Annotated in this window: 48 protein-coding genes, 2 tRNA genes and 2 pseudogenes (1 of these 52 only partly in view); 25 read left to right on the top strand and 27 right to left on the bottom strand. The window is 39.6% G+C overall.

Annotated elements, in window-relative coordinates; genetic code table 11:
* Positions 1-94 precede the first annotated feature (94 nt).
* The 7 genes from HWQ58_RS17960 to dndE form a co-directional block, all read right to left on the bottom strand.
* On the bottom strand, positions 95-853 hold the full coding sequence (locus HWQ58_RS17960; RefSeq protein ID WP_292865285.1) for a HEAT repeat domain-containing protein: 759 nt from the start codon (positions 851-853) through the stop codon (positions 95-97).
* Between the two features lie 174 nt (positions 854-1,027).
* Complete coding sequence (locus HWQ58_RS17955; protein ID WP_292865282.1) at positions 1,028-1,534, bottom strand: N-acetyltransferase; 507 nt, start codon at positions 1,532-1,534, stop codon at positions 1,028-1,030.
* Positions 1,535-1,556: 22 nt separating this feature from the next.
* A complete protein-coding gene (locus HWQ58_RS17950; protein WP_292865279.1) occupies positions 1,557-1,745 on the bottom strand; it encodes a hypothetical protein in 189 nt (62 codons plus the stop codon).
* A gap of 188 nt (positions 1,746-1,933) precedes the next feature.
* Positions 1,934-2,356: an ABC transporter permease gene (locus HWQ58_RS17945; protein ID WP_104906124.1), complete on the bottom strand. Its 423-nt coding sequence runs from the start codon at positions 2,354-2,356 to the stop codon at positions 1,934-1,936.
* Positions 2,341-3,855, bottom strand: coding sequence for an AmpG family muropeptide MFS transporter (locus HWQ58_RS17940; RefSeq protein WP_292865275.1), 1,515 nt, complete (start codon positions 3,853-3,855; stop codon positions 2,341-2,343). Before HWQ58_RS17940 ends, HWQ58_RS17945 begins: the two co-directional genes overlap by 16 nt.
* 248 nt (positions 3,856-4,103) lie before the next feature.
* Positions 4,104-5,561, bottom strand: coding sequence for a DNA phosphorothioation-associated putative methyltransferase (locus HWQ58_RS17935; RefSeq protein WP_292865272.1), 1,458 nt, complete (start codon positions 5,559-5,561; stop codon positions 4,104-4,106).
* Between the two features lie 51 nt (positions 5,562-5,612).
* Positions 5,613-5,999: a DNA sulfur modification protein DndE gene (dndE, locus tag HWQ58_RS17930; RefSeq protein WP_292865269.1), complete on the bottom strand. Its 387-nt coding sequence runs from the start codon at positions 5,997-5,999 to the stop codon at positions 5,613-5,615.
* A 349-nt stretch (positions 6,000-6,348) separates the two neighbouring features.
* Between dndE and HWQ58_RS17925 the strand changes: the two genes are divergently transcribed.
* The 5 genes from HWQ58_RS17925 (at position 6,349) to brxL (ending at position 15,585) form a co-directional block, all read left to right on the top strand.
* Positions 6,349-7,173, top strand: a complete 825-nt coding sequence (locus HWQ58_RS17925; RefSeq protein WP_292865266.1) for a DUF4007 family protein — start codon at positions 6,349-6,351, stop codon at positions 7,171-7,173.
* Positions 7,163-7,603, top strand: coding sequence for a hypothetical protein (locus HWQ58_RS17920; protein WP_292865264.1), 441 nt, complete (start codon positions 7,163-7,165; stop codon positions 7,601-7,603). The genes HWQ58_RS17925 and HWQ58_RS17920 overlap by 11 nt, the downstream gene beginning before the upstream one ends.
* A gap of 32 nt (positions 7,604-7,635) precedes the next feature.
* On the top strand, positions 7,636-11,631 hold the full coding sequence (locus HWQ58_RS17915) for a hypothetical protein (protein WP_292865262.1): 3,996 nt from the start codon (positions 7,636-7,638) through the stop codon (positions 11,629-11,631).
* A 326-nt stretch (positions 11,632-11,957) separates the two neighbouring features.
* On the top strand, positions 11,958-14,165 hold the full coding sequence (locus tag HWQ58_RS17910) for a hypothetical protein (protein ID WP_292865259.1): 2,208 nt from the start codon (positions 11,958-11,960) through the stop codon (positions 14,163-14,165).
* Complete coding sequence (gene brxL, locus HWQ58_RS17905) at positions 14,137-15,585, top strand: BREX system Lon protease-like protein BrxL (RefSeq protein WP_292865256.1); 1,449 nt, start codon at positions 14,137-14,139, stop codon at positions 15,583-15,585. The genes HWQ58_RS17910 and brxL overlap by 29 nt, the downstream gene beginning before the upstream one ends.
* A 26-nt stretch (positions 15,586-15,611) precedes the next feature.
* Here the strand turns inward: brxL and dndD are convergent, their stop codons facing one another.
* Together dndD and HWQ58_RS17895 are read right to left on the bottom strand one after the other, a co-directional pair.
* Positions 15,612-17,600 (bottom strand): DNA sulfur modification protein DndD, encoded by a 1,989-nt coding sequence (dndD, locus tag HWQ58_RS17900; protein ID WP_292865253.1) that lies wholly within the window; start codon positions 17,598-17,600, stop codon positions 15,612-15,614.
* A 118-nt stretch (positions 17,601-17,718) separates the two neighbouring features.
* Positions 17,719-17,973 carry a hypothetical protein gene (locus HWQ58_RS17895; protein ID WP_292865250.1) on the bottom strand — a complete coding sequence of 85 codons (255 nt, stop codon included), beginning with the start codon at positions 17,971-17,973 and terminating at the stop codon, positions 17,719-17,721.
* A 122-nt stretch (positions 17,974-18,095) separates the two neighbouring features.
* Between HWQ58_RS17895 and HWQ58_RS17890 the strand changes: the two genes are divergently transcribed.
* Positions 18,096-18,341, top strand: coding sequence for a helix-turn-helix transcriptional regulator (locus HWQ58_RS17890; protein WP_292865247.1), 246 nt, complete (start codon positions 18,096-18,098; stop codon positions 18,339-18,341).
* Here the strand turns inward: HWQ58_RS17890 and dndC are convergent.
* Positions 18,338-20,053 (bottom strand): DNA phosphorothioation system sulfurtransferase DndC, encoded by a 1,716-nt coding sequence (gene dndC, locus HWQ58_RS17885; RefSeq protein WP_292865244.1) that lies wholly within the window; start codon positions 20,051-20,053, stop codon positions 18,338-18,340. The two genes, HWQ58_RS17890 and dndC, sit on opposite strands and share 4 nt — an antisense overlap.
* Positions 20,054-20,234: 181 nt before the next feature.
* Here dndC and HWQ58_RS17880 point away from each other — a divergent pair, with 181 nt between their 5' ends.
* Positions 20,235-21,833, top strand: coding sequence for a DGQHR domain-containing protein (locus HWQ58_RS17880; RefSeq protein ID WP_292865242.1), 1,599 nt, complete (start codon positions 20,235-20,237; stop codon positions 21,831-21,833).
* A gap of 22 nt (positions 21,834-21,855) precedes the next feature.
* Here HWQ58_RS17880 and HWQ58_RS17875 read toward each other — a convergent pair.
* From HWQ58_RS17875 to argF, 11 genes and pseudogenes are all read right to left on the bottom strand, one after another.
* Positions 21,856-23,511 (bottom strand): annotated as a pseudogene (locus tag HWQ58_RS17875) (DNA sulfur modification protein DndB).
* Between the two features lie 2 nt (positions 23,512-23,513).
* On the bottom strand, positions 23,514-24,074 hold the full coding sequence (locus HWQ58_RS17870) for a GIY-YIG nuclease family protein (protein ID WP_292865239.1): 561 nt from the start codon (positions 24,072-24,074) through the stop codon (positions 23,514-23,516).
* A 36-nt stretch (positions 24,075-24,110) separates the two neighbouring features.
* Positions 24,111-24,578, bottom strand: coding sequence for a DNA phosphorothioation-associated protein 4 (locus HWQ58_RS17865; protein WP_292865236.1), 468 nt, complete (start codon positions 24,576-24,578; stop codon positions 24,111-24,113).
* Positions 24,579-24,673: 95 nt separating this feature from the next.
* Positions 24,674-25,225: a Uma2 family endonuclease gene (locus HWQ58_RS17860; RefSeq protein WP_292865233.1), complete on the bottom strand. Its 552-nt coding sequence runs from the start codon at positions 25,223-25,225 to the stop codon at positions 24,674-24,676.
* Between the two features lie 35 nt (positions 25,226-25,260).
* Positions 25,261-25,830: a Uma2 family endonuclease gene (locus HWQ58_RS17855; RefSeq protein ID WP_292865230.1), complete on the bottom strand. Its 570-nt coding sequence runs from the start codon at positions 25,828-25,830 to the stop codon at positions 25,261-25,263.
* A gap of 94 nt (positions 25,831-25,924) precedes the next feature.
* Positions 25,925-26,302, bottom strand: coding sequence for a DUF3370 family protein (locus HWQ58_RS17850; RefSeq protein ID WP_366838167.1), 378 nt, complete (start codon positions 26,300-26,302; stop codon positions 25,925-25,927).
* Positions 26,302-28,374, bottom strand: coding sequence for an AAA family ATPase (locus tag HWQ58_RS17845; RefSeq protein WP_292865227.1), 2,073 nt, complete (start codon positions 28,372-28,374; stop codon positions 26,302-26,304). Before HWQ58_RS17845 ends, HWQ58_RS17850 begins: the two co-directional genes overlap by 1 nt.
* Positions 28,371-28,544 (bottom strand): hypothetical protein, encoded by a 174-nt coding sequence (locus HWQ58_RS17840; RefSeq protein ID WP_292865224.1) that lies wholly within the window; start codon positions 28,542-28,544, stop codon positions 28,371-28,373. The genes HWQ58_RS17845 and HWQ58_RS17840 overlap by 4 nt, the downstream gene beginning before the upstream one ends.
* A gap of 327 nt (positions 28,545-28,871) precedes the next feature.
* On the bottom strand, positions 28,872-30,353 hold the full coding sequence (locus HWQ58_RS17835) for a DNA phosphorothioation system restriction enzyme (protein WP_292865221.1): 1,482 nt from the start codon (positions 30,351-30,353) through the stop codon (positions 28,872-28,874).
* 64 nt (positions 30,354-30,417) lie between these two features.
* Positions 30,418-31,023: a transcriptional repressor LexA gene (gene lexA / locus HWQ58_RS17830; protein ID WP_104909820.1), complete on the bottom strand. Its 606-nt coding sequence runs from the start codon at positions 31,021-31,023 to the stop codon at positions 30,418-30,420.
* A gap of 209 nt (positions 31,024-31,232) precedes the next feature.
* On the bottom strand, positions 31,233-32,153 hold the full coding sequence (gene argF, locus HWQ58_RS17825; protein ID WP_292865219.1) for an ornithine carbamoyltransferase: 921 nt from the start codon (positions 32,151-32,153) through the stop codon (positions 31,233-31,235).
* A 365-nt stretch (positions 32,154-32,518) separates the two neighbouring features.
* Here argF and HWQ58_RS17820 point away from each other — a divergent pair.
* The 4 genes and pseudogenes from HWQ58_RS17820 (at position 32,519) to HWQ58_RS17800 (ending at position 37,560) form a co-directional block, all read left to right on the top strand.
* Positions 32,519-32,590 (top strand) — tRNA-Thr (locus tag HWQ58_RS17820).
* Between the two features lie 538 nt (positions 32,591-33,128).
* Positions 33,129-34,048, top strand: a pseudogene (locus HWQ58_RS17810) (DUF4007 family protein).
* Positions 34,049-34,056: 8 nt separating this feature from the next.
* On the top strand, positions 34,057-37,389 hold the full coding sequence (locus HWQ58_RS17805) for a hypothetical protein (RefSeq protein WP_292865213.1): 3,333 nt from the start codon (positions 34,057-34,059) through the stop codon (positions 37,387-37,389).
* 24 nt (positions 37,390-37,413) lie between these two features.
* A complete protein-coding gene (locus HWQ58_RS17800) occupies positions 37,414-37,560 on the top strand; it encodes a hypothetical protein (RefSeq protein ID WP_292865210.1) in 147 nt (48 codons plus the stop codon).
* Positions 37,561-37,637: 77 nt separating this feature from the next.
* Here the strand turns inward: HWQ58_RS17800 and HWQ58_RS17795 are convergent, their stop codons facing one another.
* Together HWQ58_RS17795 and HWQ58_RS17790 are read right to left on the bottom strand one after the other, a co-directional pair.
* The gene (locus HWQ58_RS17795; protein ID WP_292865207.1) at positions 37,638-38,534 is read right to left on the bottom strand and encodes a DUF4351 domain-containing protein; all 897 of its coding nucleotides are present in this window, start codon (positions 38,532-38,534) and stop codon (positions 37,638-37,640) included.
* Positions 38,535-38,623: 89 nt separating this feature from the next.
* Positions 38,624-38,845 (bottom strand): hypothetical protein, encoded by a 222-nt coding sequence (locus tag HWQ58_RS17790; protein WP_292865205.1) that lies wholly within the window; start codon positions 38,843-38,845, stop codon positions 38,624-38,626.
* A 117-nt stretch (positions 38,846-38,962) separates the two neighbouring features.
* Between HWQ58_RS17790 and HWQ58_RS17785 the strand changes: the two genes are divergently transcribed.
* Genes HWQ58_RS17785 through HWQ58_RS17770 form a run of 4 tightly spaced genes read left to right on the top strand, consistent with a single transcriptional unit; the run spans position 38,963 to position 44,412 of the window.
* On the top strand, positions 38,963-40,336 hold the full coding sequence (locus HWQ58_RS17785; RefSeq protein ID WP_292865202.1) for an HNH endonuclease domain-containing protein: 1,374 nt from the start codon (positions 38,963-38,965) through the stop codon (positions 40,334-40,336).
* 36 nt (positions 40,337-40,372) lie between these two features.
* Complete coding sequence (locus HWQ58_RS17780; RefSeq protein WP_292865297.1) at positions 40,373-41,416, top strand: helicase-related protein; 1,044 nt, start codon at positions 40,373-40,375, stop codon at positions 41,414-41,416.
* Positions 41,413-43,239: an ATP-binding protein gene (locus HWQ58_RS17775; RefSeq protein WP_292865199.1), complete on the top strand. Its 1,827-nt coding sequence runs from the start codon at positions 41,413-41,415 to the stop codon at positions 43,237-43,239. The genes HWQ58_RS17780 and HWQ58_RS17775 overlap by 4 nt, the downstream gene beginning before the upstream one ends.
* Positions 43,240-43,245: 6 nt before the next feature.
* Complete coding sequence (locus tag HWQ58_RS17770; RefSeq protein WP_292865196.1) at positions 43,246-44,412, top strand: cysteine desulfurase family protein; 1,167 nt, start codon at positions 43,246-43,248, stop codon at positions 44,410-44,412.
* A gap of 494 nt (positions 44,413-44,906) precedes the next feature.
* Here the strand turns inward: HWQ58_RS17770 and pyrE are convergent, their stop codons facing one another.
* The gene (gene pyrE, locus HWQ58_RS17765; RefSeq protein ID WP_292865193.1) at positions 44,907-45,527 is read right to left on the bottom strand and encodes an orotate phosphoribosyltransferase; all 621 of its coding nucleotides are present in this window, start codon (positions 45,525-45,527) and stop codon (positions 44,907-44,909) included.
* Positions 45,528-45,633: 106 nt separating this feature from the next.
* Between pyrE and HWQ58_RS17760 the strand changes: the two genes are divergently transcribed.
* On the top strand, positions 45,634-46,065 hold the full coding sequence (locus HWQ58_RS17760) for a hypothetical protein (protein ID WP_292865191.1): 432 nt from the start codon (positions 45,634-45,636) through the stop codon (positions 46,063-46,065).
* Between the two features lie 109 nt (positions 46,066-46,174).
* On the opposite strand, the gene HWQ58_RS17755 is transcribed toward HWQ58_RS17760, so the two are convergent.
* Positions 46,175-46,247, bottom strand: a tRNA-Ile gene (locus tag HWQ58_RS17755).
* Between the two features lie 295 nt (positions 46,248-46,542).
* Here HWQ58_RS17755 and HWQ58_RS17750 point away from each other — a divergent pair.
* Together HWQ58_RS17750 and HWQ58_RS17745 are read left to right on the top strand one after the other, a co-directional pair.
* Positions 46,543-47,244, top strand: a complete 702-nt coding sequence (locus HWQ58_RS17750; RefSeq protein ID WP_099102321.1) for a hypothetical protein — start codon at positions 46,543-46,545, stop codon at positions 47,242-47,244.
* 87 nt (positions 47,245-47,331) lie between these two features.
* Entirely contained in the window at positions 47,332-48,768 is a 1,437-nt protein-coding gene (locus HWQ58_RS17745; protein ID WP_292865188.1) for a hemolysin family protein, read from the top strand.
* Positions 48,769-48,819: 51 nt separating this feature from the next.
* Here HWQ58_RS17745 and queC read toward each other — a convergent pair whose 3' ends face one another.
* Positions 48,820-49,494, bottom strand: coding sequence for a 7-cyano-7-deazaguanine synthase QueC (gene queC, locus HWQ58_RS17740; protein ID WP_292865185.1), 675 nt, complete (start codon positions 49,492-49,494; stop codon positions 48,820-48,822).
* Positions 49,495-49,832: 338 nt separating this feature from the next.
* On the opposite strand from queC, the gene HWQ58_RS17735 reads away from it, so the two are divergent.
* The 6 genes from HWQ58_RS17735 (at position 49,833) to HWQ58_RS17710 (ending at position 55,059) form a co-directional block, all read left to right on the top strand.
* Positions 49,833-50,915, top strand: coding sequence for a Gfo/Idh/MocA family oxidoreductase (locus HWQ58_RS17735; RefSeq protein ID WP_292865182.1), 1,083 nt, complete (start codon positions 49,833-49,835; stop codon positions 50,913-50,915).
* A gap of 468 nt (positions 50,916-51,383) precedes the next feature.
* Positions 51,384-52,007, top strand: coding sequence for a DedA family protein (locus tag HWQ58_RS17730; RefSeq protein WP_292865179.1), 624 nt, complete (start codon positions 51,384-51,386; stop codon positions 52,005-52,007).
* A gap of 239 nt (positions 52,008-52,246) precedes the next feature.
* Positions 52,247-53,413, top strand: coding sequence for a ParM/StbA family protein (locus HWQ58_RS17725; protein ID WP_292865177.1), 1,167 nt, complete (start codon positions 52,247-52,249; stop codon positions 53,411-53,413).
* Positions 53,414-53,418: 5 nt separating this feature from the next.
* A complete protein-coding gene (locus HWQ58_RS17720) occupies positions 53,419-53,898 on the top strand; it encodes a plasmid segregation centromere-binding protein ParR (protein WP_094347280.1) in 480 nt (159 codons plus the stop codon).
* A gap of 484 nt (positions 53,899-54,382) precedes the next feature.
* Positions 54,383-54,958 (top strand): SinI family restriction endonuclease, encoded by a 576-nt coding sequence (locus HWQ58_RS17715; RefSeq protein ID WP_292865175.1) that lies wholly within the window; start codon positions 54,383-54,385, stop codon positions 54,956-54,958.
* Positions 54,937-55,059, top strand: a complete 123-nt coding sequence (locus tag HWQ58_RS17710) for a hypothetical protein (RefSeq protein ID WP_292865172.1) — start codon at positions 54,937-54,939, stop codon at positions 55,057-55,059. Before HWQ58_RS17715 ends, HWQ58_RS17710 begins: the two co-directional genes overlap by 22 nt.
* Before the next feature lie 48 nt (positions 55,060-55,107).
* Here the strand turns inward: HWQ58_RS17710 and HWQ58_RS17705 are convergent, their stop codons facing one another.
* Positions 55,108-56,280, bottom strand: coding sequence for a DNA cytosine methyltransferase (locus tag HWQ58_RS17705; protein WP_292865169.1), 1,173 nt, complete (start codon positions 56,278-56,280; stop codon positions 55,108-55,110).
* 308 nt (positions 56,281-56,588) lie between these two features.
* On the opposite strand from HWQ58_RS17705, the gene HWQ58_RS17700 reads away from it, so the two are divergent.
* A protein-coding gene (locus tag HWQ58_RS17700; protein ID WP_292865166.1) for a phosphoglucomutase/phosphomannomutase family protein crosses the window boundary here: on the top strand, positions 56,589-57,671 show its 5' portion. It continues 354 nt past the right edge of the window; the window shows 1,083 of its 1,437 coding nt (coding positions 1-1,083); it begins with the start codon at positions 56,589-56,591; its stop codon lies beyond the right edge, outside the window.

Genomic DNA, 57,671 nt, shown 5'->3' with positions numbered 1-57,671 from the left:
GTCTCAAGCTCTTAAATACTAATTAGATAGTCAGGGTGTTTGGCCAATGCCTAATGCAATCCCCAATCCCCAATTCCTAATGCCCAATGTTTAATCAAAACCATCCTTCTTGTTCTAGGGTTTCAATTAGTTGCAAGCCACGAGGATCGCCCACTCCTAACAGTGAGGCTTTGGCGTCTTCCCGAACTCCCAAATCTTGGTCTTCGGCAAAGGCTTGAATTAGGGCATCGATCGCTGTGGCATAAACTACATTAGAAGGCAATTCGCGGCACAGTTGACCAATTGCCCAAGCGCTGTTACTTCGCACTGCTGCCACGGGATCTTGGACTAAAGCTTCGATCAATGGTGGTATTGCCCCTATAACTGCTTCATAACCGACTTCTGCCATCTGTGCTAAGGCGCTAGCAGCCCACAAACGCACTGCGGAAATGTCGGTTCTTAAAGCGTCTGCTAAAGGTGCTAAAGAACGGCGATCACGACAGTTTCCTAAAGCCCAAACTACACCTTTACGCACATAGCCATTCCAATCACTGTTTAGTTGAGCAATTAACGGACTCACTGCCTCTGAACTGGGATTGCGTCCGATGCCATAAGCTGCACTAACCCGCACTAAGGGACAGGTATCAGTTAACAGGCGAATCAGATGGGGGGTAGCACGGGCATCTTCTATATCACAAAAAGCACGTGCCGCTAACATTCTTTGCTGGGGCTGAGGATTTTGCAGCAAGGTTAGCATCACTTCTGGATCGGGCTTTGCCACAACTGATTCGGCAGTTAGCGGCTCTATTTTATCTAAGGGGCTTTCTAGCTCCTCCTCAATATCGAGTAGGCTTAGATCGTCTTCGTCATACATAATTTGATTTCAATCCCGAAAAGGGATTAACACATAATCCCCCGCGCTAATAAGTTAAAGCTTTATATATATTAGTTGGGTTCTTATACATTTTCCTTTCTTCCTCGTTGAGTTTTATCTCAACGAGAATCTCCATAACTCAGACGCTACAGTATGTTATCGCTATCCTTGAGTTTATTTTTCTGCACTCAGGAATTTTACCATCCAGATGGATTGGGTTTGATAACCTAACTGATTGTAAAGATTCAATGCGGGTTTGTTGGATTGAAACACTTGCAGTCCAATCTGGCGATCGCCTCTTTGAATAGCCCAATTTTCCACGTATCGCATCAAGGCTGTACCAATACCCCGTCGTCGATATTCTGGTACAACGTAAAGGATAAAGATGTGAGCATGACGGTTCCCATGTACTTGATCTATAGCATTGCCCACCCAGAGGCAGGCCATCGGGGGATCGGGGGATGAGGTAGAATTTTCTCCCTTATCTCCCTCACTCGAAAACTCTACCCACCATAAGGGTGTATCGCTAGAAAAGTATTGCTTAACTGTTTGCTCTAGGTGGGAAAAATCCTCATTGGGAAAGAGATCCTGGTAAGTTCGCTGCATGAATTTAAGCAGCAGCGATCGCTCCAAAAGGGAGCCACGGCGAATAATATATCCAGGTAGTAGTTGTTCAGACACTTAAATAGGTTTATTGACTTAGCTAGCTTGCGTTATGTGCTGCTGGAGGTAAATCAGTTGTAGTAGGTTGAGAAGTTACCTCTACCTCTTCAATTGGTGCGGGTGCTGCCATATCAGACGGTAAAAAGATCCGAGCGCTGACTGCAACTAGGGCAAAGAGAAATACCAATACCGCAAGCAGCGGAGCGATGTATTGACGAAAAATAGCCATATTTTAATTGCAAGAAGCTAGGAACTTTTATGAGAACCTAGCTGAAGATTTGTTAAGTATTCTTGATTATTTTATCAATTTTCTGTGCATGGGAATTGGGAATTGGGAATGGGGCATTGGGCATGGGGAATTGGGCATTGGGGATTAATTATTCTTCTCTGCTCCCCTGCTTCCCACTCCCCACTGCCCTACTCCCGCTGGCGATCGCTCTCCAAGTCATCAAGTACTCTTTCGCAATACCAATTCTCCGGCATCCCAGGATAAGTCTCTTTTGCCTGTTCAATTAACCGTTCGGCTGCGACAGTGTCACCAGATAATTTAGCAATTAGCCTGTTTTTGAGATAGCTATCAGATAAACCCTCCTCAACCTGGGTTGGTATCCCTTGATTAATGGTTGATGGAGTTGATGGCCGGGACTGCTCTCTTCGCAATTGCCAAAATAAAACGTAATAAAGCGTACCAAAAATTAAAATTAGGCTGAGTGTTCCGAAAAAAGTTAGAAGGTTAAATGCTAGAAATCCTAGAACTAACTGCGACAGAACATACCCAAGTAATAAACCAGTGAGTAAGAGAATAAATGTGCCGACAGCAATAACTACTTGATTCCCCATATATCCTCTTCTTCTTCTTCAAGTCCTGGTCTGGATACTGCCACTGGCTGAGGGTTCCAGGGGGCAACTAACGGTAAAAGTAGCAATCCAGGTAAGGCTGCTACTAGGGTTAGTAAGAAAAATGAGGGCCAGCCTGTGGCCTTAGCCCAATCTCCGGCAGGAGCTGAAAGAACGTCTCTACTAATAGCCATTAAGCTAGAGAATAAAGCAAACTGAGTAGTTGTAAAGCGGTGGTTACAAAGGTTCATTAAAAATGCAACTGTAGCAACTGTGACTAATCCAGCACTGAAGTTTTCGATGTTCACTGCCAACACTAAAAGCGAATAATCTTTGCCAGCAACCGCTAACGCATAATAACCCAAGTTACTCAATAATTGCAGTATGCCAAATATCCATAGACTGCGATTGAGGTTAATTTTAGTCATAATGACGCCACCGACTAATACGCCAACTGTCGTCGCTAGAAAGCCCATTCCAGCTTGAATTGCCCCAATCTCAGTTTTGGTAAAACTGATTTCTCGCAAAAATAAATTCGCTGTGATTCCCACCAAAGAATCACCCAGCTTATAGAGGACGATAAAAACTAGGATGACGCTACCTTGAGTCAGCCCAAATCGGTGAAAGAATTCTTTGAATGGTAGGAAAATTGCTTCTTGTAAATTTTGGGGCGGACTATCTTCTCTTACCTCACCTAATAACTCTGTCGGTAATAACAAAGATGTGACTATCCAGGCTAATATCAAAGTTGCTAATAGCCAATAAAATATAGGTAGGGAGATAAAGCCGACAAATACACCTCCGATTAATCCAACTACCAACACAGTTATAAATAGCAGAAAAATGACATCTTTGAAAGATAGGGGTGCAGCTTTTTGTGTGTTGTCGCGGATCTTTGGTTCTGCTGGTGCCCATAAAGTTGTCAGTATACTCCCTGCCATTAAAGCTGCCATGAGTAAGTAAACACTATTCCAAGGGATATGATCTGCTAGAACTAAAGCTAAGGAACTGGTAATAAACAGGGCTAAACGATAGCCTAGAACCCAAACTGATGCACCTGTTTTGGATTCTAGGGGATTTAAAATGTCCGTGCGGTAGGCATCACCGGCAATGTCTTGGGTGGCACTCAAAAAAGTGATGATCAGACAGTTGATTGCCAGAACTTGTAGTACTTGGTCATTTTGCGCAGGCTGTTGTAATGCTAGAAGTGCGATCGCTAATGCTAATCCCAGTTGCGTAATTACTAGCCAACCCCGCCTTCCTCCTAGAACTGGCGGTATAAATCTATCTAATAAAGGTGACCATAAGAATTTCAGGGAATAAGGCAAAGCCAGCAGACCAAATAAAGTAATTTTCCCTATATCAACCTTGGCATCTTGCATCCACAACTGCAACGTTCTACTAGTTAAAAACAACGGCAACCCAGATGCAAAACCTAGCAATAACAAAGCACCCATCTTACGACTTTGGACAGCTTGTCGCAGTGCTTGCATTTCTCTCATTGTTTAAACATTCCTTATCAACCTTTGATTAATTTCTCTTAAGAATGCATGTTATCGGTCGGAGCAAGCGCCTATCATGCAAAGCTTGCAGGAATTATAAAGCTGTGCGCTTTACGTAAAATTGGTATTAGCCAATTGCAGTTATCTTGCCACACCTGCCATACCATCTCATGCATATATGCCAGTTTGTACCAAATCTTCTTGGCTGATATGCTCATCAAGAATGTCTTGAAAGTCTTAGCTTTTCCTTAACTTTCCTGAATTGGATAAACCTGATGCCCCCTGATTTCTACTCTGTGTGCAGCAAGGCATTTTTCCCAACCTTCACGCGTACCGATGTCGCTTTTTTGGTTAAGCAGCCCTAATTCCTGTTCTTGTTGGGTGAGTTTAGCAAATTCTTCGTAGCGTGGGTAGCTGCTGGTAATAAATGTTTCCTTACGGTGTAAAATCGGCGGATTTGCCCTAGTTTCGTAGTCTCGATGAGTTATGAAGAGGGTTTTTAAATCAATACCGATACTGGCTTTTAATGCCGGATGCGGATCGGTGTCGAATTCCGGGTAAGACAGATAGGATATTTGCGGCTTATCAGTGTGATATTTGATTAATGTGGCTTCATCAACACGCCCAATGGTACGGCTAGCGCAACCTTCACAAATTCGGAGTATGGGGTCAAGTGCAGCAAGTGCCGAAACATGGACGTAAAGCGCACCACGCGTATGTTTACCAATTTTGCTTTTTTCACACGCAGTTTGAATCACCTCAGGTTTACCTAAGCTGAAAAGCTTTTGGTCGGCTACAAGGCACGCTTCTTCATAGCTACTAAAAAAGGCTTTGATATCGTGCCGCATTTCTGGCGCTAACTTTTGCCATGCAGGGCGTCGATCGAAGTGGGTGAGGGCGAGATAAACTTGGATATCTAGAGAACGACGGTAAGCGATCGCATCCCATTCTTCCTCGTCAGTGGCTTGCAAAACTACCCCAAAGGCGCGGCGAAAGTTACCAAATTCGCTTAGTAATTCCTGTTCATTTTCTAATTCGCCTTTCACGGGTAGTCTACCGCGTTTGGTAAAAAAAGCCATTAATGGTTGCAGTTGTTCTTGATAGTCTTCAAACCGTTTAACGGGGATGCGGACTCGCGGTGTAGAAGTGGTAGAAAAAAAGCGGATAGCTTTGTAACTTTCTTTTTCAGCCTCATCTCGAAAAACAAAGTAGACACCTAAAGCGATCGGTACTGCATCGACATTTAGGACTTCATCAATATAAGTTTTGAGTTCTTCTTGTTCGTAATATTTCTGAAAAGTATTACGGCGCGTCACAATGCCATCATTGTAAGCAAGTTGAGTTTTGCTGGGAGCGTTAATCAGAATTTGAGCCGCGACAATTAAAATTTTCCCGGTGAGTTCCCAAGCTTGGCGAAGGCTTTGACGGCGTTCTTCTGAGTCTTCAATGACGTTGAGGACATAGCCCAAATTGACTACATCGGCGGGGGTGCGTGGTACATCGGGATGGTAGTAAGGGTCCCAGCCTGCACTGGTGTAGCCTAAGTTTTTTACTCGCTGGACATCACCACCATAGCCGCAACCATAATCAAAAAAAGTGGTGTCTGGATTCAGGATTGCCCATTCTATTGCCAATCGCACGGGGCGAGATAAATCAGTGCGAGCGATCGCAGCTCTATGACGCTCAATTTCTAGCGCTTCAGGCATAATATTATTTGTCAGTTAACAGTGAACAGTTAACAGTCAACTAATATCCTTTCAATTTTTAACCGCCAGTTCAATTAAATCTTCAATTTTCTTGATATTTGGATCGCCTGCTAAGTAGCCAATACCGCGATGCAAATGTAAGCGGAATTGGGTGGCGAGAGTTTCTTTGTCGGTGGGATAGCCGTCATTGTGACAGCGTTGCTTGAGGGCGAGGAGGAGAATATCGGACATTTCGCCGCCAAAGACGCGCCAAGTCATTTCGACGTTGCTATCCTGGGGAATTGGGACGGGGGAGGGTGCGGTTGGTTCTGTGAGGGAACGACAAAACGCCCAACGACATAGGATATTCCACTGGTCGATTTTGGTGCTGCGTTTCAGTTTGGTAAGTTGGTCTTTAGCTGTTTGGGAGAGACGAATACGTTCTATTGGTGATTCCATAACTAAAGGTAAAAGGGAAAGAGTAAAAGGAATCCTATACATTATCCTTTCACATAATTAACAATACTTAACAGCCGATTGATTAATTTTGGCTACTTAATTCTTCCTTCTTTTATCACTTAGAGGAAGAAATAATCATGTTTAGATAATTAGCGATGTTTAGCTGCTTGCTGTAGTGAGTCTATGTACACTAATATCAACATTGAAAGTGGCATATATACTAGTTAATAATATACAATTTAATAGTTGTCTAAATGCTGGGAGTAAACATATCATACATATTTTTGAAATTTAACTAATACCAAAAAAATGGTTTATTTTATTAAACTTCACATGTAGAAAATATATTATGGCTAAATTGCAACTACATTTTAATGGATCTTTTGCCTTTAAAAAAGATGAAATAAATAGACTTATTCATGCTGCTGCCCAAGAAAAAGGCTTAAATGATAGCTTGCCTAATTTGATGGAGAAAACAAGTTTAGGTAATGGCAAAGTAGGACGAGTAAAAAGTTGGGCAGTACGTGCAGGGTTAATTAAGAATAATTGCCCTAGTCGGGAAGGAGAAATTATCTTGCGGCTAGACTCAGGCTTGGAGTCAAATATTACAGACTGGTTGATGCACTTTTATTTAAGTTTTGGTGATAAAGGACTACAAAAAACACCAGAAAATCCTACTGATTGGGGTGGATGGTCTTACTTTATATATACGTTCTTGCCTCGTTATAGTAAATTTACTAGCGAGGAATTATTGTATCATATTGCTTCAGAGTTTGAAGAAGAAAGCAAAGTGATTGCTGACAGAATCAAATTTATCTTGCGGGCATACACTGAGTTTCAAGCTTTAGCATCCTGCAAGTTTATCACTCAAGAACAAGATAAATATGTTGCTGGAAATGCCCTCTTACCTAACTCTTACCTGGTGGGATATTTCCTAGCAAAGCTGTGGGAACGTGACTTTAAAGGCGAAGGTTCTGTTCTTACGGAGTCCATCATGAACCAGAAAATGGGAATTGCTGCTGTATTGGGGATCAAAGCAGATACACTACAGGAACAGCTAAATGCACTAGAAGCTTACGGCATCATCGAACAGCGACGGGCAGTACCTCCTTTCCAAGTGATTCCGCGCTGGGATGAACCCTTAGCACTACTGGAAAAGGCCTATGACAGATAAAGCTGATTTCCGGCTGCGAGATGCCAGGCCCGATGACAGAATTCACTTACTACTGTGGGACATACCTGACGAAAACGAACTAGTACGTATCGCTTTTGACAATAATATTCAACGGGTCAACTACCGAAAAAATTTGTTACAAAGGATTCAACCGGGAGAAAACTTTCTCACGCTTCATCATGATCTGGATCTTGAATTGGATGCTATCAAGTCAATGTGTTCTGGGATTAGTAAGCAGGTTGTTTTACTGGAAGGATTAGATTGTCTAATTACTTATCTACAGGTTACATCTGGGAGTCACATTACCCTTTTCTGGAAGCAACTGGAAGAAACTCGCAAGCTAGAAAAACTTTTGTGGATACTGCTACCTGAGCAATTAGCACCCAAAAATTGGTCGTCAGAGCGAATTAAGCGTATTCCTTCAGGATAATTATCACTTTGCATTTGCTATTTTAATTGATTATGCTCCTTAAGCAACTTGTTGAAATCAACGAAAAGGGTAGTATTGCCAGTTCTGTGAACTTTGGCATGTTGGATGATTTAGAGAAAAATTTGCCTCTGTGTGAGAGTTTTATCTTTAACTACGACTCAACAAAACCTGAGTTATCGACGGTTGGTATTTTGGATGTGGTGCGCCGTAGCTATCATAGTGCAAATCAGCCGAATATCCATTTGATGATTCAACAATATGGTAAGGGTAAGTCTCATTTTGCGATCGCGATCGCAAATTTTTTCAAAAAACCCTTCCACAGTCAGGAAGTACAAGGAATTTTATCACAAGTAGAAAAAGCGACATCTGCCAAAAATCAGGCTATATCTGAAGGATTGAAGTTTTTTAAACAAAACCAACGTCACCAACATTTGGTTATCTGTCTTAGTGGTGATCAAGGCGGTGACATTAGGAAGCAATTCTTGCAACAACTAGTAAAAAATCTACAAGAAGCAGGTATTCAGGATTCTTTAGCACAAGATATATGCAGCGAACCCCTACACTACTTGGAAAGTTTGAATCCAGTGAATAGGGCAAAAGCAGAGAAATATCTAGAAAGCATTGGTAATCCTGATGGTGATTTAAATTCTCTCATTCGCTTACTCAGAGAAAATAACTCTGGTGTTCTATCGACTGTTAAAAAACTTGCTTTTAAAATCACGGGATTTACTCCTGATTTTGCTGCTGATGTAAATATTCAAGTAATTCTAGAAGACCTGTTAAAAAATTATTGCACTGGACAAAATGCCCACTTCCAGGGGATTTTAATTTTATTTGATGAGCTAAATTACTATCTGAAATCTTGGGCAGCAGATGACATAGGTGCTGGGGGTACCGCACTACAAAACATTACTAACATTTGCGAAAACTATAAAGGAAAAATTGCTCTACTAAGTTTCACCCAAATTCATCCTGGTAGGGCATTGGGAATTTCCGCAAATGCGATACCAGAGTACCAAAAGATAGCAACTCGCCTTGCACCAAAAGATGGCACTACCTACGATAACCCTACTTCTAGCTTGGAACTAGTAATAGAAAACTTATTGTTGCCAAAAAATGACTCCAGTTGGCAAACGTTTCGTTATCAATGGGATAACACGCTGAGAAGAGAAGCTGAAACAGCTTACGAACGAAGAATTAAAATTTATAAAAACAAAGGCTGGTCTTTCCAAGAGTTTTATACCCACTTGTCCGAGGGTTGTTTTCCCCTCCATCCTCTTACAGCATATCTGCTGTGCAACCTTGATTTTACTCAAGATCGGACTGCTATTCAGTTTATAAAAGGCTATGTCAAAAATTTCATTGCAACTCAGTCTATAGAAAATGCTGGAAAACTTAATTACATTTATCCCATTGCTTTAGTAAATACCTTTATTGAAAATTTTTCTAATTCCTCGATTTATAATCACTATAAAAAAGCTGTGGATTTGGTTGCAGGTGCCGAAAATGGCGAAGAATTAATGGTTATTAAAGCTTTGTTTTTATATGAAGCTAGTGGAGAAAAACTTACCAAAGCAGACCAAGAAGAACATCAAGAGATTTTAGTAGCTTTAACAGGTTTAACTAAATCGAGACTCCAGACAGCACTAGATAAACTAGAAAAGGAAAGAGACTTAATTTACCACCGACCAGAAATTAAGCTATATCGTTTTTGGGAAGGAATTAACCCTAAAGTTATTCAAGAAGAAATTGAAAATAAAATCAGATACCAAACAACCTCTATTAATGATGTTGTCGTTTATTGTGATAAAATTAATATTCTTAAAAAACATCCATCCAATAATATAATTACTGCTACACAGTTTGTCAAAGATAACAAATTAGTGAGTGAAGACTGGCGGTTTGAACGTAAGATATATAGTATTGATAAATTCCTTAAAGCGCTAGAGAACAATCGTATTCTGAGAGATACTAACGAGAAGGGAATTTTAGCTTATGTTCTAACAGAGACTCAAGAGGAGTTGCAAGAGTTTCGTAATACTGTAGCTAATTATTTATTGAAATCGCCAATTAAAAATTACATTGCCGTTGCTATTCCTAGAGAAGAAACCGGAAATTTAGCCCGTGTAATTTTACAGATAAAAGCTCTTGAAGAGACGGACGCTGCTGATAAAAGATTGTCGGTAAAAGCTTATGAAGAACAGCTTCAGCGTTGGCAAAAAGAAGTGAACACACGGTTAAACAATTTATTAAATAATTGCACTTTTCATTGTATAGGGATCGAGAAAATTCCATCTGCGGAACAATGCAAAGCACAACGGGTAATCAGTGTACTTTTACAAGATTTATATCCCTTCGTTCCTCCTGTGGATGAAATCGATAAAATGCGTTCAGGCCATCTCACAGGTAAAAAAATTGTCGGCTGGACTGCCAAACAAATCTTTATAGAAGATAATCTAAGTCAACAGACACTGCCTGACCGTTCTTACAGTACTGTTATTGACCAGATTTTTGTCCGGTTATGGGGTCTATTCAAGAAAACATCTGATAAATATATTGTTCAAGAACCAACTCTTGAAAAAATCCGTGCTGCCTGGGATGAAATTTCTGAAATGACTGATTTAGAAGGATTGCCACAAAAAGTCATTGACCTGGAAAAAATTTGGCAAGTCCTCTCTACTCCACCGTTTGGTTATAGCGAATATAACTTTACCATTTTGCTAGCAGGATGGCTGGCAATCCACCGCAAAGAAGTATCTCTCAGGGGCTATATCGAACTTAGTTCCAAAAGGTTAAATGTGACGTTGAAAACACAATCCTTGAAAGACTGGGGTAATACTGATATTCTCCAAAACCCCACCGCATTTGTTAACGACTGGATTGTTAAACAAAAGTCCAAACTGATTCGTCGCCAACAAACAGAAATGCCGATTGCGGCATCGCTAATAAACTATTACGATCAGGTGCAGCAGTATCTAGAGGCAGTTACTGCTTTTTTAGAGTCTAATGAACCGGATGAGTTAGAAAAAGAAGAATTAACTAAGAATAGAAAGCAGATGAGTGCTGCGGTTGCTGAAATTGACAAGTGGTTTCAACCAGTGCAAACTATGGAAAACTTACCTCATGAGGCACAATTGGCAGCACTGTTACCACTTTACCCCCAATTACGGAAGCGATCGCCAAACAACTCAATTTTACCAACGCAACAACAACGCGATCGCTTCTTTCAAGCATTTCAAACTGTCAGTAATAAAATTGACCAACTTGTAGCAGTAGAAAACAAGCGTGCTGAGTCACTATCTACCGAACAAGCTTGCAATACTTATAAAATTGAGATTCAAGGAATTATTGACCAGATTACCCAAATTGCAGACTTGCCTCCCCACTTAATTGAGAGTTTGCAAAATGCCCTCCATACCAGCAACATCAGATTAACAGACATTAGGCAGCAGGCAGAAGAAGACCAAAAGCAAGCTGAAGATACACAAATTATGCAGAATATTCGTAATTCTGCAACAAAAATCAAAACTATTCATCTTTCTCAAGCAGCGCTTCAAGAAATTGAAAATTTACAATCTTGCTTCAATTATCCCGATAAATTTCAGCATGAAGTTGCTGAAATTGTGCAATCGATTCAAAACAAAATCACTAGCGATCGTTCTAGTCTGGCAAATCTTCACACTCAACTACAATCAGTAAACAATCTCACAGAATTAGACGTTCTTAATACAGAGTATGCCAAGCTTGATGTTGTCTTTCAAGATTCGGCTGATTACGGAGACTATCAACAACTACAACCACAAATCCAGAATTTAAAGCATGACCTAGAGCAGATACAAAGTCTAGAAATTCGCTATCAACAAAGTGATTCCATTGCCAATTGTAATGATATTTTGGCAATAATTGCTAGTCGGGAGTTGAATATCTATAATGCTGCTCGCTTTCAAGGGAGAATTTCTCAGTTAGAAATAAATTTTCGGAATAAAATACAAGAATATGAACAAAAACAATCACAAATTATTCAGTAAAAACAAGCTGTTGCTCAACAATGGGTTAAAGATTTAGAAAACAGTTGTACTCAAATAAACCAATCGGTTGATGATGCGGAGAAACTCGAAGTAGCAAACAATTTACTGGAGAAAATTCAATCTGAAAAATCTGATTATATTAACTTAATTAGTGTTACAGAAACTCAGTTACTAGAGAATATAGAACGTCAATGCGTTGAGGAACGGGAGAAAGATATAACCAATCAAATTTTCGTACTGTTACGGCAACTTCCGCGTTTAGAGCAACAAAATGTGTACAAGAGGTTAGGACACATTCTCTCAGAAAAGACGGAGGAGTAATAGGGATGAGTGATAAACATATCATATTAGACCCTACTGGATTGTACGATATTCCCTCCGGCTATATCCGAATTACAACAGAGGTGGAATGGATACAGTTCTTTGGTGTCAGTGCTGATCCTTGCTGGGTAAGAGGTCAGCGATTATGCAAATGGGCAGAAACTTGGCTGCGATCGTGGAATAGAAGTGAGGAAATTACGGAGATTAAGCAACATCCCCGCTACATACTAGGGCAATTGTTTGCTACTGTACCGTTACCTTATGACTGGACTGACGAGCAACTACTGATTCTGGCTACTAAGTTAGATTCTTATCCCCAAGACAACACCATTGCCCACTTTTTGGCAGACAACATCACTAATAGTAATGGACAGATATGGTTTGCCCAAGCCTCCATCTCACATCTCGCTGCTTGGTTGTCAATTCCAGTTCCAGAAGAGTACAAACCCCTAGAGCGAGTTTGGCAGCAGCAGTTCCAGGAACATGAGTTAACAAACTATTACCAGACTGAAGATAAATTATTGTTCCTGCGTCGCTGGTTAGGCATAGCAGAACCAGTCTTCAACGACATTGGCAAGTATCCCTTGCCAGTTCCCGACTTCCTCAGACAAGAGTTTGACAGCTACTGGGAACAACTTATATCCCGCACCGAAGGTAAAGTCCTGGATACCCTAATGCCTACTAACCAAGTAGGTATGGAACGAATTGCAAATTGTGCTTACAAGGTTTTTGGCAATCGACCTAACTGGATTAATCAAGCCAGGGAAGCCAAAGTTACCCCTTATCTTAGCTATCAGCAGAAGCAAGAATTAAGTCTTAATCAACATCCACCTCAACCCCTGGCTTTAGATGCTACTCCTGGGCAAGCTTTAGCTTGGGCAACAAAAGATTACCTACCCTTCCGTGCCTGGGAAGTTATTAAGCAACCTGTCGCTGCACCAAGAATTAGTGATAGTTTGGCGGATAGCTTTGTTGAGTGGATGCTTCAGCACTACCCCCAGATGCAGATAGACTCAGTAGAAAATTCCTACCTCAACTACAGCGTTGCAGCAAAAGTGCAAAATCTTTGCCAAGAAAGCCCTATTTTTTGGGTTGTGGTCGATGGCTTAGGATGGTTAGATCACCTAGAACTTTTGTCTTTACTAACGAATAATTACAAACTTGCTGTAGAAACTGCCCTTGAACCTCGGTTTAGTATTCTGCCTACTAAAACAGAGTATGCCAAATGGAGCTTATATGCTCAATTATTGCCCAGTGATTCTGCTTGGGTTGCGGATGCTGGCAAAGCTTTTGTGAAAATGGGCATGGGCAAACGTTATACAGATAGACAAGTTGACAAACTTTACAGCGCTTTGAGAAAAAAGACTTCTAAGTTGTATTGTTGGGATACAGATATATTCGATAGTCTTTATCACAGTCAAAAAGACTGGCAAAGCCTTTACGAACTTGACCGTCCGCACACCCTAGAAGGTATTGCCAAGAAAATTGATTACTGTTTACAACAATACCCTAATCCAGATGCACTAAGAATCGTTATTGCCAGTGACCACGGTCAAATGATGGGTACTTCCGAAAAAATCACCCACTGCCCCCCAGAACTGGAACCCAAGGGGAGAATAGCAATTGGTAGAACCGATGATAGCAGGTTTGTGGTTTTAGAAGGGGATCGCTACAGTCTTCCCCACGATATTAGTATTGTCAAAGGCTCCGCTAGCTTAGGTTCTTTTAGCTACACTAGCAATAAAAAAATTATCGGTTCTCACGGTGGGCTATTTCCTGAAGAAGTTGTGGTCGGCGTATCTGTTCTGCGAAAATCGATCCAACGTCTTCCTGTGCTGGTTTTTTGCTTTGGTGAAGGCAAACCCAGACAGACAGGAGAACTGGAAATTACTATTGAGAATCCTAACTCAGTACCGCTAACAGACCTTTGCGTATATATTCACGAACTACCAGATTTTCAGCAGGGAAAACTATTAGAACAGGAAATTCCTGCTAATCAGCGTTTCAGTTTTCAGGTAGTATTTCCCGAAGTACCCACATTGCCTCCAAATTCTCCGGGAAATAACCTATCTTTAACTGGCAAATTAACTTTTAGATTTGCCTGTGCTGAAATCGAAAGCACTACCCTTACTCCTGACTCAAAAATTATTATTAACCAAATATATAGTAGTGGATTTGATATAGATGAATTCTTGGGAAGCAACAACCTATAATAACGATTTGGTTCATGAGGTTTTCGGAAATCTCTGTATTGATAAAACTAGACTACCATCTAGTGGACTAAGTTCTATTGGCGTGCCTAGTTTTGTGGCTGAATGGTTGTTAGATAAAATTGTGCCCGGTTCAGGAACACTTACATCAATAGAATTAGAGAAAATCAATAGCTTTCTTAAAAAAGCATTTCCACGTAAAGATGACCGGAATGAAATTATTTTTGACCTCACTCAAGGGGAAATCCGAAAACTCATTGCTTTAATGCAGGTACGGATTAAATTAGAACAGGGAGGAAGAGTAATTCCTGAACCATTGGCACAAATTCCTGTATTAAATTTGACTGAATGTAGCATTGCGACTGATATTGTCGAACGTTATAAAATACTTTTACGCCAAGGAATTTGGGGCAAAGTTACTCTAGCTATGCTTCCTGATGGCAAAGTGGAAGTGATGGATTTTGAACCATTTCAATGTTCACAAGTTGATTTACAAGGCTATGCCGAATGTCGGACAAAATTCAATACACAACAATGGCGGGATTTAATATTTTGCTCAATGGGTTTTAACCCTCAGCATCCTAGTTATCAGCAGGAAGCTAAAACATGGATATTGGCTAGGTTATTACCATTAGTGGAAGCTAATTATCACATAATAGAACTAGCTCCTAAAGGTACTGGCAAAAGCTTCTTTTTTGAAAATATCAGTAGTAAAGTTGCTTTAATTAGTGGTGGTAAAGTTACTCCTGCCCAATTGTTTATTAATGGGAGAACTAAAGAAGTTGGGTTACTCGGTCGTCATGAAGTTGTGGTTCTAGATGAAGTTCAAAGTTTAACTTTTGATAATCCTGAAGAAGTCATTGGCCCACTCAAAAATTATCTTGCTAGCGGTCGTTATAATCGCTCTGGTTTTGCAGATATTTCTAGTGACTGCGGGTTAGTAATGCTAGCTAATATTGAATTAGACGATCAATTAGAACCACGCAATGAAGATAATTTAATTGCTAACCTCCCCAAGTTTTTTGCTGAAACTGCATTGTTAGACCGATTATCTGGTATTGTCCCCGGTTGGAAAATTCCGAAGTTTCAAAGAGAAATGGTAGCTTCTCAAGTTGGTTTAAAAATGGATTTTTTTGGTGAAGTTTTGCTATCTCTACGCCAAGACAATCGCTTCATGTTCTACGTAGAACAGCATACTAAATTTGCCAAAAATGTAACTATTCGTGACCAAAATGCTATTCTCAAATCAGCATCAGGTTTTCTAAAAATTCTCTATCCTCATTTAGAATTAACATTAATGGACTACGAGCGCGATTGCCTGGAACCTGCTTGTAAACTACGCCAAGCAATCCGAAATTCGCTATATTATCTCGATGATGAATTCAGGCAGTTTGGTAGAGAAATTTATGTGGAGACAAAGTAAATACTATATCTATCTCACCAAAAGAATTACCAAAAATATTGATTTTCTACTACTGTTGTTTGGCGGGTGGAGGAGTCGTATTTGAGAAGATATTCACGGGCGATCGCTTCATTTTCTCGCAGTCTTTCAACTTCTTTCTTTCCAATCTCGGTGTCGGTAGATAACAAAATTACTTGATGGCTGGCGGCGGGGAAGTATTTATCCACTAAGTTTTGGCGGTGGGAAGAGTCGAGCCTACCTAATGGTGTATCTATAGCTACTGGTAAGCGGAGTCCAGAGACTTTGGCTAAACCCCAGAGGAAGGCGATCGCAAGTAGTTGTTTTTCGCCAGCCGAGAGGCGATGTTTAGGGACAGGTTTACCATTTAAATCATAAAGCAAAAGGCTGAAAGTCTTAGTATCAATGGTAATGCGATGCACTAAGTCTGATTTATGGAGGAGATAAAGGAAGCAATTTTTAACTTCCTCTTCTAATTTATTGAGTTTTCGCAGGGTTAATTTTTCACGAAAAATCTTGAGTGTGTTTTGAACTTTCGCTGCTGAGGTAATAATATGTTCGCTATTTTTATGTTTAATATTTTCTATAGTATAATCACTTAATTCCTTTTTTGATTTGGCAATAATAGTTTCTAATTCAGCTAAACGGCGGCGAATTGTTTCGTAATTTGCTTTAGCTTCAACAACTTGATTTTGTGCAGCTTCTAGTGCGTGACGCAGCTTTGTATAATCTTCTGGTGCTGCTGCTGTTTGCACTTGTCTTTCTAGAGTATGAATTTCTTCATCTTTATTTTTGAGAATAGCTAATTTTTCTTTTGCAGAAAGTTTAGAATTTTGTAAGTGATATATGAGATTATCTAGCTGACTTAAAGTTTCATCATCGGCTAATAGCCAAGGTGCTTCTATCTGGATAGTCTTTGCATATAAATTATCTACATCTTGGATTAAAAATAATTGGATTTTTTCAACTTGTATTGGAGAAATTTCGGCTTGAGTTAGCCAAGCGAGTAAGCGCTGATCTCGCTCACTTAACAAATCTTTGGAGATTTGTACCTGTTGATGGCGAAATTCTTTTTCACCCTGTGCTTGCACCTGATTAAGCAGATTGGGAATCAACGCCAGAGGTAAAACATCACCTGCCAATTCACACATTAATTGACGTACTTGTTCAATTTCCGAAGTTTTTGTATCCTGTTGTAGTTCTAGTTGATTGCGTTCTGCTGCAATTTTACCACCTTCAGAAATAAATTTATCAAAGGCTTCTTGCTGCTTTTGTTCTAACTCTTCTACCTGATTTGTGAGAGTTTCTAATTTTTCTCTTGTTGTTTGATAATCTTCTTGCTGTTGGGTTAACCTAGTTTCAATTTCCTCTAGGTTTGCTAAATCTTTACTATTACCAACTTCTTTAAGTTTACGGTTAACTAGGATATCTAAATCAACTGCTAAACGGTCTGCCAACTCTAGCCCTAAAAGTCCGCGAATTGCGTCTACTACAACTGGTGGTGGTGTTTCCTGTTCTGCAAGTTCTTTAACCTGTTCGCCGTCAAAGAGAAATAAGTTAGAAATACCTAATGGCAGGAGATTTTCAATATATTCATCCCAGATATTTACCAAAGAATCAATAGGCCAGGTGTCATCGTCACCTAAAATACCTAGTGTATCTTTGCCGTCTTTAAGGTTTTTTGTCCAAAAGCGTACAATACGGTATTTTATTGGTTCATCGTTTTCGATATGTTCAAAAACCAATTCAATACGAGTATCTTTAAGTGGATCTGTTTTGCTGTTAACGCATTGAGTAAGAAAATCGCTATAACTCAAATTACCACGAGTAGAACATTGGGCGCGTTGTCCATATAGAGCGAGACGTATAGCATCCATAAGGGTAGTTTTTCCACCACCATTCATTCCACCTAATAGAATAATTGGACGGGGATTTTCTTCACTTCTTGGGTCAAGATTGATTACTTGTCTTCCAGCGTAGGGGCCAAAGTTTTGTAGAACGAGTTCAAGAAATATCATTAATCTATGTTCAACCCGCGTAGACGAGTTTAATCTATATAACTGCGATTTTTAATTTTAAGTATGTGTAGGATGTGCATTGCCCACCCTAACACATTTGTCAATAGCCAAATTATAGTCAGGCCGTCACAATATGCCTTGTTAATATACTCATTACTTCACCAGGATTAGAACTAGGTAATAGAGGACTCCATTCATTCACTTGAGCAAAACCTAGTTTGTAGAGAGTGAGAATCGTATTGTTGACACCTGTTTTAGTTCCAAAAATTACTACTTTTACAGACTCTCTGGCTGGTGTTGTTGCTGTAGAGTTATCGGATGAAACAAGGGATGTAGGAGTTGGCAAGGTATCTGCCAAAAAGCTTTTATTCATCGAAATTTACCTGTTTGTTAGTCAAATAGTTATGTTACTTATAGGTAACATAATTATCTTACACCCTTTGTTACCGATGGGTAACATTTACTAGGTTATAAGCCTTTGACAAAATCAAAGGCATGGGAAAAGCAGGAAAAGCGCTGAAACGGGTATTGGACATTTATGGCATTAGCCAAAACAAGTTAGCAGTGATAATGGGAACAGGACGGCCAAACGTTCACCGTTGGGTAAACGAGATTAGAGATCCTGTCGCTGATACTGTACTAGAAATTCGTGATGCGCTGAATCAAATTAATCCAGCCGCAGCAGAAGAGTTTATTAAGCTTTACTTGGGAGATGCTGATGATGATGAAAAACAAGCTTAAGGCTCTATCTGTTTATTTTTGAATTTCATACTTGCCCAAGTCTTTGTCTGAGCATCAGATTTTGTAAGGTTCGTTGCGTCAACTTGTGCTTCAGGTGCGTAAACGCGTAGTGGTTTGTCGTTAGACATCGCTTGTGCATCAGGTGTGGCAAAATCTGCTAGAGTTAGCTGCTTGACCTTTTCAATATCACCTTGTTCAACTGCTGTTTTCAAATCCCGCTTTAAATGAGCATTTTTCACCGCTTCATCTTTAGAACGCGAACTTGTAGCAAAGCATTTTTCAAGGGTGTCGTAGATTCCCACACGACGGGACATTTTCCGAAATTGGCGTTCTGTGTCTAAAAGTTTAGCCATGAGTTCCAAGTGCATACTATCATCTGCACAGATTTCTTCTAACACAGCCCATTCATCACGACCTAGTAGGCTATAGTCAGCACCAGGACGGGGGTCTTGAAATTCTTCGCCAGTCACTTCTTGATAAATCCGGGGTAAGCTATCATCAAATTCGTGTTTTTCTTCTAGCCAAATGCGGCGAATTTCGCTCATTTCTTCTAGAGTAATTAGGGTGATATCGCGCATATTTTCTGGCGCTGTCCGACGGGTTTTTGTTTGCGCTTCTAATAATCGTCTGAGCCAATGTTCCCGCCAATATTTTGTATAAGGGCCATGAATTGGTTCAATAGAGGCTTTACCATCTAGATGACGCTCAAAAAGTTGGACTTCTCCCCAGATGCGACGGAAGTCTCTTTTATCGCGGTCATCTCTATTATCTAATTCATTGCGGATATCTAATAGAGGCTGCATCCATTCTTTCTCTTCATCATTTTGAATCATTGCCTCCATTGATTTATCCTTACTAACAATTGTGCAAACCCAGCACCCAAATCGAGAGTCACCACAGCTAGCAGTAGAAGTATCAACAACTAGAGGACATTCATTATCTGCTGTAGCACCTCGATACATGGTGAACAAGTCTTTATTGCTATATTCCCAAGGATTTTGCCACTGATTTAGGTAAATCCAAACTTCATCAGTACGCCAATCTTCAATGGGGCTATAAATTAAAGAATTAGGCAAGCTTGGACTATGGTAAAGCAGAGACGTAGGTGAACTTGAATCAGAAATGAGGCGATCTTTTAGGCTACCTGCTTGATGTTTTTCCATTGAGATAGCACGTTTGATACTTTCAGCCTTGCGCGTACCTAAAATAAGAATAACTTCCCCATTTACTCTAACCACATCACGGATAAAGCGGTTAGAAGGATGGATTTTCAGACGGTCTGTACACCAACGGAATTTTCCTCGCGGCGTTGGATAACCTTTACCAATCAAGCTTACCCAAAATGTCTCTTTGATTTCTGGTTGTAATAAATGGGGTTCAATGGGTATTTTCTGTTCCTTAGCAGTAACCCTCATCCTTTCTAAGGATTTACGTACCCAAACAGAGACTACAGGGTTTTCTACTAGTGTGTCAGTTGTAATAACATGAATAGTCTTTTTTCGCTTTTCAACTGGTAGTGCTGCGATCGCATTCCAGATAAGCTGTAAAGTGGCAGTACTATCTTTTCCGCCCGAATAGCCCACCACCCAAGGTATCTCATCGAAACAATACAATTCTTGAATTTCACTGGTGAGAGCTTGGATATAGTCCACTAACTCTGCTACAGTACGTGCTTGCTGAACTTTATTTTCTGGTTGTTGTGCTGTAGTCATTTATCCTTCTCTCTGGAAACACTGGCATAATATCCGGGCGAATAGGGCGAATAGAATTCGCGGCTACACAGACAAAACCCACCTCCGTGGGTTGAAGAAAAGTTTTTAAAAACTTCACTACTAATATCCAATTTTTTAGATAATTAAACGACATAATCCTATTCTGTTTTTAACATTTAACATGAAAGATAGTACAGCTGACCCAACTGCTGACATCGCTAGAGAGTACTTGGAACGAGAAAACAAGGAAAAACAGGTACTAGCTTTACTCCTGGAGAAGTTTTTAGGGAGAAAAGATCAGATTCTCGTTCAAAAAACCGAGATGGGTGGTACTGAGGCTTATGTTAGCTCTGTTACACTGGAATGGTTTGCAGGTCGTGTTCACTTTGCCTCTGGCTTACCTCTGTTTCAAAAAAAGTATAATCCTGAGACTGATAACATCGAGATTGACGCGGATAGCATTGATGAAATTCAGCAGCGTCCCCTTGATTGGTCACGTCAAGCACCGCTAGTGCAGTATTTAGCGGCTCGACAAAATCACAAATTTCCACCAGTGCTGGTAGTAATTAATCAACCGTGGGTGGATAATCCCAAAGCTGCTGAGTGGGATAGTGAAGGACGCGCCACAAAATCTACTACTGATTTTATACCCCTAGATAAAGACGGTAAGGTAGGTCTGTTAAATATTTCTGAAGATGATGTAACTATTTATGCACTAGATGGTCAACACCGATTAATGGGAGTGCAGGGGTTGATGGAGTTAATTAAAACTCGTAAACTCCAGCGCTATAAAAAAGATAAAGGTGTTGATGACAGTTTTATTACAGTCAATGATTTGATAGAAAAGTACCAAGTAGACCTTGCTTACTTGCAAAATTTACCTAAGGAAAAAATTGGTATTGAGTTCATCTGTGCGGTAGCGGCTGGGGAAACTCGCACCCAAGCGAGGCGGAGGGTAAGATCGATTTTTGTTCATGTCAACCTGATGGCTGCACCCTTGACTAAAGGTCAGCTAACACAGTTGAATGAAGATGATGGTTTTGCGATCGTTGCTAGAAAAATTGCAGTTACACATCCACTATTAGAACAACGACAAGAGCGCAATCCTCGTGTTAATTGGAATAGTGCAACAGTCGCTTCAAAGTCTACAGTTTTGACGACTTTGCAAGCTCTACAAGATATGTCTGAGCGATATTTGGCTCAAAAGTTCCCTCACTGGAAACCCTTGGAAAAAGGTCTAATTCCTATGCGTCCAGAGGATGAAGAACTTGAGCAGGGAATTGAGGAATTTAAAAAGCTATTTGATTCTTTGGCTAGTCTTTCTAGTTATAAAATTTTAGAACACGAGGATACACCAGCTTTACGGCGCTTCAGCTTTGAGAAAAATGGAGGTGAAGGAAATATGCTTTTCCGTCCAGTTGCTCAAGTTGCATTAGCGCAAGCTTTGGGAATTTTAGTATTTAAAAAAGGTTTCTCATTGGCAGATATTTTTAAGAAACTGCGGAAGTTTGACCAACAAGGTGGTTTTAGTGGTATGGAATATCCCCAATCTCTATGGTATGGGGTTTTGTATGACCCAAATAAAAAGCGAGTGCAGGTTGCTGGACGAGATTTGGCGGCGAAGTTATTGGTTTACATTCTGGGTGGAATTCAGGAACAGATGGAACGTGCTGAACTTCGTAAGGCTTTGGCGGATGCTAGGACTGTGGAAGATAAAACAATAGGTTTTGATGGCGAGTTTGTTGAACTGAAAGTGGTAGGACTTCCACCAATTTTGTAATTTCTCGTTTTGCAATTAATATTTACTCATCAATTTCGCTTTCATCTTCCATGTCATCCTCAATTTCATCAAATATTTCTTCATCATTTTCATCATCTCCCTCCGTTAGAGAATCTATGTTCGTAGCATTAGAAATATGTTCATCAGTAATGTCAGTAGCACTTTCAGAAAGATATTCGTCCGATATACTGTTGTTTTCTAATAATTTAACCTCTGGAAGTTCGACAAAAAATTCTTTCCTCCAATTAGCGATTGTGCCTACAGTCCAATTTACTTCACTATCTACATCTTCATGAGTACGGCGTATTAGTTCTTGTACTCCATCAGATGTATTCAGAAATATCATTCTGAGAAGCTCTATACATTTATCACCGCCAGAACCAGTTGTAATCATGGTGAGTTTTTCATTAGGCTGTACAATCACATTCTTCCAATGAAGCGCGTTTCTATCCAAAAAGCCCTTATCATGCATCTTGGCTATACTTTTAGCAATTGCATCCAAAAGTGCTGGAATACGATACTCAGGCTTGACTCTCAAAATAAATCGTGAAATACCAAAAAAAACAATACGTTGTCCAAGAACGGTGTATAGAATATTTGACTCTCTTAATTTCTTTAGTTTTTCTTTCTGACTAGGTTGTAATTTAATTTCTTCAGGTTGGGCTGGAACAATTATACCCAAATGTTCAAGCTCACTGAGCCAATCTTTAAACGGTTGAAGTTCATAAAAAAACCATTTAAAAATATATCGAGTTCCTATATGAGAAATCTTCGGATGAGACTCATAATAACTCTTCATCGCATTTTCTCTTTCAACTGGAGAATTTAAGATTTTTTTCAGGGCTGTTTTCTTATAATCTATCAATAGCTCTACAGCACATTTACTGATTAAATCTATTGTTGTTAGATAAGGGTCTGTCTGGGCCAGATTTGTAGATTTAGATGACCATTTTACAATTTTATCTTCTAATACATCGTCTTCTAAGAGTTGTCTAGGAATTAATGCAGATAGTTTTGTGTCATCCAGTAGAAGTTGAGTTTGACGATCAATACGTTTAGCAGTATTGTTTATTACTGTAAATATATTTCGAGTAGCTTTAATCGCTTCATCCCGTATGGAGATAGTTTTTTCAGAGTACCCAACTCGACCTAAATTTCCAAAAACTAAATAGACAACTGGGATATCAAAAGAATCATCACAAGCACAATTTTCTAATAACTATTGACTAGTAAGAGACTTTTTACCTATATGTATATCCCAGTATTTTTTCAGGGAGAATAAACGATGCTGTCCATCTATAACTATTCTAGACACACCTTTATATAATTTTAAGTTGACCCATTTCTCAAGAGGTTTTCCATTACTCAAAACCTGAGAAAAGTCCCAAAACTCGGTCTGCTCATCTGAGTTAGGAAGAAGAACAATAACAAGAGAGTTAAAAAACCTAATGCCGTTTTTTGCTAAATATGAAAATAGTTCTGTTTCCGCCCTTTTCACATCTAATTTTCGTTGAACTCTCTCAGAAAAGCCCCATTTACCTTGAATATCACCAGCAAATCTAATATTTTCAACTGCATCGCTTTGATCAAGTGTAGTGAGAAAGTAACGTACTTCACCAAAAGTCCCTGTTATGGCTTTATATTCGATAATCTCTGGGTATTGATCATCTAGTTCCATCATTAACTCCTTTGTGTATTAAATTTAGGTTTACAAAGCTGGATTAGTAAGCTTTCAAGCTCTCTAGCTATATTCCCAGAGCATGGAAAACATATAAATAGAAACTCATCTTGAGACCTAAAATTTCCATATTTTCCAAAAAAACCGTTGTCATTCTCCAAGTGTTGCTTAAATCTTGCTTGTAGACTTGAAGCATAGCCTATATAATCTGGGCATTGTAAAATGCTACAAGTTAGAAGTAGCTTTTTAAGATTACGCCTATCCTTTGGCATGGAGATACTTTTAATAAAATTATGCATATTGTCTGATAATGTAACTGGCTCTCCACATATATCTATAATAAATTTTTTCCGATAATTATCTTCTTGAAATTTTGTTTTAAATACAGTTTTACTAATCCGATCATTTATATCTTCAAGCAAGTTGTTCTCGGCGAAATCAAATGCATGATAAAAAGCATATATTCCCGGTTTATCTGGAATATCATAAAAGGCCGAAATAGTAGCTGTAGCTACTATAAAATTTTCAAAAAAATCGTCGTGTATTGTTTCTTCTATTGCCATATACGCTTGTTATCTTTTTAATTATTTACAACATTATTAGATGAATTTTCTTAAATCAAACTCGAATTCAGCAGAACTTTCCTGAAATTTCTCGTAACTTAAAATTAATAGCAGTCTTTCTGAATAGTCTACTGCTCCTCGCAACTCATTTTGTAAAATTTCAAGTCCTCCGTTAGCATACTCTTCAAATATTTGAGTACGTTTATCTTCATCTTGTTCTTCTCTAGATGAGAGTATGTTCATATCTTGAGTTTCATTGATTCCTAATAGTTTAATAATTAGGTCATATCCCAATGAAGCAAAATTTTCTTGTGGAATTGGAGATGGTTCTCTTTTTGTGGTTTCCCCTAAAGAAACGCGCTTTTTATTTTTAACACCTAATGCTGCTGCAAACACCATAACTTCTACATAAGTCTGAAAAGGCCCAGTTGTATCTTTTGATGCGACTAGAGATTTCACCAACTCAGCCTTATCTTTAGCAACCCTAATTCTGTTTGCAGCCATTATTTTAATATTTACATTGTTGCTATTTTAACCGAAAGTCAAAAGCGATAGCACCTGATAGACACATTATTTTATACTAGTATGTGGGCGATCGCTTAAACAAACAAATTATCCACTAACATAGTCCATCCTGGCACTGCGGGTTCAGCTTCAGCCACCTCATCACGGCGATACACTTGCGGTTCTTCAGGATTACTAGCACGATATACTCTAATAACTTCCTCTTTGAGTACGTCTACATCCCAAACTACCAACGTACCAGCCGCAAAATAATCACGGCGTTTACTAGCTATATCTTTCTCAGCCTTATCACCGTAATCATTTTCACTTCTTACCTCAGCAGCAAATATAGGCGCACCATTGAGAAATTTACCGCCTGTAGGTTTGCCAGTATAAAATGCGGCATCAGGACTTAAAGAACGGCGGTTAGGGAGATTGACAAGAAAACCGACATTATCAGGCAAAGCATAACCACTTTTTGTCAGACGTTCATAATCCCGTAAACTTGCATAAATTTCACCGCCTGCACGTCCTGGTAAAAATCCAGTTGGAGACATCAGCACCAATTTTCCATTGACAATCTCTGCTTTACAATTGTCAGGTAAGTGGTACAAATCTTCAATAGTTGCTTCAGTTTTAATACTCATAAAACCCCTAATAATGAATCGAGGATAATCCTAATTTAAATAGGAAACTGAACATTTTCATACACCAAAGATATCGGAAAGCGGAAATCAACACTAGTTAAATGAACCTCATCTCCTGCTTCATAAGGATGTAACTCCCAGAGTCCTCTATCATTTAACCGGAAGCAATCTAAACCAATTTTTTCAGCATCGATGAGGATGTATTCTTGCAAAGTCTGAATGCGACGATACCGTGTAAATTTTTTACCTCGGTCGTAAGCTTCCGTACTTGGGGACAGAACTTCAACAATTAAACAAGGATATTGGAGAAATTGGATAGCTTGTTTATCCCGTTCATCGCAACTCACCACAACATCGGGATAATGAAAAGGCCCGTTTTCAGATATACCTACTTTCCCATCCGCCATATTCACACGACACCCACTTCCTCGCAGGTGACTTTTTAACGCTGAAGCTAAGTTTAGAGCAATATCATTATGGGGAAGAGTACCCCCAGTCATGGCGAAAACTTCACCATCAATATATTCATATTTAATTTCTTGGTGTTCTTCCCATTCCAAATATTCATGAGGCGACATATACTTTTTATCTGGACTCGCAACCATAACCTCATTCCTTCTCAAAAGCCACTTTTCTCAACTGTAACTAAAAAACCTTTGCACCTACTCTACGAGAACGCCTAACGGCGAATGCGCGAAATCATCCCTCCGTTCTCACCGTCAAATGCTGCGGCGGCGTAGAATCTGGAAGATACAAAAAGTCCACCTGTACTTGTCGCTTCCCACCCGCCAATATCTTCAGCTTTTTAACTAAATTTGCGAGATAAACTGGGCTACTACTTGCCAAGCGCATCATCGTAGTGCGATTGTTAGAAGCAGGAGCCTGTAAGGGAATGGGTAAATTCGCTAGGATTTGAGTTTCTTTTGGTTTTATCACCAGCTTTTGGGGAAAAATCCCTTGCCGAACTCCCCGTAACACATCATTCATTGTGCGATCGCCTGGCCCAGAGTAAACTGTACCTTGGGGATTTTTCACCATATCAGGTAAAACGATAAACGGTAATTGACGCGTTGTAATTACCCATCCCGTTCAACTTCGATAATTTCCGTATACTCAAACTCGTTCGGACTTTGTTTCACCAAAGAATATTTTTCCCCACCCAACTCAATATAATCTTGTTCGCAATCCGGCTTAGATGAATAATACGTAAGCACATATTCTCTACCAATTCTCTGTGTCATCTCTGCTTCAACTTCACCGCGCCACTGAGTCTTAGTAACTAAAACTATCAACTGATTCGCTAATTGGGGAATTGTCTTTGCAATGTGTCGCCGCGAATTTTCATCTAAACTACCAAACGGCGAATCCATGACAATTGGGAAAGTGCTACTATCGGGAATCATCATCATTTTTCGCTTCTCACTCCATTCCCTTACTTTGTCAATGATGCTGGCAATAAAGGATAAACTGAGAATTTGATTCTCGCCCGTGGATGCTGCAACTGGTGCTTCTATACCTGTAGTATTTTCTACTAATGTCAGTTCATATTTTTCACTAATTTTAGGAATGTATGGAGTCACAGAAATCTCCATGAATATTTCTTGTACTCGCTTTTCTAATTGCAGGCGAAATTGTTGCTCTTGACGATTTCTAACTTCCGTTAACCGTTCAATTGCATCTTGAGTTGCGTTAATTCTTCGCTGTGCTAAAGTTTGCTTGTCTTCATTTAGCTTTTGCTTGGCGATTTGTTTGTTTAAACCTTCAATCTCAGTTTTGATTTGAGCAATTTGCTGCTGATTTGCACCCTGTTCTCGATTCAATTCATCAATTTTACTTTCAATTTGATCTAAGCGTTTTTGCAAACTGCTAATTTCTTCATTAGCATCTTTTCGCAACCGTTCTTGAATATTATCTAAATCGCCTTCAATTTGAGATATGCTTTGCCTTAACTGATTAATCCTAGTTTGTTCTCTATCAACTTCTTCCCAAAATCCTATGGCTTGTTTATCAATTTCATCTACTTGTGCGCTCATCCGAATTGCAGTTTCTTCCACCGCCGAGGAACCTGCTTTATTTAACCAAGTACTCACATAAGTATGAGAATGATTACCCTCGTGTAAATCTGCACCACAAATACAACGTTGAGAATTGAGTAAATCATTCACAAATTCTCGTGAAATTCCTGATGTTAACTCGCCGCGCTGCTTCAAATCATTGATAATCCCTCGGAACTGTGCTGTGGTTTCTGATAGTAAAACTGTATAACCCCGCGCGGAAATAACTTTTTTTAGTGCTTCCTTCGTTTTTTTATATTCTTCTTGATTCGCCGTCTTCTGCGATTCTAAATCCTGCCATCTTTCTTGCAACTCCTTAGCAGCACTCAGTTCTCGCAAACGATTACTTGTTTCTTTTTTGAAAGTTTGTTGATACTCTAATTCTTCTTTAATTTCAGTTTGCCGTTTGGTAATGCGTTCGCGTTCGCGTTCTATCTTTTCTTGCTGTCGTAATAGTTGTTTAATTTCAGAATCACCAATGGCTTTTAAATCATTTTCTAGAGTTTTTTTAGCATCTCCCAAATGTCTGATAGAACGGTTGATTACCTCCACACCCAAGAAAATTTTTGTAGCTTCAGCAATTTCAGCTTTTTTATCAGAACGAACTATTTCTTCAATTCGTTCGCCGTCAAAGAAAAAATATTGATGTAAAGTAGCGGGTAAAATTTGGTTAATTATATCGTCTGGTTGCTGAGTTGGTATATTCCATTTGCCATCATCCGCACCAACCCACATGGTTAATTGAGTTTTACCAGCATCAAAATCACCTTCGTTTTTATAACCCCGACAGGCACGTTTAACTCGATAGCGTTTACCTTCATGTTCCCAGCCAATTTCTACCCAACATTCTACAGCTTGACCTTTTTGAGCCTCTGCGATCGCACGCTTATTTACTAACTGTTCTATCGATGTAAATGCTGCACTAAATTTATCATATAATACCCATGTAAAGGCATTTAGTAAACTAGTTTTTCCAGAGCCATTATTGCCATGAATAATCGTCGTGTTGTGAACATCTCCACCAGCTAGAAGCATCTCTGGTGTAGTACCATAAAAGGAGCGAAAGTTGCATAGCTTGATTGAAGTCAGCTTCATCGCACCTCTTCCTTAATAATGTCCAAAATATTATCATTTATATGGCTGTTAATCTTCTTATCTAGTCTGCTTTTTTCTAGCTTCCATACCCGCTCAATAATTTGCCGTACTTCCGGCGGAGCGCTAGTTATTGGCTCCTGCACATCATCGATATTCGCATCTTGTGACATCTTCGGTTTGGAAATATAGTTTTTCTATATTTTAACTTTCTCTAGTAGTGCATTTACCTCCGTAAAGCCACTGTTAGCGTTATCTTTAATTTTGCAAAAACTATTTTTTCAAATTTATAATTTTCTTTGAAAAAAGACTTTATTATTGAATCATCTTCTGTTGTTCTTAATATTAATGATCTAGATTACAATGGGATGTAAGTAAAATTTTTAAAGCCGCTTACATCCCATTATGATCAAACTCATAATTTTATTATTTCATACTTAATGCCTCTTTTTTCAAAACTCGAAAAATTTTACAAAATAATACAACTATATAGTCCATCATCAAATATCTAATAAACCATATCGCTTTTGTAAATCAAGTAACTTCATTCTTGCAACACCTGCATTATCAGCTAAATCAGCAAACTCCACAAAACGACGCAATTCCTTTTTCAACAGATTGCGCTCAACTTCTATAGTTTCTCTATCTAAATCTGGTGGTAAAACAATCATGTCAAATATTGTTGCGCGTTCCTTAGCCGAATGAGGACGTAAAACTCGCCCCCGTCGCTGAATAAATTGGCGGGGATTACCAGAACTTGATAAAATCACCGCAGTTTGAATTGCTGGAATATCTACACCTTCATCTAAACAACGAATTGCGACTAAACCTTGCAACTCTCCACTTTCAAATTGATGGCGCAATATTTCTCTTTCTTGTAAAGTTGTTTGGGCTGTATAGGTACTTACCTTGTACCCCAAATCCACTCCGAGAATTTTAGCAACAGCTTTGAGTTGGCGTAACGATGAACGTTGTCCCGCATCTTGGGAACCATCACTGCAATAAAAAAGAGTGTGAGTAGTTTCGCGGCGAGTACTCATTAAATCCCGCAAAGCGGTTAATTTATTTTCTGCTGCACCAATTAATCTTGCTCTTTGCATCAATAACGGCTTTAAATCTTCATTGTCTTCAAAGTTTCCCACTTGTCCATTTTCTCGATCTCTATATAGTAGCGATCGCCCAATTCTTTTAGTTAGCTTTAAATAAGCAATACTTTCTGCCTCGGTTAATTCCACTAACACTGGATAATATAGATAATGTACCAAAGCACCTTGAGCGATCGCATCCCTCAAAGTAAACTCTGGCTGGAGAACTGGGCCGAAATAATCAAATAGAGATTGCGTACCAAAATCATCAAAATACCTCTCCGGTGTGGCAGATAAAGCCAGTCTCAACCCAACACTGCGCGGCAAACTTTCTTCTAACTTGGGTGCGCCTAAATTATGTGCCTCATCACCAATAATTAAAGTTTTGGCAGGAAAATATTTGAGTTGAGACTGAAAACCATCTCCAATTAAAGTGGAGTTGGTAGTAATTACCGTGACAAACCGTTGAGAACCAGAACGCAGATTATAAATTTGGGTAGAAAGTTGACTTTGCCAAGTGCGTAAATTCTCAAAAGCTAAAATGGGTTGCAAATTAAATTTTTCACATTCTCGCGCCCATTGGGTAACAAGATGACGATAAGGACACACTACCAACAGAACTTGTAAATTAATCTGTTGGTAGAGTTCACAAGCCATCGCTAGTGCGGTAATCGTTTTACCACTACCAGTAGCCATTTTCAGCGTCCCTCTGCCATTGTTGGTAAACCAGCTAGCGATCGCTTCTCGCTGATATTGCCGCAATTGCAGAGACACAGGCATTCTTGGGCATCCTGGTAATGGTTGCGGAGTGTAATAACTGCCCTTACTTTCCCTTACAAACGGTAATTTCAACCGGAAAGTGGGCAGTTGCTGCACTGGATTTTTCGTCAAGTACATATTTATTTAGTCATTAGTCATTGGTACTTATCTTTCCCATTTTCTACTCCCCACTCCCCATTACTCAGTTGTAACCACGCCATACACCAATGAGAGAACCCTGCACCTGTACTTGTTGAGCCATGACTTCTATGGGATTGTACTTAGGATTTGCTGGTTTAAGGGTAACGCGATCGCCTTGGCGATAAAAACGTTTTAATGTGGTACCGAATCCATCTACTCTAGCGGCGACGATGGTGCCATTTTTTAAATGATTTGGTTCTGCTACTGGACGCAGAAATACCACATCACCATCAGTAATTAAATCTTCAATCATGCTATCGCCAGCTACCCGCAAAGCGTAAGTTTGAGGAGGTAAATCGAAATTAGAAAAGTCTAAATGATCTACAGCATCAGTAAACGGTTCTATTAAACCACCAGCAGCGATCGTGCCCAAAATTGGTACACCTTGCTTCACAGGACGCAAAATCCGAATCGTTCGCGCTTGTCCTTCAGTCCATTCTATATATCCTTTAGTGCGTAAATGTTCTAAACGGCTTTGAATTGGTGCTGGTGACTTCAAGTTCATCGCTTGCATCATTTGCCGAATTGAAGGCGAATGCTGGTGCGATCGGATGTATTCTGCCAACCATTCGTAAAGTTCTTGTTGAGCTTCCGTTAGACGTTCCATAAATTTGCAGGAAGTAATTATAAATGTCTCTAGAACATTAGTACTACAAAAGACTCCCCATAACAAGAGAAAAGTAAAAATATCAAAGGCAAAAGCAAAATTATTTTCTTCTCTTTTGCCTTTTGACAAATAAGAATATTACAGGTTACAGGTTAGAGCTTACAGGTTATAAGGAAGAAAAGATACCCTATCTCCTGTGCCCTATTTTCTTACTCTGCCCCTAAAAGACTTACAAGTAAGGCCTTTTGCGCGTGGAGACGATTTTCTGCCTGTTCCCAAACTCGTGATTGGGAACCTTCAATAACTGCCTCGGTAATTTCTTCACCGCGATGGGCTGGTAAGCAGTGTAAAACAATTGCCTCTGGATCGGCAAGACTTAATAGCTGCTCTGAAATTTGATAAGGCTGGAAAATTGGCATCCGGTTGTCTGCTTCTGCCTCTTGCCCCATACTCGCCCAAACATCAGTGTAAAGTACAGCAGCTCCCTTAGCAGCTAATTCTGGGTCGTGAGTCAGAAGGACTTCAGTTTTGTTATTAGCGATCGCTCTTGCTTGCTCTACAATCCTAGAATCTGGCTCATATCCACCAGGAGTAGCAATTCTAACATTTATCCCCACCAAAGCACAGCCCAACATCAGAGAATTAGCGACATTATTCCCATCACCCACGTAGGTTAAAGTTAACCCAGCAAGAGTGTTAAAACTTTCTTGAATCGTCAATAAATCAGCTAATACTTGACAAGGGTGTTCCGCATCGGTAAGCGCATTAATTACCGGAATCTTGGCATAGTGAGCAAAAGTTTCCAAATCCTGCTGGGCAAAAGTGCGAATTGCCAAAATATCCAGATATCGATCTAACACCCGCGCTGTATCCTGCAAAGGTTCCCCGCGACTAACTTGAGTGACATTAGGGTTGAGATCGATTACCTGTCCACCAAGTTGGTACATCGCCACAGTAAAACTTACCCGTGTACGAGTCGAAGCTTTGGAGAACAACAACCCCAAAACTTTATTACACTGCAACTTCAACTGTTGTGATTTAAGTTGAGTTGCCAATTGCAGGAGTTCTTGAAGTTCCGTAGAAGTGATGTCCGCTAGACTTAATAAATCTCGTCCGAGCAATGCTGCCATGCTTGTAATCTGTAAAAAATAATTATATATTTCTGTTCCATTATTCAACCGTGCCAGGAAAATATAGTTTTAGAACTGACCAAATATTTTTGCGTTCAGCCCAGGATTTGAGTTAGCTTTTGCTATGAAGATTAATTTATCAACTTTATCAGCAATTGGAATCACTGATTTTTTCTGGTTCATCACAATGGCAACGCCAGAAAAACTATCTAGGCGTACACAAGCAGCGATATTGCTAAAATTCCTGGTCTTTTAGCCTTATTTCTGGAGAGGTAGATATTTTTTAGAATTTACAGCTAGACAAATAAATGGATTATGGTACAATAATAAATTGTGGTTACTAATTAAAAGCCATCGTCAAACTTGCCAGCATAGCACAGTGGTAGTGCATCCGACTTGTAATCGGAAGGTCGCGAGTTCAAATCCCGCTGCTGGCTTTAAGTATACATAAAAATTCAAGTTGTCGATTGTATATAGTAATTCAGCCAATTGAGAATCTACTGGAGTAGATCGTGTCTTAAAACTTCTGGAAGGAAAAGACAAATTGAATGGGTATCCTCCAGAATATCTTCAACTTAAAATGACACAACTTAAACCTTTTATGTTAGATTGGCATAATTTTTATACATATACACTGAAACAGATTAAAATAGTAAATCTTTTATGTAGATGAAGCCTGTACTAACATCACAGCATTTTGTGAGCTTTTATATTATTAAGTATTGTGAGCTTTCTTAGTAGTATAAACACTTGTACCAACAAGAAAGTGACATTTAATTTGTAAAGTTGATAAAAACAGAAGTTCTGCATCAAAGAGAATAAGCTACACTTAATATTTTAAAAGATTAGGTTTACGATTCTAAATGTATGAAACAAGGTAAAATTTTTATTGAGTTTGAAATGTTCTTAATTCACTAAATTGTGTCTCATTTAAGCCATAATAAACAAAACGGTTGTTATTATATTCTTACTAGCATGATCCAAACTAGTCTTAAATTTATAAATTTTGAAAATACAGTAAATCCAATATTTGCCAACCATGAAACTTTCCACCCTCGTTTTGGTTGGTTGAAAAAAGGATTTGATGCAGCCAAAAAAAATCCAGATATATTCTCACAAGATGATGCTCCTGTACGTTTAGGTGTTGGAAAAAACATGGTACGTGCTATTCGTTATTGGTCTAGTGCATTTAAAATTATTGATAAAAATAATTTACCAACAAGATTCGGGAAAAACTTTTAGGAAATAATGGATGGGATACTTATTTAGAAGATCCGGCATCATTATGGTTATTACATTGGAATTTGTTAAAACCCACATGCGAAGCGGCTGCTTGGTATTATATCTTTAATGTTTTTCGAGATTTGGATTTTACAAAAGAAGATATTTTGGCGGGACTGAAAGATTATATAAAGAACTTCAACAAAACTATTGCTGAATCTTCTTTTATCAAAGATGTAAATTGTATTTTAAGAATGTATGCTGCACAAGATTTTAGTAGAGACAATACCCCAATTGAAGATTCTATTGATTGTCCTTTCAATGAACTTGGTTTAATTCGTCATTTTGGTAAAAATTATCAGTTTAAAATGGGTGCGAAAGCGAATTTACCTGCACCAATTATAGTTGCTACTTGTTTAGAATATGCTAGTTGGGTAAGTCAGGATAGCGAAACAATTACTATTCGTCGGTTACTTTATGATGAAGGTAGTCCAGGGATGGTCTTTAAACTGACGGAAAGTATTTTATGTGCAGCTATTGAGACAGTTGCTAAAGAATTTGATACGATAGTTCTTTCCGACACCGCCGGATTAATTCAGTTATCTTTCCTTGACAAGCCAGAGATATTAGCAGAAGAAATTCTAGATAAATATTATAAGTTTAAAGAAGAATAAAGGAGATTATGACTAACAAAAAGCTATCCCATTATTTCAGTCTCCAGCGCCGCTATTCTCGTTCTATTAACTTAGAAAGAGATTTAGATAGTGTGGAAGCTTTAGAGGGTTATGTTCTGACTAAAAAAGCAATTGATTCTCTCTCACGTATCTTAAATAGTTTTAATTCTGATGAAGGAAATAGAGCTTGGACATTAACCAGTGTTTATGGGACTGGAAAATCTGCTTTTACTCATTATTTAATTTCCTTATGTGCTAAGTCTCAGAATAAAATGCACATTAAAGCTTTATCAATAGCTGAAGAAAAATTAGGTAAAGATAGTGACATTTATCAATTCATTCAAGACAAAATTAACTCGGTAGGATTAATGAGGGCTGTGGCTACGGGACAAAGAGAACCGATTAGTCATACCATTATCAGAGCTTTATTAACAGGTGTTGATACTTTTTGGACTGCTACCCAAAAAAACAAAATCAATGTTGTTCGTCAGTTAGTAGATTTAGAAGCAGAAATTAATGATGGGGGAAAAGTTGATAGTAAAGAGATTCCTAATTTGGTATTAGAAGTTGCCAAGGAATCTAAAACTGGTATTTTCCTTGTTATTGATGAGCTGGGTAAGAATTTAGAGTATGCTGCTCATGCTCAAGGTGCTGAGGATTTATATCTTTTACAACAATTAGCTGAATTACCAAAAGATACCAAAACTCCTATTTACATTTTAGGTATTTTACATCAAGCATTTGCAGAATATACTCAAAGATTAGCAACTTTTCAAAAAAACGAATGGGCAAAGATTCAAGGGCGATTTGAGGATATTGCTTTTACTGAATCATCTGGACAAATGATGAGTTTAATTGGAGAAGCGATTGATTCGTCGGCAGCAGACAATATAAGCTGTGCTATTCGTAGTGACTCTGAGGAGTGGAGCAAATATTTAGAATCAATAATTGTAGATGAAGAAATAACCGATCAAGTTATAAAAAAAGTTTATCCGCTACATCCCTTATCTGCGTTTGCTTTACCAACTCTCTGTCAACGGTATGCTCAAAATGACCGTTCTTTATTCACATTTTTAACGAGTGGCGAGCCTTTATCATTTCGTAATTTCCTAGAAGAAGTAACAGTTAAAGATAATAACTTACCAAGTCTTAAGTTAGATCGAGTTTATGACTATTTTATTGAAGCTGCGGGAATGGGTTTAGCCTCTCGCCCTAATTTGCAAAGATGGGTAGAAATTCAAGATTTAATTAATGATGCTAAACGCTTAGAAGAAGATAGTCTTAGGGTACTAAAAACTATTGGGATTTTGAACCTGATTACAGTTATAGGTTCGATGAGGGCGACAAGAACTTTAGTATCTTTAGCAATGTGCGATCGCCCGTCAGAAGCACAGGTTAATTATTGGCAACAAATTATTGATAAACTACTAAAACAGAATCTAATTACTCATCGTCGTCAATTAGATGAATTGCGGATTTGGCAAGGTTCTGATTTTAATGTCGATGGTGAGTTAAGTACATATATAGAACAAGAGCGATCGCCTTTAGTTAAGCTGTTATCTCTCCAGCGTCCTTTAAGACCTTTAGTAGCACAACGTCACAGTTATCAGACGGGAACTTTACGTTATTTTGAACGGCATTATTTAGATAATTTCCAAGATTTGAGTCAGTTACGTTGTAGTAGTGTGGATGCAGATGGTTTGGTTGGGTATTGGGTAGATGACGAAATGCCTAGTTCTGTTCCTTCCACAACTAGCGATGGTAAACCATTAGTTATTTTGAGTGCAGCTAACTTAGATATTTTGCGAATTCGTACTCTAGAATTTGTGGCTTTAAATAACATCAAAAAAACAGCCAAAGAGTTACAAACTGATGGGGTAGCGAGAAAAGAGGTAAATTATCGTTTACAAGAAGCTGAAGAATTTTTAGATGAAACTCTCAATCAGTCATTTAGTATAGGTGTAAATCAGCAATGTTGGATTCAAGGACAAGTCGGAATACTCAATAACATTACTGACTTTAATAGTAAGCTTTCTGATATTTGCGCTCGCGTTTATCATCGCAGTGCAATTTTGTGGAATGAATTAATTAACCGTCGAGATTTAACCTCTCAAGGCGTAAAGGCTAGACGAGAATTGATTCAGGCAATGTTAGAACATCAAAGTGAAGAGATATTAGGCTTAGAGGGTTATGGCCCCGAAGTTAGTATGTATTATTCTCTGTTAGAAGAAACAGGGATTTATCGCCAAGAAGATGATTATTGGGATTTTTATCCACCATTAGAAAATTCGGGTTTGAATTCTCTGTGGGAAGCAGTTGAGAATTTTTGTTTAGCAGCAACAGAAACAAGCCAAACTTTTAATTTACTTTATCAACATTTAGCAGCACCTCCCTACGGTGTGAAACAAGGTGCAGTTCCGGTTATTTTAGCGGCGGTACTATTGTATCACGCTGATGATTTGGGACTTTATCAAGACGGTACATTTATTCCTGTATTAGGAACAGAACATTTTGAATTATTAGTTAAATATCCTGAACGGTTTGCAGTTAAGTATTTTGCAGTAGTCGGATTAAGGGCAGAAGTTTTCAAAGAATTAGAAGTAATTTTACGCAATCCTCAATTAAAAAAATTGAGTAAAGTTCGTAATGCCACCCTGTTAACGGTAGTTACTCCTCTTTATCAATTTGTTAACAAACTGCCTAAATATACTCAACAAACCCGACGTTTGGCGGATGAACCAAGAGCCATTTTAAAGGCATTAAAAACTACTGTTGAGCCTGATGAATTGTTGTTTAAAACTTTACCAGCAGCTTGTAATTTACCCTCTATCGGCACTGAAGCCGGGGATGATGGTGTCACTGCGAAAACTTTACGTACTAAGTTAGTTCATGCCCTCAGAGAGATTCATACAGCTTACGATCGCTTATTGAGTGATTGTCAAAAACTGATTTATGAAGGCTTTGGGGTCAGAAGTAAGGAAACAAAACTTAGAGAAGATTTGCGGGTAAGGGCGAATTATTTAGCCGGAAAATGTATTGAATCCTCACTAAAACGCTTTATTCGAGCAGCATCCGATGAAACCGCAAGTGATTCTCAATGGTTGGAAGCTTTGGTGATGATTGTTGCGGATAAACCTGCTGAATCATGGACGGATGATGATGCCACTGCATTTGAGATGAAATTAGCGGATTTGGTGCGACGGTTTAAGAATTTGGAAGCTTTGCAAAAGGAAGTAGCCGCCAAGGGAGAAGGTTTTGAAGCCCGATGGATAACAATGACTCGTCCAGATGGTCAAGAAATCAATCGAATGCTATGGGTGGATCATGGGAGAGAATCGTAGGTTGAACAGATTGTTGACGAATTTTTGGCAAAATTACCTGACGATCAGCAGTTACGACAAGCGGTTTTGGCAAAGTTGAGTGAACGAATTTTAAATGCTGATTTGCCAGAGACGGTTACTAAAATTGAAGAAAAGCGAACTGATGAAATAACAGAGAAAAACTTCGGTTAAATGTTTATTCTTTTACTTTAAATTTCTTAGTTTTATGAATAAGGAGTTGGGCCGAGCGGCCCAACTCCTTACACTTTTTACCCTTGTTGTTGGTTTAACCAAATTTCTAAATCAGCAACATTAGAAAAGTCTAATAATGCTTCTCCTAAATTCTCTAATTGTTCAAGCGATAATCCTTTAATTCGCTCGATTAATGATTCATTAATTTCCCCAACATGGCGATTAAGTTGACGTATAATTAAATGTTGTTCTCCTTGTTGTCTTCCTTCTTGTTTAGCTTGTTCTCTGTCTCTTTGATAAAGTGGTTCTAATCGCATAACTAACTCCCTATTATCTGCTTCTAATTCTTGATTTACTCTCAAGTTTTCGCGCAAGTTGTAAACTAATTCCAGGGTTGCTTTTTGGTATGGATGATTTAATGGTAACGCTTGCAATTCGATAATCGCTTGCGACTGCACGCTTCCCCTACCCAAAAGCCTCAACCATAAAGTTTCCGGTATCTGTGGTAATTGATGTATCGCTACAATTGCTGTCCGCAAAGCATCTGCGAGAAAATATACTCTTGATAACCAACCTTCTTTTTGCATAGTTCCAAAACTAGACAATCTAGTTTCAGATACCGTTGGAGTAAGAACCCACAATTTGGGAATTTCTGAGACCTGAAGTTTAGTTTTATTAGCTTTAGCTTCTCGTCGTAAGAGAGCCTTGACTTCTAATAATTTTAGAATACAGTCACATATTTCATCGGTAGAAGCTGGATTGCGGAATGGTTCTATGAGTGCAGGATTTTCAGCAAATCTTCCTAGTAAACCCAGTATTTGTAAATTAGAGCTTTGCTGTTTGTCAGGAGTGAAGAAAACATCTATTTCTTTAATTTCTCCTGAGACTTTTTCTGATAACTTGACTTCTCCGTAATTTTTTAACAATTCTTCAAGATAGTCTTTGGCAAATTTGTCATGTATGAAACGTGTCATTCAATTAGTTCTCTAGTTATTTAAATTATCAAGAGTCGGTGCAATGCGCGATCGCACCAACTCCCTACACCTTTTATTTCCTAGACTTGCTATCTAATTAATATGCTCACTACATCGCCTGATTCACCTAAACTACCTGCTCTTACAGGTTTAGACCAAGAGCCTATTTCTGCATAACCTGTAGTATGCAAGCGATAGATAGTCCTCTTCACTACATTAGGACTACCGACTAGCAGGTGTTTTATCTTTTCTCTACTTACCTGGGCTTGATTGCTGCTGTTATCTTCTAATGTCACTAATTCTTCTGCCATAACTCATGTATTCAATATTTTCTCTTAATTTGTTATCATATCTGATAATAAATTTGGAATTTAGCTTATCATAAAAGTTAACAAAATTATACTCACTGTCCTGTGATAATGGAAATCATGGGAAAAGCAGGACAAGCACTAAGACAGGTTTTAGAGTCTTACAACATTAGCCAAAGCCAGCTGGCGATAGGTTTAGGTGTTGAGCGCCCGATTGTCTTCCGTTGGTATCACGAAAAAATTGACCCCACTGCTGAAACTGTTGCAGACATTGTTAAGGCATTAAATAAGATTAATAAATCAGCCGCAAATGATTTCATTCAAGTATATTTAGGGGATTTAACATTATTTAAAAATCAAATTACTAATCAAAATTTACCACTTTCAGACAAGGTTAATGTTACTGTTTTAGCTCAAATATTTAAGAGTATAACCAACTCTTATAAATACCTATACTTTTTATCAGTATTAGATATTTTAAAAAGAAGAAGCTTTGATACTTTGTCGCCTATTAGCTTTCGAGAAGTTATTGTTGAAATGTTAGCTAATGCTTGGTATCCTCACAACTATTTTAAAATTTATTTTGGAATACAAGACCAAATTGCTAATAAATTAGATGCTCTTGAGCTAGAAATTACAGAACCAATTTTAAAGTTTAGAGATACAGATAAAAAGCTTTTACGTGCAACTATTAATAATCAAAATCTTGATGATATTGTTATTTCTATTAATCGCTATGTTTCTTATCGTTTAATTCGTCCTTTCTTTTTTCAAGAAACTAGAGGATTAAAAGATTATGATGTTAATCCAGCTATTATTAATTTAGCTAACGATCAATTTAATATTAAAAAGCCTTTATACTGTTTTAACGCTGAAGATCAGAAAAATTGTAACGCCATTATTCTACATCCAGATTGGATTCAGTATTTAGAGGAAAATTACACAATAGTTAGGGGCTGGGCATCTTGGGAATGGTTAAATTATATGCAACAAAGAAACCCCAGCACTCCCAATGTGGTTAACAAATTATTTATGCCACACCAAAGAGATTCTTTAACTAATCAAACTAAATATTGGAAAACTATTTTAGAATATCAAGATATTAAATGTATTTATTCTCAAGTGAAATTGGATAAGGATGAAATTTCATTAGATCATTATCTGCCTTGGTCATTTGTAGCTCACGATCAACTATGGAATTTAATTCCAACTACAAAATATGTTAATTCGTCTAAATCTAATAACTTGCCATCTGAAGAATATTTTCAGGCTTTTCTAGAGTTGCAACATATCGGTTTAACTATTGCCTATGAAAACATATCTAAAAATCAATGGTTAAAATATACTGAGTCATTTGTATCTGAATTAAAAGTTAGTCAAGCTGATGATTTATTAAATTTAGATATTTTGAGTAAGGCTTATAAAATAACAACTCTACCTTTAATTTCTTTAGCAACTATACAAGGTTTTAGCCCTAATTGGGTTTACGCCTAAGAAACAGTGAACCCACTTTAGTAATTTGGTTGGCATATCAGTGAAGAACTTTGTGAACAAGCAGTTACAGAATTTCAAAAAGCCTGGGACAGTTTAGGCGATCGCACCATTTCAACCTATCGCTTCTGGGGTAGCCATGAGTTAGACTTAGCACAAGCTCAAGATGGCTTAGTAGTAGCAGGATTAGCGAAAGTCTATCACGCCGCTAAAAAGAGTATTCGCTTTATTAATCAACTAGGTGTGCGTTGTTCATTGGTAATTATCGATGAAGCCCATCAAGCAGTTGCCGAAACCTATAAACTCGTCTTAGATGCTTTAGTCATCCCCTACGAAAAAACCGCCTTATTAGGTTTAACCGCTACACCGGGAAGGACTTGGGCTGATATTAACACCGATGCACAACTAGCAAAATTCTTCGCCCAACAGAAAGTTACTTTAGAAATCCCAGGTTATCACAACCCGATTGATTATCTCGTCGATCAACAATACCTCGCTAAAGTTAACTATCGCTCTTTATTTTATGAAACGGGTATTGAACTAACTCCCCAAGACCTAAATCGGATTAATACAGAATTAGACATCCCCCAATATATCCTCAATCGGTTAGCAGCAGACGAACAACGCAACCTCCGCATCATCCTAGAACTAGAAGCACTAGCCCAACATCATCAACGGATTATCGTTTTTAATACCTCCGTTGAACACGCTAGACTCATTGCTTCAATATTGCGTTTCAGAGGATTTAATGCTGATGCTGCTACAGGTGATACCCCCAAATCAGAGAGAGAAAGGCTGATTCAAAGTTTTAAAGACGAACAGCCCCAAACCAAGATTTTATGTAACTACGGCGTTTTAACCACTGGATTCGATGCACCCAAAACCAGCGCCGCCGTTATCGCCCGTCCCACTAAATCCCTTGTCCTCTACAGCCAAATGGTAGGACGCGCCATTCGCGGACTCAAAGCTGGGGGTAATGCTACCGCCGAAATTGTCACGGTTGTGGATAGCCAACTCCCCGGTTTTGGTTCAGTAGCATCAGCTTTTCACAATTGGGAAGACGTTTGGAGGAAAAACCCATGAATGCTAACGCCCATGATATCGTGCCAACTCACCTAGCAGTGCAAGCAATGCGCGATAACGGTTATAAAAACGCCGCTTATGCGATCGCCGAATTAATGGATAATGCCATTCAAGCCGGTGCATCGCAAGTAGAGTTACTGTGTGGTGAACGAAAACAACAGGTGGAGGGGAGGAAGCGATCGCGTATTGAACAAATAGCAGTGTTAGATAATGGTCGTGGTATGGATGCTAATGTTTTACGTCTAGCACTGCAATTTGGCAATGGTACGTACATAGATGAAGATAAACATACCGGAATTGGACGTTTTGGCATGGGTTTACCATCTTCTTCCATTTCCCAATGCCAACGGTTAGATGTGTGGTCATGGCAAAATGGCATAGAAAATGCACTCCACACTTACCTTGACTTAGATGAGATCAAAAATCGTCGGATGACCGAAGTACCTGAACCTACTGCTAAACCAATTCCGATGATTTGGACAAAAATCGGTCAAAAATTTGGTGAAAGTGGCACATTAGTAGTCTGGTCAAAAATAGATCGTTGTATTTGGCGAACCGGAAAAGCGATTATTGATAATTCTGAATTTGTGATTGGGAGAATGTATCGCCAATTTCTGAATAGCGGTCAAGTAAAAATCCGCATGGTAGCATTTGATTTAGATGCTTTATATAACCTGATTGTAGAAAAATATGCCCTCCCCAACGATCCAGGTTATCTAATAGAAAAGACTTCCTGCCCTACATCATTTGATAATCAGGCAATGTTCCGACCTTGGGAAGGTGATACATCTTATGAAGCAACTTATAAAATTAATTTTAAAGAGAAAGAACATGATGTAAAAGTGCGTTTCTCTTACGCCAAAGAAGAAGCCCGCCAAGCCGAACCAGGAAAAAATCCTGGTGATTTACCTCATGGAAAACACGCTGCTAAAAATGTTGGTGTTTCTGTAGTTCGTGCTGGACGAGAATTAGATATGGATACAGGAGTAGTGATTGCTTATGATTCAAGAGAAAGATGGTGGGGAGTAGAAGTAGAATTTCCACCCTTTCTTGATGATATTTTTGGAGTAACTAATAATAAACAATCAGCTCGGAATTTTGCTGAACTTCTAGAATTTGAGATTGAGTCTTTATTAGAAAATGGAAAAACTATTACTCAACTCAAAGAAGAACTCCAAGAAGATGAAGACCCAAAAGCTCCTCTTTTAGATATAGCCCATAAAATCAAGACTCAATTGAGTGTTATTCGTCGTTTACTGCAAGCACAGACTAAAGGCACTCGTACCACTGAAAAACGCCATGACCCTTATAAACCTGAAAAAGTAGCTACTACTGTTACGCAAGAACGTAAATTACAGGGTCATAAAAGTAAAAGTGATGAAGATGAAGAATTGCCAAAAGAAGAACAAAAACAGGTCATTAAAGAAACTTTAAAAGAAGAAGGCGTGACTGAAACCAAAGCCGAACTATTAGCAGCAACTACAGTAGATGATGGCTTAAAATATACCTTTGTTGAAGCTCCTCTTGATATTCCTGCTTTCTTCTCCGTTAAACCCAGAGGAGGAGCAATTATTGTTACTTTGAATACCAATCATCCCGCTTCTCAAAATTTAGTAGAAATCTTAGAGGAGGACGTGGATAAAGCTGATATAGATACTTTACGTTCTCGGTTGATTAACTCCTTAGATGGATTGAAGCTACTACTAATGGCATGGGCAAGGTATGAGGATGAACAACCAGATGGTAAACGCAAAGAAAATGCTCAAGATAATCGCATTGATTGGGGGAGAGTTGCCAGAAGATTTTTAGAGAATGAGTTATGAAATAGAATGACTACACAAGAAAATATAATTTACCTTGATTACCATTCAACTACTCCCGTTGACTCTAGAGTAGCAGAAAAAGTCATGTACTATATGACTACTGCTTTTGATAATGCTAATAGTGTAGATCATGGTTATGGCAATCAAGCCGCACAAGCAGTTAAACAAGCCCGTCAAAAAATAGCAGAATTAATCAATACTTCTCCCAAGGAAATTATCTTTACATCTGGTGCAACAGAAAGCATTAACTTAGCAATTCAAGGACATATTAATCAACAAAATACTCCCGCCACAATAATTGTTTCCCCAGTTGAACATAAAGCAGTTTTAGATACCTGTCAAGCATTAGCCAAAAAAAGACTTGCAAAAATTATTTGGTTAAATGTCAATCAACAAGCCCAAATTGATTTAGAACATCTAGAAAAAGTCTGCTCTGGCGGTGCTTCCGGTGCTTCCTTACTCTGTGTGATGGCTGCTAATAATGAAGTAGGGACAATTTACCCAGTACAAAAAATTGGAGCGATCGCTCAAAAATATAATATCCCTTTCTTATGTGATGCTTCCCAAGCAGTCGGCAAAATTCCCATCAACTTTCAAGAATGGAGTATTACCTATCTAGCTATTTCTGGACATAAACTTTATGCACCCAAAGGCGTTGGTGCTTTAGTAGTAAAAAAAGGTGATTATCTTGAACCACTTATTTACGGTGGCGGACATCAAGAGGGACTCAGATCCGGTACACTCAATGTCCCCGGAATAGCTGGCTTGCGGGAAGCTTGTCAATTGAGACGATTAGAAATGGAAGTAGATGAAACAGCGATCGCACTTTTGCGAGATCAACTGCAAAGCTTACTTCAAGCTGAAATTCCTAATTTACTGGTGAATGGAGATTTAAACAACCGTTTATCAGGTAACTTACATATTTCTATCCCTGACATCCCTAATAGTGCCATTATTGCAAGAGTTCGCCATCAATTAGCTATTTCTACAGGTGCGGCTTGTTCATCAGGTATTGTCGCGCCATCTCACGTTCTGCAAGCTATGAATCTTGGGGAAAACATAATTGAGGGAGCGTTAAGAATTGGTCTTGGGAAATTTACAACTAAAGAAGAAATCGAAAAAGCGTCTTCTGTGATCGTCAGTGCAGTAAATGAAATTCATCAACTTCTCTAAAAATATACAAAAAAATGAATTATCGTCAGTTGCTCTGCATATCTGAAAAATTTTATCATGACCTTCTGAATGTTTACACCATCATCAAATCACAATAGACTTCTTGTAAAAGTCGTTATTTTTGCATTCTTCTTTGCGTCTTTGTGTGAGACAAAAAAATATTTATGCAGAGAACAGCTATTTGGGCAATGAGTTTGTACTAAGCTATTTTGAGCCTAAAATAATAAAACTCTTACCCATTAGGGCTTTAAGAGTAATATTTTCCAACACAAAAATCTGTCAAATTGTCAAACAATTTGGCAGCCGACACTAGCCCTTTCAAGGTGGATAACAATTTTGAACAATAAATTTCTCTTTAACCTCTTACCTCTGTGTTCTCTGCGCTTCTGTGGTTATAAAAACTACTCTTCAACCGCAGAGGCACAGAGAGCGTAGAGAGAAAAAAGAGATTCTACCAGTCACCTTGAAAAGGCTAGGCAAGCGACACTTATGATTTATTTCGCAAGTTGTCGGTAGCGTTCTTGAACTTCCCAAATCGAAAACAAAGTTTCAAACTTCAACCCAGCTGACTGGTACAACTCACCTCCCCCTTGCTCTCTGTCTACCAGTGAAATTACTTGATTTACGGTATAACCTGCATCTTTAAGACGTTCAACTGCTTTTAGAGCAGATTGCCCAGTTGTTACTACATCTTCCAAAACTACTACTTTTGCGCCCTCTGGTAAACTGGGGCCTTCTATATAAGCTTTTGTTCCATAACCTTTGGCTTCCTTGCGAATAATCAACGCTGGTATTGGGCGGTTTTCATAAACTGAAACTATACTCACTGCTGTCACAATCGGGTCAGCCCCCATTGTTAAACCACCTACAGCCTGTGTATCTACAGGTAATAAAGGAAATAGTAACCGTCCAACTGCCAAAGCGCCTTGAGGATGAAGTGTTACCTGTGTTTTATTCACGTAATAAGAACTACGCAGCCCAGAAGAGAGGAGAAAATCACCCTCTTGATAAGCAAGTTGGCAAAATAAATCTAGTAGTTTGTGGCGCAAAGTGGTCAAATCAGAAGTGGTTGCCCAAATATCTGAGTGGGTAAGAGTTTCAGTAGGATACGTCATTACAAAACATTAAAAGTTGTGCTACACCAAAGGTTGAACTCATCAGAGTTCTGAACTTCAGCATAAATTAAGATTTGCCCAAAGCAAAAGTTGAGGAGTCAGAAACGTGCGTATAAAATTTAAAACCTTTGGCGGTTTATTGGTACTACTTGCTGCTAGTATTGCTTTTCCCTCTGTTGCATCTGCCCAAACGGCAACACCCAATACTGAAACTACGAATGATGTATTTGAACGAGCTTATTTTCGTCACGATCGCAATTTCTACGAAAATGGCAGCCTCAAGCGTCAGCTAGACTCATTTCTCGGATCTGGTTCTGGTTTCGGTGGTTCCTTCCCAGAAAATGAAATTGCCCGCGATGCCGAGTTGGTTAATACTTTATATCATGATGTCCTGACTCAGCAAGTTGGCAACGATCCTTATATTCGTACTCCTGATTTACCAAATCCTTATGACACATCGCTGCTCGTGTCTCCTCTTTATAGCAACAAACTTAAAGTAGGAACTGAATTCAGGTTTGAAACTTTACCATCTCGGTAAGATTCGGGAGTGGGGAGTCAACAAGGGAATAGGGTACAGATTATTCCTATTACCTGTCACCTCTCCCCTAATCCCAATACCCTTCTATTAGTAGTTTTTGATGATTCAGTGCGCCCTGCTGGAATCGAACCAGCCTGAAGACGAATTATGAGTTCGTTGCCTCCCCAATCGGCCAAAGGCGCTTGTTTTATAAGGTTGTAGGTTGCTACAAGTTAATTACTTCAACTTTTAAGTCAACCTCATTTGCTAATTTGAAAGTGAGAAAAATACCTCACGCACTAAGTTTAGCCAATTCCATGAATATAGCACAAATTTACCACGTGTGAATACTGGACAATAGTTTACTAGATTTTTATACTACATAATTTAATCATAGATATAGTGCAAACTAATATTGATTGAGTTCCTTTAAGGATTGAGGTCAAAAGCTTCACTATTCTTAAATAGACCAGCATTCTTTGTGATAGCTTTTCAGCGATGAAAATAAATTCTACTGTACTTCTTACTTTGATTTTGTTAATTCTGATGATGGGAGCAGGTTCTGTGAGCGCTTTTTTGGGCTTTGAACTGGGGAGTTCAGCACTTAAAGGCGTGACTACACCAGATGGACGTCCCACAACCAAATTTGCCAGCAATAAGGCAAATAACTCTCAACAGGGAGGGCTGGTACTATTAAAAGAGGAAGAAATTCTAAAAATTGTCAAGGCGCGAATTGAGGGTAAGACCAAAGCCGCTAAATCGGAAAAGCCAGAAGAAGATGATGAAGAAACCAATAGCAGCAAGCAGAAGCCAGAGGAAAAACCCCCAGAAGTAGTTGAAGAAAAGCCCCTACCAGGTTTTCCGGTTACAGCCCAAAGTCAGGGTGTAACAATGACTGTGCAATCTGCTCGCTACTCTGGCGGTGATTTACTACTGAAAGTGAAAATGCAGAACAAAGGTAAGGATTCTGTGCGCTTCTTGTATAGTTTTTTAGATGTTACCGATGACAAAGGACGAACCCTGAGTGCAAGTACAGAGGGTTTACCAACAGAATTGCCTGTAAATGGGCCAGCATTTTCAGGTACAGTGAGCATTCCTACAGCTTTACTTGATGATGTCAAGAAAATATCACTTGCTCTGACTGATTATCCCGCTCAACAATTGAAGCTAGAGGCATCGAATATTCCTGTAGAAAGGTAAAAAGGACATTGGGCATTGGGCATTGGGCATTGGGCATTGGTGATTATCTTTTATTTTTTACTATTCCCTATTCCCCAATCCCCCTAAATGGAGGACGTGAGTTTTACACGAGCTTTGGCGGTGAGTGGTTTTCCTAATTTAAGTTTGATAGAAGTGGCACTGCGGTTATTGTCAGTGTTACTACTGATTGCCATAAATGCCTTTTTTGTAACGGCGGAGTTTTCGATGGTGAGCGTGCGGCGATCGCGTATTCACCAGCTAGTTAAGGCTGGGGATATTCCAGCGATCGCTGTAGAAATGTTACAACGCAGTATTGATCGACTGCTATCTACCACCCAGTTAGGCATTACCCTCTCTAGTTTGGCACTAGGATGGATTGGCGAAAGTACGATTGTCGTGCTGGTTAATGCCTGGTTAAGATCCTGGCCTTTACCTAGTGGTATGACTACCTTCCTCGCCCATTCCCTATCAATTCCTATCGCCTTTTTCTTGATTGCCTATTTGCAAATTGTGATCGGAGAACTATGTCCCAAATCCTTAGCCATGCTGTACTCAGAACAGCTAGCAAGGTTTTTGGGGCCTCCGGTAAAAGCGATCGTGCGTTTTTTTGGCCCCTTCATCTGGATTCTTAACCAATCAACTCGTTTTTTATTACGGATTTTTGGCATCCAATACACAGGTCAAGGCTGGCGACCGCCTGTAACTCCCGAAGAATTGCAACTGATCATCTCTACAGAATGGGGGTCTACTGGTTTACAGCGTGCAGAGCGGGAATTACTCAATAATGTCTTCGAGTTTGGGGATGTGATGGCCCAAGATGTGATGATCCCCCGCACCAGTATTATCACACTACCAAAAGATGCGACCTTCCAGACATTACTCAGGGAAATGGCTTCTACTGGTTACTCTCGCTATCCCGTGATTGGTGAATCTTTGGACGATGTTCGCGGTATTGTTTATTTTAAAGATTTGGCACAACCTTTGGCTATAGGAAAGCTCAGTTTAGAAACACAGATCCAACCTTGGATGCGTCCGGCTCGGTTTGTTCCAGAACACACGCCCTTGAGTGAACTTTTGCCCATGATGCAGCAAGAGAAACCCGCTATGGTCATGGTAGTGAATGAATTTGGCTCTACTGTGGGACTAGTGACAATCAAAGATGTGATTGCGGAAATTATTGGCGACCCCAGCGAACCTGAAAGCAGTGAAGACTTACTGATTCAGATGTTAGATGAGCAAAAATTTTTGGTGCAAGCACAAATCAACCTTGAAGACCTTAACGAAGTTCTGCATCTCAATTTGCCCCTGACCAGAGAATACCAAACACTAGGGGGCTTTTTACTGTATGAGTTACAAAAAATTCCTGCTAAAGGCGAAACCTTTTGTTATCAAAATCTCGAATTCACCGTGGTATCGATTGTTGGCCCACGCCTACATCAAATTCAACTGCGACGGTTAGAGGAAGAGGGGAGAGCAGAGGAGCAGGGAAGTAGGGGAGATGAGAAGACAAGGGGGAATTATTGAACAAGTTTCTACCTTGTCTCTTCTCAATGCCCTGTTTGGCCAATGCCTCTACTATGCATACGCCAGTGGATCAACAAGCCCCAATTCGGCAAAAGCTGCTAGCCGTAAGCGACAAGAATCACACACACCGCAGGCGACATCTCCACCAGTATAGCAAGACCAAGTTAGTTCCCAAGGAACTCCCAATTGGTTCCCCAATTGGATGATTTCGGTTTTTTTCAGGTTGATTAGGGGTGCAACAATATTAATTGGTTGTCCCTCACGCCCTTGTTTGGTTCCCAGGCGAAAAACTTCTTGCATTGCTTGGATATAGTCCGGGCGACAATCAGGATATCCTGAGTAATCTAGGGCATTAACGCCGATATAGACACGCTCTGCGGCGATCGCTTCGGCGTAACTAAGAGCAAAGCTTAAAAAGATGGTATTACGAGCTGGAACATAAGTGACAGGAATATTTTGAGACATTTCATTCAGCGATCGCTCCTGGGGTAAATCAATGGCGTTATCGGTAAGGGCCGAACCGCCCCATTGTCGTAAGTCAAAGTTAACTACCTGATGTTTTGCGATCGCAGCTTTTTGAGCGACACTGAGCGCTGACTGTAACTCTCGTCGATGTCGCTGCTGGTAATCAAAGGAAATAGCATGACATTCACAGCCATCAGTTTGAGCTTTGTACAGAATTGTGGAAGAGTCCAATCCCCCAGATAACAGAATTACAGCTTTCATCTTGGTTGCAAATTTTGGATTTCAAATCACTGCATCAAACCTTAACAAGATGCCAGAAAGCAATGCTAATGAGAATTTATACTTAAGTAGTACTGAAAGCTTTAAAGTTAATAAAAATACATATATTTTTGTAGAAAGTGCAAAATCAAAAGCAAACCCGAAATATCGATACAAAAGATATTTGGATTACGGGAACCGATCACAAACTTTGAAATTCTTCATAAACATAGGCTCTATGTTACCATCTGGATGGTTTTAGACGGATCGTAACCGGCTTTCGAGTATAAACGCCAACGGCCGTAGCGTCTCTAAATTTGGTGGTTGAGGAGAGAATAATAGTGCAAAATAGCATGTCAGTGGCAGAACCGAATCCATATACACAGCGCAACCAGCCACGACCAATCCGCATAGGCGTGATTGGAGTGGGTAACATGGGACAACACCACGCTCGCGTGCTGAGTTCAATGAAAGATGTTGAACTAGTCGGAGTGGCAGATATTAACGTCGAGCGAGGATTAGAAACTGCCAGCAAGTACAAGGTGCGTTTTTTTGAAGATTACTGCGATCTGCTACCCCTTGTGGAAGCAGTTTGTGTAGCTGTTCCCACCCGTCTGCACTATGCCGTGGGCATCAACTGTCTGTTAGCGGGAATTCATGTTTTAATTGAAAAACCGATCGCAGCCAGTATTTCTGAGGCAGAGTCTTTAGTAAATGCCGCAGCTGAGTCTGGGTGTATCCTGCAAGTAGGTCATATTGAGCGTTTTAACCCAGCTTTTAAAGAACTGAGCCAAGTTCTAAAAACAGAGGAATTACTGGCGCTAGAAGCCCACAGAATGAGTCCTTACTCAGATCGGGCAAACGATGTTTCAGTTGTGCTGGATTTAATGATCCATGACATCGACCTACTTCTGGAATTAGCTGCTTCCCCAGTAACGAAATTGACTGCTAGCGGTACTCGCTCCCTAGACTCTGGTTATTTAGATTACGTAACCGCCACCTTGGGGTTTGCCAATGGTATTGTTGCTACTCTGACTGCTAGTAAAGTCACCCACCGCAAAATTCGCCGGATTGTCGCCCATTGCAAAAATTCATTTACTGAGGCAGATTTTCTCAAGAATGAAATTTTGATTCACCGACAAACCACTGCCAATTCTCTCACCGACCACCGACAAGTACTTTACAGGCAAGATGGTGTAATTGAAAAAGTCTACACCAGCAATATTCAACCCCTAAGTGCAGAATTAGAACATTTTGTCAACTGTGTACACGGTGGCAATCAACCCTCAGTAGGTGGTGAACAAGCTCTTAAAGCCCTGAGACTTGCAAGTTTAATTGAGCAGATGGCGCTGGAAGATCGAGTTTGGAATCCCTTAGACTGGCAATCGGAACCAAGGGTACAATCTTTGACCCCCACAGTCTAGAAGAAGAGGGGATGAGGGGGATGAGGGGGACAAGGTAAAATTTTCTCCCTTCTCTCTCCGTGCTACCCCATAGCCCAAACTTCAGCAGAAAACCTAGAGTATGTTTTTAAATTTGCCATCAAATCTTTAGATCCTTCCTAGTCTGTTTAAAAAGCAGGCTAAGGGGGATCTAAAAAATTAGAAAACAAAACCTAGTGGTTTGTTTTATTAATTTTGTGAGTTTTGTAGCGAGCGATAAATCGTTCAATCTCAAGGGCTAGAGCAACTTACGAACTTTTATAACTCTCAACATTAATCAAACAGACATCTAGCTTCTACTTGTCTTACTCTGTTTTTCAGTTCTAATGCCAACTTTTATTTAGTGCAGCCAAATTACCTTGACTCTAACAAGTGGGATAATTACCCTTTAAAAAAGCTAAAGCTGAATTTATTAACAGGACTAGTCCAGCAATTTCAGGAATTGACTCAATGCTTGAATGGATAACTAATACTATCAACTATTTTGGCTATTGGGGAATCGCCCTACTAATGTTTTTAGAGAACCTTTTTCCCCCCATTCCTTCAGAATTAATTATGCCACTGGCTGGATTTACAGCAAGTCCATATCAACCAGGAGGGGCAAAGCTGAATATTTTTGGTGTGTTTTTCGCAGGACTTTTGGGTTCTGTATTGGGCGCACTTATTTGGTACTATCCGGGTAAGTTTTTGGGTGAAATCCGTTTGAAAGCTTGGGCTGACAAGTATGGCAAATGGCTGGCTATATCCAGTAAAGATATCACCAAGGCTAAAGAGTGGTTTAACCGACAAGGTAGAACAGCAGTATTAATTGGTCGTCTTGTACCAGGAATCCGCACCTTGATTTCTGTTCCGGCAGGTATTAGCAATATGCCTTTGCTACCATTTTTGTTTTACACAACATTAGGTAGCGCTGCTTGGGTGGGTTTGTTAACATACTCAGGATACATATTGGGTAGTCAGTATGAACTTGTGGACAAGTACCTTGCTCCTGTATCCAAAATCGTACTTGGGAGTTTGGTTCTAGCATTTGTTTTCTGGATATTCAAGCGCCAGTTAAGACGCACTAGAAGATAAAACACGGACGCTTTTGGTTAGAAAGCAGTGAAAGCAGGGGTTACATCTGGCCAAAATTCGCCTACACTATGCCAAATAATACTAGATATGCGTTGGCAGAGCTTACCAGAGGTATTGCCGGAATTAATTTTTGGCGTATTTCTAGCTACACTTGACGCAACCTAGAATTTCTGGTTGCTCGCATTTTTGTAAGATGAGCATGACAACTTTTTACAGTTAAGTTTGAACTAGGAGCTTTCATGACAGACCAACCTTCCGCCGCTACCCCAATCAATGCTGCTGCTATACCCATGAATAGGCAGCCGTTAGCATCGACTCCCATAAATGCTGTTAATAATAATCCTCCTGCCGGTATCAAGCCAGGTGGTGTTCCAGGGAAAACCATTCTCAGTGTTGATTTAGGCAGAACTTCCACAAAAACTTGTGTGAGTCGTGAACCCGGCAGTGTGGTGTTCGTACCTGCCAACGTTAAGCAGATGTCGATAGAACAAGTACGCGGTGGTGTTTTTGAAGCCAGAGCTACTGACCCTTTAATGGATTTGTGGCTGGAGTATCAAGGAAATGGATATGCTGTTGGTCAACTGGCAGCCGATTTTGGGGCAAATTTAGGAGTCGGACAATCTAAGGTAGAAGCTGCACTGGTAAAAGTATTAGCAAGTGCTGGCTACTTCAAACTTAGAGATGATATCTCAGTCGTACTGGGTCTGCCTTTTCTTTCCTTAGAGCAATTTGAAAAGGAAAAAGCACAGTTGATTAGCCAAGTAGGTGGCCCTCATGTGTTGAACTTCCGAGGCGAATCTGTGTCGCTGAACGTCAGTAAGGTATGGGTAATGCCAGAAGGTTACGGCAGCTTGCTGTGGTCTGAAGCTCAACCCAAGAAAAACCCTGGCAGTCCTGATTTTACAAAAATATCGGTGGCGATCGTCGATATTGGACATCAAACCGTCGATCTTTTGATGGTAGATAACTTCCGTTTTGCCAGAGGTGCTTCTAAGAGTGAAGACTTCGGGATGAATAAGTTTTATGAATTGGTGTCTGCCGAAATCGAGGGAGCAGATAGTCAATCTCTAGCACTGATTTCCGCTGTTAACAAACCCAGAGGTGAACGCTTTTATCGTCCTAAAGGCGCTAGCAAGCCCACCAACCTAGACGATTTTCTTCCCAACCTCACGGAGATGTTTTCGCGCGAAATCTGTAGCCGTGTGCTAGCCTGGTTGCCAGAACGCGTCACCGATGTGATTCTGACTGGCGGCGGTGGTGAGTTCTTCTGGGATGACGTTCAACGTCTGCTCAAGGAAGCAAAGATTAATGCTCATTTAGCAGCACCTTCCCGTCAGGCGAATGCTTTGGGGCAGTATATTTATGGAGAGGCACAATTATCCTCCAATCGCGCTGCTAGGGCATAAAGCTGATGTTCCAATGGTCAAAAAAGGTAGTTAAATCCGTCACGTTCAACCCAGAGCTTGCTGATGAAAGCTTGTTAGCGCAAGTAGAAAGTTATTTGGAAAAACAACCAGACAAGACTTTCAGCGACCTCTGTAAAGAAGCCTTATGGCAATCTTTATGTGTACCGGAACCTGTACAACCTGCTCCACAAACAGCAGTAACAACACCGATCGATCAACAAATCGGTGAACTGCAACGTCAAGTGGCTGGACTTGAGGAACGTTTTTTTGCCAAGGGATCTAATCGTTTGGAGGCGATGGAACATCATCTATTGCAACTTTCTCAACAAGTTGCACAACTGGCGCTCATAGTCAACGATCGATCGTTCATTCCGTCTCCAACTCAATTAGAAGTAGTAAATAATACTTCTTATACTGTTGCTACCCCTCCTCAAGAGGTTGACCCCGTAATCAGTCGCCTTAGTCAGTTTCTTGATGATTTTTAAGGAAAAATCAGGTTTGTGAGCAGTTTTTGCTCATATTAACAATCCTTAATAGTTAATACTATTAAGGATTATTAATGTTTATATATAAAAATATTGAGATTATTGAGATTTGTGTATCTATAAATATGAGCTTGACAAACAAAGTTTGAACGTGGTCAAAAGAGGCAGAGGAGCAGGGAGCAGGGGGCAGGGGGAAAGACTGAGACGGAGCTTGTACTCCGAAACAGCCAAGCGTCCTGGAAGGACGGGGCTTCAAACCCATGTTCCGCAACGCTTGTCGCAGAGTATTGGGCTTGCTCCCCCCGCTCCCTGCCCCCTTCCCCTCTGCCTCCGTGGCGAAGTTTTTGGAGTTAGGTAAGGCTTTGGGTTTTACTCCTTGTGAATTGTTGGGAAAACTAGAACAAGTAACTTAAACAGCAGATTTTACCCAATAGTAACTGTGAGCAATAACCTAAAAATACCGGATTTTGATGCCAATCTGATCATGTCAGAAGCTGAAAATATCGCAAAAATTCGTTCTGGGATGTTCTGGAATGATTCTGTAAAAACAGTTTTATCCGTCTGTTGTAATTCGCCTGAATTATTTCCATATTTAAAAGTATGCAATTCTCGCTTAGATTACATTACTAAGTGGTTAAATAAGTATTTTGGCGGTTATAATAATCGAGCCTCAAAGCGAACTAGTAAGAAGATAGGCACTGTTTCTGACAAAATTATTGACACGATTCTTTCAGCGCGTTTACCTAGTCTCAGCACTGATGGCATTAATAACATAAAGTATGCTCATCGTCTTTCTATGTCGGCAGAAAACATATTAGGTCTTCTTTTAGAAGAATATCTTGCCGAAAAATTGTCATTTTATGGTTGGTACTGTGCTTGGGGTGAAACTATAAATAAGGTTGATTTTTGCACGAAGAAAGGTGAGCTATTACAAGTTAAAAACCGTAGTAATTCTGAAAATAGTTCGAGCAGTAGTGTTCGTAAAGGAACTATCATTCGGAAATGGCATAGAGTCAATGCTCAAAATGGAGCTTACTATTGGAAAGAACTGATCAATTAATAGGATGCGCTAATCTTTCTGAAGAAGACTTTGCCGCCTTTGTTAGACAAACTATCGCTGAAAATCCCGCAGCATTGTATGTAGAAGATAGTAAATACTAGCAACAAATTTAGTAGTAAAAGTCTTAAAATAATCAAAAGGCTAGGGATTTAGTGATTAAATAGTGAAAGCTGTTCAAAGACTGGTATCCCTTTAGGTTTTTCCTGTCTAATTAGACTATGTAAATAGTCACCAATAGCTTGAGCTAAGAGTACAGGTACAGCATTACCTATCTGTCGGTACTTAGAGGCTGTTGAACCATAAAAAATCCATGAGTCTGGAAAGGTTTGAATCCTGGCGCACTCTCGAACACTGAGAGGACGCAGTTCCTCTGGATGACCCATATCTGTAGCCTTTTGGTAAGGACTTGTAGTAACAGTAGGAGATGGCTTATCCCAACATAACCTTCTGTAAAACCCTACTTTACCACCTCCAGATTTGTAAGCGCCTCCCATTGCTTCTTTTATCAATTCCTTAGGTAAATCTCTCCAGTTTTGACCACTTTTTAAAAGCTTTAAATATTGAAGACGGTTTTTTGAGTAGGAAGTATACTCCGGTTGTGGATCTTCTAAGTTTATCAGAGCGTCTTTAAGAGTGCGCCATTGAGGTAATAAAGAGCCATCTTTACTATGAGTAGGCAAAGGGAATGTAGCTGATTCACCATCTCTTGAGCCAATAAAAATTACTCGCGCTCTGTTTTGCGGAACACCGTAATCTGCTGCTTCCATGACTTTATAAATAACTTGATAACCAAGGCGCTTTATTTCTTCTAAAACAATCTCAAGAGCGCTCCCTTGCATTTCATCTAGTTCCAGAGGAGCATAACCCGTTCCTCGTTCCAGATGAGGTCTATGACGAATAGGAGCCGAGAGTAAACCTTTAACATTCTCCATGATAAAAAAGCGTGGCTGCACTTGTTCAACAATACGTATAAAGTCCATAAACAAGCTGCCACGCGGGTCCATAACTGAACCACGTTTTCCTGCTGTGCTGAAGGGTTGACAAGGGGGACCGCCAGTTACTAAATCTACTTCTCCAATACGTAGAGGTCTACCAAGGTTAATAACATATCCCCCTTCTTCCAAAAGATTTTGAGCAGTGATTTTCTGTATATCTCTTGCTACAGCACTATTTAGGTGAGGTCGGTTGAAAGCTATAGTCTTCGCAGCATCAGGATCTTTCTCAACAACACTTACTACCCGAAAATCTGTCTGTTCTATCCCAATATCTAGTCCACCTGCTCCTGTAAATAAACTGATTGATATTGCCCGATTGTCTATCACTACTTTTATCCTTACAGCTTAATCAAATATACGATTTGCTGAAACCTTCAAGTCTGCTTCATGCTAACGATAGATACCTGCAATTCTAATAGTGTAAGCCTTTTGAAACAGTATGTTACAAAGGCGCTATTCTCTTTTAAATGTGGCAGGCTTAAACGGGCCTATCGTTAGACATTGCATTTGTACAATGCACAAATTTGCTCACCTTTGTGTTGAATATTATTAGTACATATTATTACTAGATTCTTTTTTTACTCTGCACACTGTATAAATGCTAGAATCCTCAAGTAGACAGTTAGGATACCTAGATGCCAGTTGTAGCTAACTCAATTAAGTTTGGTACAGACGGCTGGCGGGGCGTAATTGGAGATGAGTTCACCTTTGAACGCCTAGCCCTGGTCGCGCCAGTTGCCGCAAAAGTATTATATGATACGTATTTTTCTACGGTGGGTAGCCAGACAATAATTGTCGGTTACGATCGCCGATTCATGGCCGAAGACTTTGCTCGTGCTGTCGCCAATTCTATCAGTGCTGTTGGCTTTGATGTGCTGTTGAGCGAAACTTATGCCCCAACTCCAGCTTATAGTTGGGCAGCAAAACAACTCAATGCTTTAGGGGCACTAGTAATTACAGCCAGTCATAATCCTGGAACATATTTAGGTTTAAAAGTCAAGGGTTATTTTGGTGGGTCAGTGCCGCCAGAAGTGACAAAAGAGATAGAGGCGCAGTTATCAGTTGGAGTACCATTAGCAGCTACCCCAGGTAAGCAAGAGAAATTCGATCCTTGGCCCAGTTATACCCAAGCGCTAGAAGGTAAAGTTGATATTGTCAAACTTCGAGAAGCGATCGCATCTGGCAAACTAACGTTATTTGCCGATGTTATGCATGGCGCTGCGGCTAGTGGATTGGCGAGACTACTAGGCAATCAAGTCAAAGAAATCAACAGCGATCGCGACCCCCTCTTTGGTGGTGGTGCGCCAGAACCATTGCCGAAATACCTTTCAAAGCTATTTGAAGTCATCAAGACTCACCGAGAAACCGATAAATCAGGTTTAACAGTGGGGTTGGTATTTGATGGAGACTGCGATCGCATTGCAGCAGTGGATGGAGAAGCCAACTTCCTAAGTTCCCAAGTATTAATCCCGATATTAATCGACCATTTAACCCTGCGACGCGACTTTAAGGGTGAAATAGTTAAAACTGTTAGTGGTTCCGACTTGATGCCCCTTGTAGCAGCACTACATAACCTATCAGTCTTTGAGACAGCGGTTGGTTATAAATATATCGCTGACAGAATGTTAGTAGCAAAAGTGTTACTGGGTGGTGAGGAGTCGGGAGGAATTGGCTATGGCAGCCATATTCCCGAACGCGATGCCCTGCTGTCAGCCTTG

Origin of the sequence: Nostoc sp. LPT (genome assembly GCF_017115165.1) — a bacterium.
Taxonomy (GTDB): domain Bacteria; phylum Cyanobacteriota; class Cyanobacteriia; order Cyanobacteriales; family Nostocaceae; genus Nostoc.
The sequence above is the reverse complement of the archived record's forward strand: the minus strand, read 5'-3'. Positions and strand labels throughout refer to the sequence as shown.

Bases quoted from the DNA above. Each gene is read 5' to 3' on its own strand.
- HWQ58_RS17805 (WP_292865213.1), top strand. From the start codon at position 34,057: ATGACTAACAAAAAGCTATCCCATTATTTCAGTCTCCAGCGCCGCTAT.
- HWQ58_RS17835 (WP_292865221.1), bottom strand. From the start codon at position 30,353: ATGTACTTGACGAAAAATCCAGTGCAGCAACTGCCCACTTTCCGGTTG.
- HWQ58_RS17790 (WP_292865205.1), bottom strand. From the start codon at position 38,845: ATGGCAGAAGAATTAGTGACATTAGAAGATAACAGCAGCAATCAAGCC.
- HWQ58_RS17795 (WP_292865207.1), bottom strand. From the start codon at position 38,534: ATGACACGTTTCATACATGACAAATTTGCCAAAGACTATCTTGAAGAA.
- HWQ58_RS17865 (WP_292865236.1), bottom strand. From the start codon at position 24,578: ATGGCTGCAAACAGAATTAGGGTTGCTAAAGATAAGGCTGAGTTGGTG.
- HWQ58_RS17910 (WP_292865259.1), top strand. From the start codon at position 11,958: ATGAGTGATAAACATATCATATTAGACCCTACTGGATTGTACGATATT.
- brxL (WP_292865256.1), top strand. From the start codon at position 14,137: ATGAATTCTTGGGAAGCAACAACCTATAATAACGATTTGGTTCATGAG.
- HWQ58_RS17775 (WP_292865199.1), top strand. From the start codon at position 41,413: ATGAATGCTAACGCCCATGATATCGTGCCAACTCACCTAGCAGTGCAA.
- HWQ58_RS17785 (WP_292865202.1), top strand. From the start codon at position 38,963: ATGGGAAAAGCAGGACAAGCACTAAGACAGGTTTTAGAGTCTTACAAC.
- HWQ58_RS17895 (WP_292865250.1), bottom strand. From the start codon at position 17,973: ATGAATAAAAGCTTTTTGGCAGATACCTTGCCAACTCCTACATCCCTT.
- HWQ58_RS17870 (WP_292865239.1), bottom strand. From the start codon at position 24,074: ATGGCAATAGAAGAAACAATACACGACGATTTTTTTGAAAATTTTATA.
- HWQ58_RS17890 (WP_292865247.1), top strand. From the start codon at position 18,096: ATGGGAAAAGCAGGAAAAGCGCTGAAACGGGTATTGGACATTTATGGC.
- HWQ58_RS17940 (WP_292865275.1), bottom strand. From the start codon at position 3,855: ATGAGAGAAATGCAAGCACTGCGACAAGCTGTCCAAAGTCGTAAGATG.
- HWQ58_RS17745 (WP_292865188.1), top strand. From the start codon at position 47,332: ATGGAGGACGTGAGTTTTACACGAGCTTTGGCGGTGAGTGGTTTTCCT.
- HWQ58_RS17730 (WP_292865179.1), top strand. From the start codon at position 51,384: ATGCTTGAATGGATAACTAATACTATCAACTATTTTGGCTATTGGGGA.
- HWQ58_RS17950 (WP_292865279.1), bottom strand. From the start codon at position 1,745: ATGGCTATTTTTCGTCAATACATCGCTCCGCTGCTTGCGGTATTGGTA.
- HWQ58_RS17920 (WP_292865264.1), top strand. From the start codon at position 7,163: ATGACAGATAAAGCTGATTTCCGGCTGCGAGATGCCAGGCCCGATGAC.
- dndC (WP_292865244.1), bottom strand. From the start codon at position 20,053: ATGACTACAGCACAACAACCAGAAAATAAAGTTCAGCAAGCACGTACT.
- argF (WP_292865219.1), bottom strand. From the start codon at position 32,153: ATGGCAGCATTGCTCGGACGAGATTTATTAAGTCTAGCGGACATCACT.
- HWQ58_RS17925 (WP_292865266.1), top strand. From the start codon at position 6,349: ATGGCTAAATTGCAACTACATTTTAATGGATCTTTTGCCTTTAAAAAA.
- HWQ58_RS17845 (WP_292865227.1), bottom strand. From the start codon at position 28,374: ATGAAGCTGACTTCAATCAAGCTATGCAACTTTCGCTCCTTTTATGGT.
- HWQ58_RS17880 (WP_292865242.1), top strand. From the start codon at position 20,235: ATGAAAGATAGTACAGCTGACCCAACTGCTGACATCGCTAGAGAGTAC.
- HWQ58_RS17915 (WP_292865262.1), top strand. From the start codon at position 7,636: ATGCTCCTTAAGCAACTTGTTGAAATCAACGAAAAGGGTAGTATTGCC.
- dndE (WP_292865269.1), bottom strand. From the start codon at position 5,999: ATGGAATCACCAATAGAACGTATTCGTCTCTCCCAAACAGCTAAAGAC.
- HWQ58_RS17860 (WP_292865233.1), bottom strand. From the start codon at position 25,225: ATGAGTATTAAAACTGAAGCAACTATTGAAGATTTGTACCACTTACCT.
- HWQ58_RS17945 (WP_104906124.1), bottom strand. From the start codon at position 2,356: ATGGGGAATCAAGTAGTTATTGCTGTCGGCACATTTATTCTCTTACTC.
- HWQ58_RS17960 (WP_292865285.1), bottom strand. From the start codon at position 853: ATGTATGACGAAGACGATCTAAGCCTACTCGATATTGAGGAGGAGCTA.
- HWQ58_RS17750 (WP_099102321.1), top strand. From the start codon at position 46,543: ATGAAAATAAATTCTACTGTACTTCTTACTTTGATTTTGTTAATTCTG.
- dndD (WP_292865253.1), bottom strand. From the start codon at position 17,600: ATGATATTTCTTGAACTCGTTCTACAAAACTTTGGCCCCTACGCTGGA.
- HWQ58_RS17770 (WP_292865196.1), top strand. From the start codon at position 43,246: ATGACTACACAAGAAAATATAATTTACCTTGATTACCATTCAACTACT.
- HWQ58_RS17715 (WP_292865175.1), top strand. From the start codon at position 54,383: ATGTCAGAAGCTGAAAATATCGCAAAAATTCGTTCTGGGATGTTCTGG.
- HWQ58_RS17855 (WP_292865230.1), bottom strand. From the start codon at position 25,830: ATGGTTGCGAGTCCAGATAAAAAGTATATGTCGCCTCATGAATATTTG.
- HWQ58_RS17935 (WP_292865272.1), bottom strand. From the start codon at position 5,561: ATGCCTGAAGCGCTAGAAATTGAGCGTCATAGAGCTGCGATCGCTCGC.
- HWQ58_RS17725 (WP_292865177.1), top strand. From the start codon at position 52,247: ATGACAGACCAACCTTCCGCCGCTACCCCAATCAATGCTGCTGCTATA.
- HWQ58_RS17840 (WP_292865224.1), bottom strand. From the start codon at position 28,544: ATGTCACAAGATGCGAATATCGATGATGTGCAGGAGCCAATAACTAGC.
- queC (WP_292865185.1), bottom strand. From the start codon at position 49,494: ATGAAAGCTGTAATTCTGTTATCTGGGGGATTGGACTCTTCCACAATT.
- HWQ58_RS17720 (WP_094347280.1), top strand. From the start codon at position 53,419: ATGTTCCAATGGTCAAAAAAGGTAGTTAAATCCGTCACGTTCAACCCA.
- lexA (WP_104909820.1), bottom strand. From the start codon at position 31,023: ATGGAACGTCTAACGGAAGCTCAACAAGAACTTTACGAATGGTTGGCA.
- pyrE (WP_292865193.1), bottom strand. From the start codon at position 45,527: ATGACGTATCCTACTGAAACTCTTACCCACTCAGATATTTGGGCAACC.